Annotated in this window: 58 protein-coding genes and 1 other annotated feature (1 of these 59 cut by a window edge); of the genes, 9 read left to right on the top strand and 49 right to left on the bottom strand. The window is 42.5% G+C overall.

Annotated elements, in window-relative coordinates; all coding sequences use genetic code 11:
- Positions 1-11: 11 nt before the first annotated feature.
- Positions 12-962 carry an MBL fold metallo-hydrolase gene (locus GKC25_RS10360; RefSeq protein ID WP_034661196.1) on the bottom strand — a complete coding sequence of 317 codons (951 nt, stop codon included), beginning with the start codon at positions 960-962 and terminating at the stop codon, positions 12-14.
- Between the two features lie 169 nt (positions 963-1,131).
- Positions 1,132-1,343 (top strand) — a binding site (T-box leader).
- Between the two features lie 41 nt (positions 1,344-1,384).
- Between GKC25_RS10360 and proC the strand changes: the two genes are divergently transcribed.
- Positions 1,385-2,212 carry a pyrroline-5-carboxylate reductase gene (proC, locus tag GKC25_RS10365; protein ID WP_106037962.1) on the top strand — a complete coding sequence of 276 codons (828 nt, stop codon included), beginning with the start codon at positions 1,385-1,387 and terminating at the stop codon, positions 2,210-2,212.
- A 46-nt stretch (positions 2,213-2,258) separates the two neighbouring features.
- Here proC and GKC25_RS10370 read toward each other — a convergent pair whose 3' ends face one another.
- Together GKC25_RS10370 and GKC25_RS10375 are read right to left on the bottom strand one after the other, a co-directional pair.
- Positions 2,259-2,741, bottom strand: coding sequence for a DinB family protein (locus GKC25_RS10370; protein ID WP_034661198.1), 483 nt, complete (start codon positions 2,739-2,741; stop codon positions 2,259-2,261).
- A 128-nt stretch (positions 2,742-2,869) separates the two neighbouring features.
- Positions 2,870-4,483: a M20/M25/M40 family metallo-hydrolase gene (locus GKC25_RS10375; protein ID WP_187703956.1), complete on the bottom strand. Its 1,614-nt coding sequence runs from the start codon at positions 4,481-4,483 to the stop codon at positions 2,870-2,872.
- 140 nt (positions 4,484-4,623) lie between these two features.
- Between GKC25_RS10375 and namA the strand changes: the two genes are divergently transcribed.
- Both namA and GKC25_RS10385 read left to right on the top strand, forming a co-directional pair.
- Positions 4,624-5,640, top strand: coding sequence for an NADPH dehydrogenase NamA (gene namA, locus GKC25_RS10380; protein ID WP_095285364.1), 1,017 nt, complete (start codon positions 4,624-4,626; stop codon positions 5,638-5,640).
- Between the two features lie 120 nt (positions 5,641-5,760).
- On the top strand, positions 5,761-6,525 hold the full coding sequence (locus tag GKC25_RS10385) for an alpha/beta fold hydrolase (protein ID WP_034661201.1): 765 nt from the start codon (positions 5,761-5,763) through the stop codon (positions 6,523-6,525).
- Between the two features lie 47 nt (positions 6,526-6,572).
- Here the strand turns inward: GKC25_RS10385 and GKC25_RS10390 are convergent, their stop codons facing one another.
- Positions 6,573-7,880, bottom strand: coding sequence for an aminotransferase class I/II-fold pyridoxal phosphate-dependent enzyme (locus GKC25_RS10390; RefSeq protein WP_187703957.1), 1,308 nt, complete (start codon positions 7,878-7,880; stop codon positions 6,573-6,575).
- Positions 7,881-8,019: 139 nt separating this feature from the next.
- Positions 8,020-8,949: a ribonuclease Z gene (rnz, locus tag GKC25_RS10395; RefSeq protein WP_187703958.1), complete on the bottom strand. Its 930-nt coding sequence runs from the start codon at positions 8,947-8,949 to the stop codon at positions 8,020-8,022.
- Between the two features lie 221 nt (positions 8,950-9,170).
- Here rnz and zwf point away from each other — a divergent pair, with 221 nt between their 5' ends.
- The gene (gene zwf / locus GKC25_RS10400; RefSeq protein ID WP_106037965.1) at positions 9,171-10,646 is read left to right on the top strand and encodes a glucose-6-phosphate dehydrogenase; all 1,476 of its coding nucleotides are present in this window, start codon (positions 9,171-9,173) and stop codon (positions 10,644-10,646) included.
- 46 nt (positions 10,647-10,692) lie between these two features.
- Here zwf and GKC25_RS10405 read toward each other — a convergent pair whose 3' ends face one another.
- The 9 genes from GKC25_RS10405 to GKC25_RS10445 form a co-directional block, all read right to left on the bottom strand.
- Positions 10,693-11,415 carry a GntR family transcriptional regulator gene (locus tag GKC25_RS10405; RefSeq protein ID WP_034661205.1) on the bottom strand — a complete coding sequence of 241 codons (723 nt, stop codon included), beginning with the start codon at positions 11,413-11,415 and terminating at the stop codon, positions 10,693-10,695.
- A gap of 153 nt (positions 11,416-11,568) precedes the next feature.
- Positions 11,569-12,975 carry a glycoside hydrolase family 1 protein gene (locus GKC25_RS10410; RefSeq protein WP_034661206.1) on the bottom strand — a complete coding sequence of 469 codons (1,407 nt, stop codon included), beginning with the start codon at positions 12,973-12,975 and terminating at the stop codon, positions 11,569-11,571.
- Positions 12,959-14,305, bottom strand: a complete 1,347-nt coding sequence (gene celB / locus GKC25_RS10415) for a PTS cellobiose transporter subunit IIC (RefSeq protein ID WP_034661207.1) — start codon at positions 14,303-14,305, stop codon at positions 12,959-12,961. Before celB ends, GKC25_RS10410 begins: the two co-directional genes overlap by 17 nt.
- 25 nt (positions 14,306-14,330) lie before the next feature.
- The gene (locus GKC25_RS10420) at positions 14,331-14,663 is read right to left on the bottom strand and encodes a PTS lactose/cellobiose transporter subunit IIA (RefSeq protein ID WP_034661208.1); all 333 of its coding nucleotides are present in this window, start codon (positions 14,661-14,663) and stop codon (positions 14,331-14,333) included.
- Between the two features lie 3 nt (positions 14,664-14,666).
- Positions 14,667-14,978, bottom strand: coding sequence for a PTS sugar transporter subunit IIB (locus tag GKC25_RS10425; RefSeq protein WP_003215713.1), 312 nt, complete (start codon positions 14,976-14,978; stop codon positions 14,667-14,669).
- A gap of 143 nt (positions 14,979-15,121) precedes the next feature.
- Positions 15,122-15,907 (bottom strand): SDR family oxidoreductase, encoded by a 786-nt coding sequence (locus tag GKC25_RS10430; protein WP_034661209.1) that lies wholly within the window; start codon positions 15,905-15,907, stop codon positions 15,122-15,124.
- A gap of 12 nt (positions 15,908-15,919) precedes the next feature.
- A complete protein-coding gene (locus GKC25_RS10435; RefSeq protein ID WP_034661991.1) occupies positions 15,920-16,768 on the bottom strand; it encodes a GRP family sugar transporter in 849 nt (282 codons plus the stop codon).
- Between the two features lie 122 nt (positions 16,769-16,890).
- Positions 16,891-18,300 (bottom strand): NADP-dependent phosphogluconate dehydrogenase, encoded by a 1,410-nt coding sequence (gene gndA / locus GKC25_RS10440; RefSeq protein ID WP_187703959.1) that lies wholly within the window; start codon positions 18,298-18,300, stop codon positions 16,891-16,893.
- A gap of 98 nt (positions 18,301-18,398) precedes the next feature.
- On the bottom strand, positions 18,399-19,655 hold the full coding sequence (locus tag GKC25_RS10445) for a DNA polymerase IV (RefSeq protein ID WP_034661211.1): 1,257 nt from the start codon (positions 19,653-19,655) through the stop codon (positions 18,399-18,401).
- Positions 19,656-19,761: 106 nt separating this feature from the next.
- Here GKC25_RS10445 and GKC25_RS10450 point away from each other — a divergent pair, with 106 nt between their 5' ends.
- Positions 19,762-20,043 carry a hypothetical protein gene (locus tag GKC25_RS10450; RefSeq protein ID WP_034661212.1) on the top strand — a complete coding sequence of 94 codons (282 nt, stop codon included), beginning with the start codon at positions 19,762-19,764 and terminating at the stop codon, positions 20,041-20,043.
- Positions 20,044-20,070: 27 nt separating this feature from the next.
- Positions 20,071-20,889 (top strand): membrane protein insertase YidC, encoded by an 819-nt coding sequence (locus GKC25_RS10455; protein ID WP_095285371.1) that lies wholly within the window; start codon positions 20,071-20,073, stop codon positions 20,887-20,889.
- Between the two features lie 36 nt (positions 20,890-20,925).
- On the opposite strand, the gene GKC25_RS10460 is transcribed toward GKC25_RS10455, so the two are convergent.
- The 4 genes from GKC25_RS10460 to mce are packed head-to-tail and all read right to left on the bottom strand — an operon-like array spanning position 20,926 to position 24,421.
- The gene (locus tag GKC25_RS10460; RefSeq protein WP_034661215.1) at positions 20,926-21,390 is read right to left on the bottom strand and encodes a chemotaxis protein CheW; all 465 of its coding nucleotides are present in this window, start codon (positions 21,388-21,390) and stop codon (positions 20,926-20,928) included.
- Positions 21,391-21,404: 14 nt separating this feature from the next.
- Positions 21,405-22,526: a M20/M25/M40 family metallo-hydrolase gene (locus tag GKC25_RS10465; protein ID WP_034661216.1), complete on the bottom strand. Its 1,122-nt coding sequence runs from the start codon at positions 22,524-22,526 to the stop codon at positions 21,405-21,407.
- 16 nt (positions 22,527-22,542) lie between these two features.
- Positions 22,543-24,012 carry an acyl-CoA carboxylase subunit beta gene (locus GKC25_RS10470; RefSeq protein ID WP_034661217.1) on the bottom strand — a complete coding sequence of 490 codons (1,470 nt, stop codon included), beginning with the start codon at positions 24,010-24,012 and terminating at the stop codon, positions 22,543-22,545.
- Positions 23,999-24,421 carry a methylmalonyl-CoA epimerase gene (mce, locus tag GKC25_RS10475; RefSeq protein WP_034661218.1) on the bottom strand — a complete coding sequence of 141 codons (423 nt, stop codon included), beginning with the start codon at positions 24,419-24,421 and terminating at the stop codon, positions 23,999-24,001. The genes GKC25_RS10470 and mce overlap by 14 nt, the downstream gene beginning before the upstream one ends.
- A gap of 102 nt (positions 24,422-24,523) precedes the next feature.
- On the opposite strand from mce, the gene prli42 reads away from it, so the two are divergent.
- Positions 24,524-24,616: a stressosome-associated protein Prli42 gene (gene prli42 / locus GKC25_RS10480; RefSeq protein WP_149865350.1), complete on the top strand. Its 93-nt coding sequence runs from the start codon at positions 24,524-24,526 to the stop codon at positions 24,614-24,616.
- Positions 24,617-24,654: 38 nt separating this feature from the next.
- Here prli42 and GKC25_RS10485 read toward each other — a convergent pair whose 3' ends face one another.
- From GKC25_RS10485 to GKC25_RS10510, 6 genes are all read right to left on the bottom strand, one after another.
- A complete protein-coding gene (locus GKC25_RS10485) occupies positions 24,655-25,164 on the bottom strand; it encodes a L,D-transpeptidase (protein ID WP_034661220.1) in 510 nt (169 codons plus the stop codon).
- A 53-nt stretch (positions 25,165-25,217) separates the two neighbouring features.
- Positions 25,218-26,171 carry an aromatic acid exporter family protein gene (locus GKC25_RS10490; protein WP_034661221.1) on the bottom strand — a complete coding sequence of 318 codons (954 nt, stop codon included), beginning with the start codon at positions 26,169-26,171 and terminating at the stop codon, positions 25,218-25,220.
- 120 nt (positions 26,172-26,291) lie between these two features.
- On the bottom strand, positions 26,292-27,014 hold the full coding sequence (locus GKC25_RS10495) for an amino acid ABC transporter ATP-binding protein (protein ID WP_034661222.1): 723 nt from the start codon (positions 27,012-27,014) through the stop codon (positions 26,292-26,294).
- Positions 27,007-27,663, bottom strand: coding sequence for an amino acid ABC transporter permease (locus tag GKC25_RS10500; protein WP_003215691.1), 657 nt, complete (start codon positions 27,661-27,663; stop codon positions 27,007-27,009). The genes GKC25_RS10495 and GKC25_RS10500 overlap by 8 nt, the downstream gene beginning before the upstream one ends.
- Positions 27,664-27,789: 126 nt before the next feature.
- On the bottom strand, positions 27,790-28,554 hold the full coding sequence (locus GKC25_RS10505; RefSeq protein WP_034661223.1) for a transporter substrate-binding domain-containing protein: 765 nt from the start codon (positions 28,552-28,554) through the stop codon (positions 27,790-27,792).
- 195 nt (positions 28,555-28,749) lie between these two features.
- Positions 28,750-29,187 (bottom strand): BrxA/BrxB family bacilliredoxin, encoded by a 438-nt coding sequence (locus tag GKC25_RS10510; RefSeq protein WP_034661224.1) that lies wholly within the window; start codon positions 29,185-29,187, stop codon positions 28,750-28,752.
- 170 nt (positions 29,188-29,357) lie between these two features.
- Here GKC25_RS10510 and GKC25_RS10515 point away from each other — a divergent pair, with 170 nt between their 5' ends.
- Entirely contained in the window at positions 29,358-30,251 is an 894-nt protein-coding gene (locus GKC25_RS10515; protein ID WP_095285373.1) for a YegS/Rv2252/BmrU family lipid kinase, read from the top strand.
- 15 nt (positions 30,252-30,266) lie between these two features.
- Here the strand turns inward: GKC25_RS10515 and GKC25_RS10520 are convergent, their stop codons facing one another.
- The 9 genes from GKC25_RS10520 to GKC25_RS10560 all read right to left on the bottom strand — a co-directional run bounded on the left by GKC25_RS10520 (position 30,267) and on the right by GKC25_RS10560 (position 40,687).
- On the bottom strand, positions 30,267-30,560 hold the full coding sequence (locus GKC25_RS10520; protein ID WP_034661226.1) for a YesK family protein: 294 nt from the start codon (positions 30,558-30,560) through the stop codon (positions 30,267-30,269).
- 65 nt (positions 30,561-30,625) lie between these two features.
- Positions 30,626-31,882 carry a dihydrolipoamide acetyltransferase family protein gene (locus GKC25_RS10525; protein WP_106031018.1) on the bottom strand — a complete coding sequence of 419 codons (1,257 nt, stop codon included), beginning with the start codon at positions 31,880-31,882 and terminating at the stop codon, positions 30,626-30,628.
- 18 nt (positions 31,883-31,900) lie between these two features.
- Positions 31,901-32,884: an alpha-ketoacid dehydrogenase subunit beta gene (locus tag GKC25_RS10530; protein WP_034661229.1), complete on the bottom strand. Its 984-nt coding sequence runs from the start codon at positions 32,882-32,884 to the stop codon at positions 31,901-31,903.
- Between the two features lie 12 nt (positions 32,885-32,896).
- Positions 32,897-33,889, bottom strand: coding sequence for a thiamine pyrophosphate-dependent dehydrogenase E1 component subunit alpha (locus tag GKC25_RS10535; RefSeq protein ID WP_034661231.1), 993 nt, complete (start codon positions 33,887-33,889; stop codon positions 32,897-32,899).
- A 17-nt stretch (positions 33,890-33,906) separates the two neighbouring features.
- Positions 33,907-35,331, bottom strand: a complete 1,425-nt coding sequence (lpdA, locus tag GKC25_RS10540) for a dihydrolipoyl dehydrogenase (protein WP_309415608.1) — start codon at positions 35,329-35,331, stop codon at positions 33,907-33,909.
- On the bottom strand, positions 35,321-36,442 hold the full coding sequence (gene buk / locus GKC25_RS10545; protein WP_034661235.1) for a butyrate kinase: 1,122 nt from the start codon (positions 36,440-36,442) through the stop codon (positions 35,321-35,323). Before buk ends, lpdA begins: the two co-directional genes overlap by 11 nt.
- Positions 36,443-36,475: 33 nt before the next feature.
- Complete coding sequence (bcd, locus tag GKC25_RS10550; protein WP_309415609.1) at positions 36,476-37,570, bottom strand: branched-chain amino acid dehydrogenase; 1,095 nt, start codon at positions 37,568-37,570, stop codon at positions 36,476-36,478.
- 25 nt (positions 37,571-37,595) lie between these two features.
- On the bottom strand, positions 37,596-38,489 hold the full coding sequence (gene yqiS, locus GKC25_RS10555; protein ID WP_034661238.1) for a phosphate butyryltransferase: 894 nt from the start codon (positions 38,487-38,489) through the stop codon (positions 37,596-37,598).
- Positions 38,490-38,614: 125 nt separating this feature from the next.
- The gene (locus GKC25_RS10560) at positions 38,615-40,687 is read right to left on the bottom strand and encodes a sigma-54 interaction domain-containing protein (RefSeq protein ID WP_034661239.1); all 2,073 of its coding nucleotides are present in this window, start codon (positions 40,685-40,687) and stop codon (positions 38,615-38,617) included.
- A gap of 149 nt (positions 40,688-40,836) precedes the next feature.
- Here GKC25_RS10560 and GKC25_RS10565 point away from each other — a divergent pair, with 149 nt between their 5' ends.
- Positions 40,837-41,073 (top strand): DUF2627 domain-containing protein, encoded by a 237-nt coding sequence (locus GKC25_RS10565; protein WP_034661240.1) that lies wholly within the window; start codon positions 40,837-40,839, stop codon positions 41,071-41,073.
- Positions 41,074-41,107: 34 nt separating this feature from the next.
- On the opposite strand, the gene GKC25_RS10570 is transcribed toward GKC25_RS10565, so the two are convergent.
- The 16 genes from GKC25_RS10570 to accB all read right to left on the bottom strand — a co-directional run.
- The gene (locus GKC25_RS10570; protein WP_034661241.1) at positions 41,108-41,845 is read right to left on the bottom strand and encodes a glycerophosphodiester phosphodiesterase; all 738 of its coding nucleotides are present in this window, start codon (positions 41,843-41,845) and stop codon (positions 41,108-41,110) included.
- Between the two features lie 226 nt (positions 41,846-42,071).
- Positions 42,072-43,172, bottom strand: coding sequence for a Rap family tetratricopeptide repeat protein (locus GKC25_RS10575; RefSeq protein ID WP_066030680.1), 1,101 nt, complete (start codon positions 43,170-43,172; stop codon positions 42,072-42,074).
- A 444-nt stretch (positions 43,173-43,616) separates the two neighbouring features.
- On the bottom strand, positions 43,617-44,420 hold the full coding sequence (gene spo0A, locus GKC25_RS10580) for a sporulation transcription factor Spo0A (RefSeq protein ID WP_012010520.1): 804 nt from the start codon (positions 44,418-44,420) through the stop codon (positions 43,617-43,619).
- 285 nt (positions 44,421-44,705) lie between these two features.
- Positions 44,706-45,983 carry a SpoIVB peptidase gene (spoIVB, locus tag GKC25_RS10585; RefSeq protein WP_034661244.1) on the bottom strand — a complete coding sequence of 426 codons (1,278 nt, stop codon included), beginning with the start codon at positions 45,981-45,983 and terminating at the stop codon, positions 44,706-44,708.
- A 198-nt stretch (positions 45,984-46,181) separates the two neighbouring features.
- Positions 46,182-47,915 carry a DNA repair protein RecN gene (gene recN, locus GKC25_RS10590; RefSeq protein WP_106037972.1) on the bottom strand — a complete coding sequence of 578 codons (1,734 nt, stop codon included), beginning with the start codon at positions 47,913-47,915 and terminating at the stop codon, positions 46,182-46,184.
- Positions 47,916-47,948: 33 nt separating this feature from the next.
- Positions 47,949-48,398 (bottom strand): transcriptional regulator AhrC/ArgR, encoded by a 450-nt coding sequence (gene ahrC / locus GKC25_RS10595; protein ID WP_034661246.1) that lies wholly within the window; start codon positions 48,396-48,398, stop codon positions 47,949-47,951.
- Positions 48,399-48,560: 162 nt separating this feature from the next.
- Positions 48,561-49,415 carry a TlyA family RNA methyltransferase gene (locus GKC25_RS10600; RefSeq protein ID WP_034661248.1) on the bottom strand — a complete coding sequence of 285 codons (855 nt, stop codon included), beginning with the start codon at positions 49,413-49,415 and terminating at the stop codon, positions 48,561-48,563.
- Positions 49,412-51,313, bottom strand: coding sequence for a 1-deoxy-D-xylulose-5-phosphate synthase (gene dxs / locus GKC25_RS10605; protein ID WP_187703961.1), 1,902 nt, complete (start codon positions 51,311-51,313; stop codon positions 49,412-49,414). The genes GKC25_RS10600 and dxs overlap by 4 nt, the downstream gene beginning before the upstream one ends.
- Before the next feature lie 150 nt (positions 51,314-51,463).
- Positions 51,464-52,360: a polyprenyl synthetase family protein gene (locus GKC25_RS10610; RefSeq protein ID WP_376745177.1), complete on the bottom strand. Its 897-nt coding sequence runs from the start codon at positions 52,358-52,360 to the stop codon at positions 51,464-51,466.
- Complete coding sequence (locus GKC25_RS10615) at positions 52,344-52,604, bottom strand: exodeoxyribonuclease VII small subunit (protein WP_003215880.1); 261 nt, start codon at positions 52,602-52,604, stop codon at positions 52,344-52,346. The genes GKC25_RS10610 and GKC25_RS10615 overlap by 17 nt, the downstream gene beginning before the upstream one ends.
- Positions 52,601-53,947: an exodeoxyribonuclease VII large subunit gene (xseA, locus tag GKC25_RS10620; RefSeq protein WP_187703962.1), complete on the bottom strand. Its 1,347-nt coding sequence runs from the start codon at positions 53,945-53,947 to the stop codon at positions 52,601-52,603. The genes GKC25_RS10615 and xseA overlap by 4 nt, the downstream gene beginning before the upstream one ends.
- A gap of 70 nt (positions 53,948-54,017) precedes the next feature.
- Positions 54,018-54,869, bottom strand: a complete 852-nt coding sequence (folD, locus tag GKC25_RS10625; protein WP_034661254.1) for a bifunctional methylenetetrahydrofolate dehydrogenase/methenyltetrahydrofolate cyclohydrolase FolD — start codon at positions 54,867-54,869, stop codon at positions 54,018-54,020.
- Positions 54,870-54,880: 11 nt separating this feature from the next.
- Entirely contained in the window at positions 54,881-55,276 is a 396-nt protein-coding gene (nusB, locus tag GKC25_RS10630) for a transcription antitermination factor NusB (protein WP_034661255.1), read from the bottom strand.
- A 211-nt stretch (positions 55,277-55,487) separates the two neighbouring features.
- Positions 55,488-55,895 (bottom strand): Asp23/Gls24 family envelope stress response protein, encoded by a 408-nt coding sequence (locus GKC25_RS10635; RefSeq protein ID WP_034661256.1) that lies wholly within the window; start codon positions 55,893-55,895, stop codon positions 55,488-55,490.
- A 25-nt stretch (positions 55,896-55,920) separates the two neighbouring features.
- On the bottom strand, positions 55,921-57,270 hold the full coding sequence (accC, locus tag GKC25_RS10640; protein WP_034661258.1) for an acetyl-CoA carboxylase biotin carboxylase subunit: 1,350 nt from the start codon (positions 57,268-57,270) through the stop codon (positions 55,921-55,923).
- A gap of 11 nt (positions 57,271-57,281) precedes the next feature.
- A protein-coding gene (gene accB / locus GKC25_RS10645) for an acetyl-CoA carboxylase biotin carboxyl carrier protein (RefSeq protein ID WP_034661259.1) crosses the window boundary here: on the bottom strand, positions 57,282-57,671 show its 3' portion. 87 nt of this gene lie beyond the right edge of the window; 390 of the gene's 477 nt are visible here — the last part of the coding sequence; the start codon falls outside the window, past its right edge — the gene reads right to left on this strand; it ends in the stop codon at positions 57,282-57,284.

Below are 57,671 nucleotides of genomic sequence, written 5' to 3' on the forward strand. Positions count from 1 at the left end.
CGTTTCACTCCTTAGTTTGCCCTGTAATAGAGAATTCCGTCTTTTTGCACTTCTTCAATTTGCCCGGCTTCTAAGAGGACATCCAGCTGCCCAACTGTCTCCGACATCGTTAAAAATAAGGCCTCTTCATACAGCACTGGAAATAGCTTGCGGCAAAGATGAAAGGCAGTCATTTCTTTTCGTTTAAGCAGCTGATACATCGTATTTGCCCGTTTTTCTTGTTTCTTAAATCTTTCTTCGATCAATTCATGATGAGACGTGATGAGCTCACCGTGTCCTGGATAAATCGTCTTGATTGGCAGATGCAATAATCGATTGAGTGATGCTTTATATTGAAGCAGCGATTTTTGGCGTTCCTCCCCTTCAAACGGCGCTTCCATTAACGGGTTTGAGGAAATGGTCGTCAAAAGCAGGTCTCCACCAATGAAATGGCCCGTTGTTTCATCTAGAAAGGAAAGATGAGATTGTGCATGTCCCGGTGTTTCCATCACGAAGAAGTGTTCATGCCCTTTCAACCGATCGCCTTCTTTGATGACGTCATCTACATGTGCAGTACAGGAATATGTATAAGATTGCTTCACGATTCTTTCACACTCACCTTGACGAAGCGGCACACCTAACTGCTGAAAAAAGCGTTCCATAAAAGCAATTTGACGCTCTTTAAACACAGGGTCCTGGCTAATATACGGCTCATTTAACTCGTGTCCGATCACACGGACATGAGGTTTCATCAGATTTAAAAGACCGACATGATCTGCATGATGATGGGTCAACACCACTTGATCAATATCGTCTATCGATAAACGATGCTCTTGTAATTGCGCGACAAAGGCGTGCTCCGCCTCTTCTGTCATCGGCCCGCAGTCCACTAAGGTCACGGCTTCTCCTTTTAATATATATGCATGTACATCCCCAACAGCAAACGGTGTAGGGATGGATAATTGAATGATGTCTTCTTTCACTTTTATATGTCATCTCCTGCTTTTTGACTCATGGTTCATTGTAACTCTGTCTTCTTTATTCATTGTATCTTGCAAAAGGCAGACTGTCATGCGGTTTAGGCGGTCAATTTTTTTATCTGTCCCTATTGACACAAACTTGTCCACCGTTGCATAATGAACAACAAATATAAGATGCGCGATGACAAGGATTAGTAAGCAAAATAATGATGAAAGAGAGTGAGGTCCGCCGGCTGTAAGGCCTCACCGTCCTCTTATTTGCTGAACCTGCCCTTTGAGCTGTTAGGCAAACCTAAACGTTTCCCGCGTTAAGGGACTAGAGCTGAGTATGCATGTCTGCATGCTAATTGAGGGTGGTACCGCGAAAAACCTTTCGTCCTTTTCAGGCGAAAGGTTTTTTTATTTTCTACAAGGAGGAGCAGCTTATGAGTAAAATTGGATTTATTGGTGCAGGCTCGATGGCAGAGTCGATGATAAAAGGTTTATTAAAAAGCGGCATCATGTCAAATGAAGATATTATTGTCACAAACAAAACGAATGAAAAACGTCTAGAAGAATTAAAGGTGCGTTATGGGGTCAAAACGGATTTCTCTCGTTCTTTTATTTATGAAGAAGCGGATATTCTCGTATTTGCTTTAAAACCGAAAGATGCGGAAAGCGGGATATCTGATGTGCGGCCTCATTTACATGGGCAGCTGATCATTTCGATTTTAGCTGGCATCTCCATTGAAACGATTCAGCACTATGCCGGCGAGAAGACTGCGGTGGTTCGCGCGATGCCAAATACATCAGCGGCCATTCAGCAATCAGCAACAGGCATTGCCGTAAGTCAAGAAGTGACAGAGGATCAAAAGAATAAAGCAATCGAGCTGTTTGAAACGATCGGTCATGTGACGGTATTGGATGAATCACAGCTGAATGCTGTTACAGCTATTGCAGGAAGCGGCCCTGCCTTCATTTATCATTTGATTGAAGGAATGGAGCGAGGCGCCTCGGAACTTGGGATGGACCAAGCAACAGCGAAGTTACTCATTTGCCAGATGATTGCGGGCGCCGCCAACATGCTTCAAAGCAGCGGTAAAGAACCTGCTGAATTGCGCAAAGAAATCACAAGTGAAGGCGGAACGACAGAAGCCGGCCTGAACACACTTGCTGCCTATCAATTTGAAGAAGCCGTTGTCGATTGTGTCAAAACCGCAACAAAACGCGCAGCAGAATTAAACGAAATGTTTTCAGCAAGCACGTATAAATGATAGAGAAAAGCACCTGTTTTGATGACAGGTGCTTTTTTACATACTGCTAACGTTCACTCTTTGACATAATGGCTTTAATTTGATCCAGATGATGTTGTTCATGTAAAGCGATGGTTTCAGCTAATATCTGCACTGTCATCATCCCTTCTTCAGGATGCAGACCCGATTGCTCCCATGTATCCTTTTCTAATAGATGAAGTGTCTTGCTTCTTCTCTCTTTCAATCGTTTAATCAGTGCTTTGATCTCCTGCTCGTTATACCTTTCATAGCCTCTTTCCTTCACATATATTTCAGGATCATACGATTGAAAAGGCATCTGCTCATCTGATATCGCCTGCTCTATCCGCTCTGACCAGACTTCTTCTGTATCATACAAATGCCCTGCGATTTGCTTGATCGACCACTTGCCCTCTCCCAAAGATTGATCTAGCGTGTGCTCATCACATGTTTCCACTAGCTTTACTAGTTCACGAATACTTTCCTGAAGCGATGTAATGATGTCTGTTTTTGTTAATTTTCCAGTTTCCATTTCATCCTTACAATCTCCCTTCAAATAAATGTAAGTCTTATTCTTTATCATACTCTATCTAAGTCGATGGATCGTCTATTTAAAAATAAAAGCCCTATCATCACAATAGGGCTCTTCATCACATATACTTAATGTTTCTCTAATAAAGCATGAATCGCTGATTCTAGTAATTCTGGCAAAATGCCGAATGAGAACGGGATGTGCAGCCGCTCTGTCCATTTGTGCGGGTCCTTTCCTAATGGCCCCACGTTGATAACTGGAACGTAAAGTGCTCCCTTTTCTCCTTCCGGTAAAGAATAGCCTTTTTGATAAAGTGGCATATTGGTCGTGTAATGACCTACGTCCTGTTTTTCGAGCTGTAAGTAACTTAAATCAGACAATCCAGGGAAATATTTCACTTCTTCTATTTCAAGTCCATAACTCTTTTTTGCCTCTATTTGAATCCTCTTTAAAGTTGTTTGGATATGCGGATCTTCCGTTGAGGAAACCGCAGGATAAAATGGCGGACTATAAAATAGAACAATCAGCGGCCCTTCTTCCTTACAAAGCGTCGTCAGCTCAGAGACGATTTTGGTTGAAAAATCACGATCTCCAAGCTCACCTCGATTGGCGAAAGCATAGTTAACAATGCGTTCAACCTCCTGTTTACCTGAGCGTTCTGCAGCTTTTTGATACAGCTCATGATACGTGAGAACCGTAATCTTCGTATCAATCGGTGTAAAAGGTTTAAAGCGCTGAAACTCAGCTGTTTTCTGTTTGAGATTGGCCTCGATTTCGTCTGCTGCTTGTTTCGCAGTGTCATAGAGAAGCCCGTGCAGTTCTTCACTTGAACGATTCATCATCAGCACATTAAATAAAGAAACAGCTGTGTGAGGTGTTTGAACGGAATAGGCTTCTTTTAAGTCCTTTTGCATCAAGTTGGTTGGCGGCGGCGTGACTTCTCCGTCTACTTCCTCACAATAATCACTATTCAGCTCTAACAGCCGGTTTAATTCAGATACCATAAAATTCGCATTTAAGCCTGAGAATGGCTCTCCTACATGTGTTTCAATTCCTTTGCAGAAAAATCCGGCAAGCACCTTCCCTATACTGCCTGTATACATATAATGGTGTTCATCACCTGGATACTTTTCAAACATGGGCTCACTGTTTAAGCACGCGGTATAGTGAAGGTCATGCTTTTCCTTAAGCTCCTTTAGTTTCGGAACAGCTTCAAGCATTCCTTGAGAATTCACTTCTTCATCAGGGACTGTGACGAGCAGGACATTTCCATGAAAGGTTTCTGTCATCGCTCTTTCCAGCATAGAAAGCTGTACAGTAAGACCTGCTTTCATATCCATGGCACCTCTTCCAAACAACCAGTCACCTGAAGCTAGATCTTCTCTTGCTCTTTTTGGGAGAAGCGCACTTTTTTGAGAAAATGACGCCATTAACTCTTCTGGCTTGCATGCCATGTTTTGAAATTCACCGTAATCTTCTGTATCGACGACATCGAAATGACTAAGCAGTAACACGGTACGAGAAAGCGAACTGCGCTTTACAAGCGCCGTTAAATAATACCGGCCATCTTTCATCGGATGCAAAGCCAAATGATCAGGGTTCTGCTTGAAATAAGGCCGCTCCCTCAGCAAATAATATAAATATTCAGCTAACGCGACTTCTCCAGTTGTACCCGATATGCTTTCATACTGCATAAGAGCGGTGAGCAGTTCCTTTAGTTCACTCTCTGTTTGCCATTTCATCCCTTTTCCCCCTTTGTTGTCTCTATCTCTCCATTATACAAAAACGCGTATAAAAGCTATATTCTTTGAGCACCTTTTATGACGAAAGTTTGAATGGCTGTTATAATCGGCTATACAATTCCATGAGGAGGCGAAGGTATTTGGAAACAAAACTCTTTTCACCTTGGACATTAAAAGGTGTTACACTGAAAAACCGCATCGTGATGTCCCCGATGTGTATGTATTCATCCTATGACCATGATGGGAAATTACAGCCTTTCCACTTTACACATTATATTTCCCGTGCCCAAGGTCAGGCTGGCCTGATCATGGTGGAGGCAAGTGCTGTTTCTCCCGAGGGAAGAATTAGTGATCAAGACCTCGGTATTTGGAGTGATGAGCACATTGAAGGATTTGCTTCATTAAACGAACAAATCAAAGCATACGGAACCAAGACAGCTATCCAGCTGGCTCATGCAGGGCGTAAGGCTGAACTAGGTGGTGACATCCTGGCACCATCAAGCATTCCATTTGATGAACAGTCTAAAACCCCTGCCGAGATGTCTATCGATCAAATCAAAGATACCGTTCAGGCGTTTCAGGATGCAGCTGTCCGAGCAAAAAAGGCTGGCTTTGACATCATTGAAATTCATGGGGCGCATGGCTATTTGATCAATGAATTTCTTTCACCGCTGGCAAATCATCGAACAGATGACTATGGCGGTTCACCAGAGAACCGTTATCGTTTCTTAAGAGAAGTCATCGATGCAGTCAATGAAGTATGGGACGGACCATTATTTGTCCGTGTGTCTGCTTCTGATTACACGACAAAAGGACTTGATATTGCAGATTACATTGGCATTGCTACATGGCTGAAGGAACAAGGTGTCGACTTAATCGATGTCAGCTCAGGCGCTGTCGTACAGGCGAAAATCAACACATTCCCTGGCTACCAAGTGACCTTCGCAGAAAAAATAAAAGAAGGTGCCGGTATTCAAACAGGGGCAGTCGGTCTGATCACATCTGGTGTACAGGCAGAGGAAATTTTACGAAATCAGCGTGCAGACTTAATCTTTATAGGCAGAGAATTTTTACGGGATCCATACTTTCCAAAAACAGCTGCTCAAGAACTTCGTACATCTATCGAAGGCCCGCGTCAATATGACCGCGCTTGGTAAAAGCTCATAGAAAAAAAGGTGTCTATTTTTTGAAATAGGCATCTTTTTTGTTTTTAAGAGAAACATATCAGCCTTTTGTGCCGTCTTTTAGCTAAAGAACCACTTAGAGGAGATGGAAGAATGAACTCGGCAATGATTGAAAGAATGTATCATATAGATGGACATCATTTTTATACAAAACATCGTCAAGGCAAAAGGCAAGCCACCATTATCTTTGAAGCAGGCTACGGCATTTCGGGTGATACGTGGTCGAATATGGCCCGCGATATTGATCCTGAGCTTGGGGTTTTCTTATACGATCGATTAGGAAATGGAAAGAGCAGTGACAGCAGTGAAGGAAGAACATTGCATGATCTTGCAGATGATTTAGATGCGCTGCTAGAAGAAGCCAATATTCAGCCGCCCTTTATCATTGTGGCTCACTCATTTGGCTCTCTTGTCAGCCGGTTATGGGCAAGCCGCAGAGGAGATGACGTCATTGGCATGGTGATGTTAGACCCAGCAAGTGAGGAGCAAGAACAGGTCATCCTGCCGCTTTTATCAAAGGAAGAACGCACCTTATATATGGCGCAATTCAAAGGAGAATGTACGCATGAGGACTTTCAGCAAATGCTAAGTACAATGAAAGAGGAGCAAACCCATTATGGGATGATGCCGCTCCTTGTCATTTCATCAGGTAAGAGCCGATTGTTTCATCCAGCGCATGAAGCTTGGCTCAGACTTCATAAACGGATGCTGTCTTTGTCATCCCAAAGCGGATGGATTCAGGCGCAGAACAGCTCGCACTATATTCATCATGATGAACCGCATATTGTGCAGCTTGCGATCTATGATGTATGGTGCGCAGCCAAACAACCTGTTTCCTATTATCAAACAGCCAATTAAAAACAAAAACTCCTTGACTAGTTATCAGTCAAGGAGTTTTCTTTTCTTTATGCCGTTGGAGCAGACTGACTTTTTTTAGAAAGCAGCTTTTCAATGCTGACAAGCTGAACACATAATGTAAAGATGTCAATCGCTTGCTCTAGCTCTTCAAGTGTTGGGAACGTTGGCGCAATGCGAATGTTACGATCAAGCGGGTCTTTTCCATAAGGATATGTCGCGCCTGCACCTGTCATTGTAACACCTGCTTCTTTTGCCTTTTGCACAACAGCTTTTGCACAATGATCGAGCGTATTTAAACTAATGAAATATCCGCCATTTGGCTTGTGCCATTCAGCGATGTCTTTCCCGCCAAGTGTTTCATCAAGAATGGAAAGAACGAGGTCAAACTTTGGCTTAATGATCGCTGCATGTTTTTTCATATGTTCCTTCAAGCCTTCTGGATTCTTGAAGAAACGAAGATGTCTTAATTGATTGATTTTGTCTGGTCCGATCGTTTGAATTGATAATTGCTTTTGAGTGAAGCTCACATTGTCCGGGCTAGACGCCATCAGTGCAATACCTGAGCCTGGGAATGTAATTTTAGAAGTAGACGCAAACATAAACACACGATTTGGGTGCCCTGCTTCCTCTACTGCTTGAAAAATATCTTTTAACGTATCAGGCGTATCAGTTAGATGATGGACTGCGTATGCATCATCCCAAAAAATGCGGAAGTCGTCTGCTTTTGTTTTCATAGAAGCGAGGCGGTCAACAACCTCATCTGAATACGTAATGCCATCTGGGTTGCTATATTTTGGCACACACCAAATGCCTTTAATCGCTTCATCTTCTGCGACCAATTTTTCTACCTGATCCATATCAGGTCCATCAGCCTTCATATCGACTGTGATCATCTCTATGTTAAATAGCTCACAAATGGCAAAGTGACGGTCATATCCTGGGCTTGGTGCAAGGAATTTTACTTTTGGTAGCTTTCCCCAAGGTGTTTTGCTGTCATATACGCCGTGAGTCATGGCACGGGCAATGGTATCGTGCATCATATTAAGGCTGGAATTACCGCCGATGATGATTTGTTCTGGCTTCAGATTGAGTACATCTGCAAAAAATGTCTTCGTTTCAGGAAGCCCTGTCAAGCCGCCATAGTTTCGCACATCTGTGCCATCTTCAGCAGTCATCGCATCCTTTGATGTCACAACATCGAGCATGCCCATAGACAAATCGAGCTGTTTTGGTGAAGGTTTTCCTCTAGACATGTCTAAGTGTAAGTTTTTACTTTTATAAGTTTCGTACTCATTTTGTAGTGCTGCATATAGGTCATTTAATTCTGCTTCACTTAACGCTGTAAAACCGCTCATCTTTGATTGTGCCTCCCGTATTCTTCATAGTTTCATTCGTCATTTGTTTTTTCTTCACCATTTTACCACTACCTGAAAAAGAGAGTCATTATAAATATCAAAAAAATCACACAACTTTTTTTGACGATTCATCCAATTTTTACAGCGTGCGGTCAATGGAAAAAGAAAAGAAATCATGTGCAGCTTCTGTCAGCGGGAATATATCGCGGGCTTCTTTCAATAGTTGTTTCAGTGCCTCTTCTCCTTGGTAACGTGCACTAATATGGGTCAAAATTAATCTTTTTGCGCCTGCTTCCTGCGCCGTTTTCGCTGCTTGTTCTGTCGTGCTGTGATAATAATTGTAGGCTAGATCAGCATCTTCTTTACCGAATGTTGCTTCATGGACTAACACATCCGCATCTTTGGCAAGCCTTGTTATATTCTCGCATAAACGGGTATCTCCTGAAAATGCAACGATTCTCCCTTTTTTAGGGGGTTCCAAATAATCGGTTCCATCAATGATTCTTCCATCTTCGAGTGTCACGGTTTCCCCATTTTTTAACTTCTGATACAAAGGTCCAGGTTTTACACCGATTTCTTTTAGGTCTTCGGCTTTTAATGCACCTGGTACATCTTTTTCCACTACCCGATAGCCGTAAGCTGGAATACCGTGAGATACTCGTCTTGCTTCTACTTGAAAGGTATCATCTTCAAATATGATCCCTTCATCTATCTCTATGATATGCAGCGAATATGTCAAATGCGTTTGTGTAGCTGAAAGTGCTGCGTTCACAAACGCTTTGATGCCCTTAGGCCCATAGATTGTTAGTTCATCCTCTCCGCCTTGAAAGGATCTGCTGCCAAGCAGTCCTGGGAGACCGTATACATGATCACCATGCATATGAGTGATAAATATTTTCTCGATCTTTCTCGGTTTAATCGTTGTATGTAATATTTGATGCTGCGTCGCTTCTCCGCAATCAAAAAGCCACACTGCTTTTCTTTCTTCTAAAAGCTTTAGCGCAGTGCAAGTGACGTTTCTAGTTTTTGCAGGAATGCCTGCACCTGTTCCTAAAAAGAGCAGTTCCATTACTTTTCCTCCTAAAGCCGGTATACAATATCTTCATTCATATAGAATACATGAAGACAAGGTAAATGTGAATTCAGCGGAATTTTCGAAAAAAGTCAAACGAGAGCAGAAAAAGTCGAATCAAATGTTTGCTTTACGAACAATGAACCTTTAAAATAAAGAAAATGTACATACAATCTCGGTTTTTACAACAATGCTACGAATAAAGTGAGGTACTTTTCGTGAATACAGAAACTAACAATCCAAAAGCAGTCATTGTCATTTTTGGCGCAACAGGAGATCTTGCCAAACGCAAGCTCTACCCTTCTATACATAGACTTTTTCATAGCGGAAAGCTTGGTGATCAATTCGCCGTCGTCGGTGTTGGACGCCGTCCGTGGTCTCATGAGGATCTCAGAGCTGTGGTGAAAGAATCTGTTTCTTCTGATGATGCAGAAGCGAAAATAGAGGAATTCAGTTCGCATTTTTATTATCACGACTTTGACGTATCAAGCCCTGCTTCCTATCAATCGCTTAACACACTTTTAGCAGGCCTTGAAGATACGTACAGTATCCCAAATAACCGGATGTTCTATTTAGCGATGGCACCGGAATTCTTCGGAACGATTGCGAAGTTCCTAAAAAGTGAAGGCGTATCAAAAACAACCGGCTGGTCAAGACTTGTCATTGAAAAACCATTTGGCCATGACCTGCCAAGTGCCAAAACATTAAATGAAGAAATTCGAGATGCATTCTCTGAAGATCAAATTTATCGTATTGACCACTATCTCGGTAAACAAATGGTTCAAAACATTGAGGTCATCCGTTTTGCGAATGCCATCTTTGAACCCCTTTGGACAAACCGATATATCTCAAACATTCAAATTACATCTAGTGAATCATTAGGGGTTGAAGACCGGGCTCGCTATTACGAAAGTTCAGGTGCACTAAGAGATATGGTCCAAAACCATATGCTTCAAATGGTGGCACTTTTAGCAATGGAGCCGCCAATTAAGCTGAATACAGAGGAGATCCGCAGCGAAAAACGGAAAGCATTACGCGCTCTTCGTCCTTTCTCTAAAGATGAGGTCGATCAATTCTTTGTCCGCGGACAGTATGATGCTGGTACGGTTGATGGCCGCATGGTTCCTTCCTATCTTGAAGAGCAAAATGTAGACCCGAACTCAAACACAGAAACATTCGTTGCAGGGAAGCTGCTCATTGATAACTTTAGATGGGCCGGGGTGCCATTTTACATTCGTACAGGAAAACGATTAGAAAAGAAATCTACTCAAATCGTTGTTCAATTTAAAGACATTCCAATGAACCTGTACTATGGAAACGGAAATTCCATGCATCCAAACTTACTCGTCATTCACATTCAGCCAGATGAAGGCATTACCCTTCACCTGAACGCTCGCAAGCTTGATGGCGGTACGTATGCGAAACCGATTAAGCTCGACTACCAAACAAACTATAACGACATCATGAATACACCAGAAGCATATGAAAAGCTGATTCATGACTGCTTGCTAGGCGATGCAACGAACTTTGCTCACTGGGATGAAGTGGCGCTTTCTTGGAACTTTGTTGATCCGATTTCTGAAAAATGGGCAGAAAACAAAACATTAAAACCAAATTATCCTGCTGGTTCAATGGGACCAAAAGAAGCCGATCAGCTTCTAGAAAAAGACGGATATCATTGGTGGAATATATAAAATGAAATAAAAAAGAGCAGTCTCCCTCGGGGGTTCTGCTCTTTTTTTAACGTCCTGTTTTCGTAATTTCAACCGTTGAAAAGTCGAACTTATCATAGCGGTGATGACTAAAGGAGTACTCAAACGGCCGGCCTGTGTTTAAATAAGCAACCTGCTCGACTTCGAGCACAGGATCCGTTGGATCACAGCCTAAATATTGCTGGTCCAGCTCATCTGATTTAGCCGCTCTAATTTTCTTGTGCGCTCCTGCCACTTTTAAATGGAGTTCATTTGATATGTAGCCATAGATCGATCCCAATAAAACCTCTTCATCTATGCCCTTAATGACATTGACCGGCATAAACGTTTTTTCTAATACATATGGCTCCTCATCCACAAGGCGGAGCCGGATGATGTCATAAACGGGTGTGGTTAAGTCAATAGATAGGTGGGCTGCCACTTCTTCGCTTGGAAAATGGACATCAAAGCGAATGATTTGGCTCGTGACGTTTTTGTCCGCCATGACTTTCGTGAATCCTTTATTTTCATGACCAGATACATTGATAGCCCCTTGGTTTAGCGCTGCCTTCACAATAAATGTGCCGTGTCCTCTTTTTCTAAAGAGCAGACCTTCTGCTACGAGAAGATCGAGCGCACGCTTCATTGTCATTCGGCTGCATTGAAATTCAGCGGCAAGCGAGTTCTCATCTGGAATGGGTTGATCTTCTGGATAATATGCTGTTCCTATTCGTTTTCTGATTTCTTCTGAAATGAGTTCGTACTTTTTCATCTCACACCACCAACTGACTTGTTTTTTCATAGCTTCCTCTCATTCTACACTAAGCCTAGTGAGCTTAAAAGGTACCAGCCATTTTTGTTTCATCCACCTACCGTCACATAAGAAAAATACTTGCCCTTTTCAAGGAAAGAGCAAGTATCTTGATTAAAAACCGTTATTCTCTGATACCGATTGAAACCAGTATCCGCTTTTCTTGATGGTTCGTTTCCCGTCTTCTTGAAGATCAACTGAGACAAATCCATAACGATTTTTATAGGCATTCGACCATGACCAGTTATCCATAAACGTCCACAGATGATAGCCTTTTACATTACTTCCTTCTTGAATGGCTTGATGCACCCATTTGAGATGCTCAGAAATAAAGTCAATGCGGTAATCGTCATGAATCATTCCTTCTTCATCCTTAAACCGCTCTTCTCCTTCGACACCCATTCCATTTTCAGAAATAAAGCATTCAATATTATCATAGTCTGTTTGAACTTTTTTCAATATATCATAAATACCTTTTTCATAGATTTCCCAGCCTCGATACACATTCATTTTTCTTCCCGGCATTTCAAACGCATCAAAATAATGATTTGGCATAAATGGTGCTTTCGGATGCGGCATATGCTCTTTTGCTTTTACTCTTCTTGGCTGATAATAGTTGATCCCAAGGAGGTCGACGGTATTCTCTTGAATGAGCTCAAGGTCTCCTTCTTCAATACTTGGCATAAAGCCTTCTTTCTTTAAGACCTCTACTAGTTTTTCTGGGAATTGTCCCTTCACCGCAGGATCTAGGAAGGAACGGTTAAAGAAAGCATCAGCCATCTCTGCTGCTTCTACATCGCACGGATTCTGGCTTCTCGGATAAGATGGGGTTAGATTTAGGATGATGCCGATCTTCCCGCCTTGCTGCAGCTTTTTATAAGCCGCAATCGCCTTAGCATTTGATAAAAGTTCATGAAAACCGACCTGTACAGCCTTTTGGAAATCGACTTCGTTTGGATAATGAAAGCTATACATATACCCGCCCTCTACAGGAACTATCGGTTCATTATGGGTAAACCATTTTTTCACCCGGTCGCCAAATAATTGAAAGCACAATTCCGCATAGCTGACATAATCATCTACTACCTGTCTGTTCACCCATCCGCCTTTTTCCTGCAGCGCCATTGGCATATCGAAATGGTACAGGTTCACAAACGGCTCAATATCATGTGCAATCAGTTCATTGATCACATCATTGTAAAAAGATACTGCTTCTTCATTGACCACACCTTTCCCTTCAGGTAAAAGACGTGACCATGAAATGGACAGCCGAAATGAATTGTGCCCAATTTCTTTCATCAGACGGATATCCTCTTTATATTTTCGATAAAATTGGGATGTCACGTTTGGGCCTACACCATCAAAAAAACGAGTCGGCTCTTGTTCAAACCAATGATCCCAAATATTCGGTCCCTTACCATCTCCAGGGACACTGCCTTCTGTTTGCGTGGCAGAGGCAGAAGATCCCCACCAGAAACCTTCTGGAAATGTATATGATTGCTTGTTATTTTCCATCGACATGTATTGAGTCTCCTTCGCCTTTGATGTTTGTTGTCTTCGTTTTTTCCGTTGGGGTTATTTTTTCATTCTTCACATTCATACGGTCAATAAACTTCAGGAACGGGAACCAAATGACAAACACAATCATCAGATTAAACAGCTGAAGCAGACCGCCCGCTAGTGAATTTGTTGCCATTATTCCGCTAATAAAGATCGGCACCGTCCATGGAATATTCACGCCTGTCGGCGGCGGTACAATGCCTGTTGCCATCGCAAAATAAGAAATACATGTAATGACCATTGGCGCCAAAATCCATGGAATGAGAATAAGTGGATTCATGACAATCGGTAAACCGAAAATAATCGGTTCATTGACGTTAAATAATCCTGGTCCTAAGCCGAGCTTTGCTACTTGTTTTAATTGCTTACTTTTCAGGAAAATTAAAATCGTAAACACAACAGCCAGCGTCATACCGGTTCCGCCCATGCCAACCGTATAGATTTCGATAAACTGCTTGCTGATGATATTCGGAACCTCACCAGTTTTTGTGTAGCTCTCTAGATTTTGAATGGACAATGTATTCCAAATCGGGTCCATGACAGAGTTGATAATAATTTGGCCGTGGAGCCCAAAGAACCAAAGAATTTGTATAAAGAAAACAGCGATCAAGGTCGGTATGATACCGCTTCCAAGTCCAACAAGCGGCGCCTGAATGGCATGATAAATCAGGTCATGCATGTTTGTTTTGAAGCCTTGTGTAATGATGATATTGATCAGTAAAAAGGTTGTGAGTGTCAAAGTAGCCGGGATCAGTGCAGCAAAAGACTTTGAAACAGCTGGCGGAACCCCTTGCGGCATATTGATGACAAATTTCTTTTGGACAAAATAACGATAAATTTCAGCAGACAAAAAGCCTGTGATCATTCCTAGGAACATCCCCTTTGCTCCTAAACGATCGACTGGGATCACACCTGCAATAGATGCACCGCCTTCTTGTTCTAGTAAAAATGGCGTCAGAAGCAAGAAAGAAGCTAAAGCAATCACGCCGCCAAATACAGCTTCCACATCATAGCTTTTCGATAAATAGTAGCCAATCCCAAATACAACAAACACGCTCATAATGCTGATGGTCGCACTTGGCGCGATATTCAGTGCAGACTGGACTCCTTCCAGTGCGGTTTGACTCATGATTTTATCTAAAAATGGCAAATTCATTAGCACAACCATAATGGAACCAAAAATGGTGAGCGGGAACGCAAGCATAAAAGCATCCCGTAATACACCTAAATAGCGGTTGTTGTTCAATCTCCCAGCAATCGGAACCAAAATGGCACTTATTTTATCAAACATTGGTTTCCCCCCTTGTTTACACCCTTTATTGTTTAAGCGATTGGAAAATCGGCAGGAGCTCTCCCACAAGCTCCTTGATCGTAATGGTGGACATTAAGTGATCTTCGGCGTGCATGAGCAATAAGGAGAAAGGTGTTTTCTCCCCGCCTGCCTCTTGCTGCACGAGTTGAAAATGGATGCCATGTGCATGACGTAAATCTTCTTCTGCTTCTTTCATGAGACTAAATGCCTCACCTTCTTGACCTTCTCGAAATTGTTTAAGAGATTGAAGCAATTTGCTGCGTGCATTTCCACTGTGTAAGATCAATTGAAAACTGACTTGTTCCTCCGTGAGCCCTTCGAGTGTTTTCTTTTCCATTCTTTACGATTCCTCCATCAATGTAACGGCTTGTTCATACGCTTTTTGTCCATCGGCAAGCCCGTACGCCTGCATATCTATGACCTCTACTGCAATCCCGTATTTTGTTGCTTCTTTTTGAAGATCCCCTTTTAAAAAGCTCATTTGCGGTCCAATTAACACAACATCCGCATTCGCCATTTCTTTTCTCGCTTGATCTTGCCCAACTGCCCAAATTTCTGCCTCGTCCCCTATTGAGTCGGCATGAGCCTTCATCTTTGTAACTAGTAAACTCGTAGACATTCCTGAACTGCATGCTAATAAAATACGTTTCATTTCTCTCACCCCATCGTTGTAATAAAAGCGCTTCCATTTAATATTATATATTTTTATTTTTAAATGTCTAGACATTTCATTTTATTTGTCTGTATTTTATATAAAAAAAGAGCGTCATGTGTGTACGCTCTTTGACTTTCTCCCTATCCTTTTCCTGCCTGAAAGCCAGGATACTTTGTCATGCCGCCGTCCACATAGAGCGTCAAGCCTGTGACATAGCTTGCCTCTTTTGACGCCAGCCAGACAGCACATGCTGCCACTTCTTCCGGCTTTCCAATATAACCAATGGGGATCAATTCAATCACGCCTTTTTTCAATGCGGGATCATCGAATTTTTCCGCATTGATCGGGGTATCGATGGCGCCTGGTGCAATGCTGTTTACACGGATTTTTTTAGGGGCGTATTCTAGTGCCAGCGTTTCTGTCAGCAGCTTGGCGCCCCCTTTACTTGCTGCATAATGGACGAAATGAGGCCAAGGGATTTGCTGGTGAACCGACGACATATTGATGATCGATCCTTCTATCCCGTGATCTGTCATATACTTCAGTGCATCACGGCAGCCGAGAAACATACCTGTTAAATTGGTCGACATTACTTTGTTCCAATTATCCAGCGTCATTTCTGTGGAAGGCACTTCGTTTTCAATACCTGCGTTATTGATCATGACATCAAGGCTGCCGTACGTATGAATGGCTTTATCAATCATTGCCCGCATATCCTCTTCCTTTGATACATCTCCCTTGATTTTCACAGCCTGGCCGCCATTTTTTTGAATATCCGCAATGGTGTCATCCGGATTTTCTTGATCTGAGAAATAATTGATCACCACATTGGCTTTTTCTTGTCCAAACCGGCGCGCCATCGCTTGCCCTATTCCTGTGCCGGCTCCTGTAATCAGGACTGTTTTTCCTTCTAAATCTGGATACATTCGTTTACCCTCCTATTTTGTAAAGCCTAGCAGCACGCCGCCTGCAATGATCATCAAGCAGCCTGCAATGACAAAGCTTGTTCTGGATGCTTTCTCTTTTAATAAGTAAATGCCGCCTAATGTTGAGATGACAATCCCTGTCTGTGACATCGAAAAACTTACGGCTACGCCAATGAGCGGAATGGCCAAAAGAAGTCCGAGATTTCCTGTCGACCAAACCAAACCGGCAATGATATTTTTAAACGTATATTTACTAAACGGGTTCTGCTTTAGACTAATCGCCAAGGATGAAAGCAGCATACCGACCGATTGCGGAACGAGGGCAGACCACCCATCAATATGAAACCATCTTAAAATGACGACATATCCGACATAGCCAACCGTTGAGATGAGCAGAATAATGATCCCTTTTTTGAAATTGCCTCCACCGTTCCCGCCGCCATTCTTCTTTTGACCGAGCGATGTCATCACAACACCTGCAATAATCAGTAAAATGGCGCAAGAACCAATGAGTATGACCGTCATCGTTTGCCATTCTTTAAAAACCATGACACCAAATAAAGTAGTGCTCACAAGCTGCATGCCTGTTGACAAAGGAACCGCCTTCGAGACTCCGAGAAACGCAACACTTGAAAGCTGATTCATTTGTCCAATGCTCCAAAAGATGCCTGAAATCACAGAAACCGCAAAAATAAGCGGTGTCAGCTCTGGCATTTTGATGAAGAAGGCTGCAATTGAAAATAAAAATGCGCCAAGCGTAATGCCGAGCGTTTGCTGGTATGCATTCCCGCCAAGTTTGACACTGATCAGAACAATACTTCCCCAAAATATTGCTGGGAGAAGTGCATATAAGATGCCCACTTCTATCCCTACTTTCTTTTCTTTTTTACATAGCATCCCTCTTTTTCGCATTTTTAGCCGAAAAGATGCAAACACAAAAAAACCTTACCAATCCAATGGTAAGGTTTTTCTGACGTTCTATTTTATTTCATCCATTCCGTATGGAAGACGCCTTCTTTATCTGTGCGCTCATACGTATGTGCACCGAAATAGTCACGCTGCGCTTGAATTAAGTTCGCTGGCAGGACAGCTGTGCGATAGCTATCAAAGTAAGCAAGTGCACTTGAGAATGAAGGAACAGGAACTCCTTGCTCCACTGCAAGTGAAATGACTTTACGAAGTGATGATTGATAGCTTTGAGCAATATCCTTAAAGTAAGGATCAAGCAATAGGTTTTTCAGTTCAGGGTTACGGTCATATGCTTCTTTAATTTGTTGTAAGAAGGCTGCACGAATGATACATCCACCGCGGAAGATCATCGCAATTTCACCGTATTTTAAATCCCAGTTATATTCATCAGATGCTGCTTTCATTTGCGCAAAACCTTGAGCATACGAGCAGATTTTACTCATGAATAGGGCTTTTCTAACAGCTTCGATCAGCTCTTGTTTATTCTCTGCTGATTGCGCTGGCTTAGGACCTTCGATTAATTGGCTTGCTTCTACACGCTCACCTTTCATTGCTGAAATATAGCGCGCAAAAACAGACTCAGTAATGATTGGAAGCGGGACACCTAGATCAAGAGAACTTTGGCTCGTCCATTTTCCAGTTCCTTTTTGACCAGCTTTATCTAAGATGACATCCACAAGCGGCTGGTTTGTTTCTTCATCCACTTTTGTGAAAATATCCGCTGTAATTTCGATTAAATAGCTGTCAAGCTCGCCTTTATTCCACTCTGAGAATACTTCATGAAGCTCCTCTGCTGACAAGCCAGCCACATGCTTCAAGATAAAGTATGATTCAGAGATCAATTGCATGTCTCCGTACTCGATGCCGTTATGGACCATTTTGACATAATGTCCTGCTCCATCTGGGCCGATATACGTTGTACATGGCTCGCCATCTACTTTCGCAGAGATCGCTTCTAAAATTGGTTTCACTAGCTCATGCGCTTCTTTTTGACCGCCTGGCATGATAGATGGACCTTTTAGTGCACCTTCTTCACCGCCAGAAACACCTGTACCAATGAAGTGGATACCACTTTCCGCAAGCTCTTGATTACGTCTTTGCGTATCCTTGTAATATGTATTTCCACCATCAATTAAGATGTCACCTTTCTCTAGGTGAGGAAGTAATGATTGAATGGTTGCATCCGTTGCTGCACCAGCTTTTACCATTAAAAGAATTTTACGCGGTGTTTCAAGCGACTGAACAAATTCTTCAATGCTGTATGTGCCTACAACGTTTTTTCCTTTTGATTCTTCGAGAAACTCTTCTGTTTTGCTGCTAGATCTGTTATAAACGGACACGGAGAAACCGCGGCTTTCAATATTAAGGGCAAGGTTTTTCCCCATAACGGCTAGTCCAACCACACCGATTTGTTGTTTTGACATAATTCTGACGTCCCTTCTAACACACTATATTGATTACTGCTAAAATGATGTACCCTTTGAAATTACCACAACACCACCTCTTTTATCAAGTTTTCAGGCTAGTCATTTCCTTTTTCGTCCTGAAAAAAGTCTTTATTAAAACTTGTTCCGCTTGTTTTGCTCTCTTTTTCCTTGATGGTCATTCCTCTTTGAACGAGTGATTTGCCATATTTTTCTTTCAGCCCTTCTAAAACGGTTTGGAGAGGCTCTTCTTTTGCATCTTCTGTATAGGAAAATAAATCAAGCTGTTTAACAGCTGCTTTTCGTTCTACAAGGTCTGTCCCCGTCACACCTAAGAGCCTCACGGGCTGGTCATTCCAATGTTTAAGGAATAACTGCTTTGCTGCCTCAAATAAGTCTTCCTTTCGATCCGTTGGATTCGTGAGTGTGACACTTCGCGTGATATTTTTCCAGCTTGCGTACCGTATCATGATGAGAAGCCGATTTGCCATCACTTCTTTTCTCCTTAATCTTGCACTCACAGATTGTGACAGCTTATCAATTAACGTGACAAGTTCATCTGGATCGTCAGAATCATGAGGAAGGGTTGACGAATTACCGACAGATTTAAATTCGTATATCCTTTCTGGGTCCACGATACCGTCATGTTCACCATTCGCCTTTTGTTTTAATCTCGGTCCATTGATGCCCAGTAATTCCTTTAGCGTATACTCATTTGCTTTCGCTAAATCTTCAATGGTATGAATGCCAATCGTTTTCAATTTATCTGCCGTTTTCTGTCCAACTCCGTGCATGTCACCCGCTGGCAGCGGCCAGAGCATTTGGGGCACATCTCGTTTACGTAAAATGGTGATGCCCATTGGTTTTTTCCAATTAGACGCCATTTTCGCTAAAAATTTATTCGGTGCAATGCCAATACTTGAAGGAAGCATGAGCTCCTCTACAAGCCTCGTTTGAATATCATGAGCCGTTTTCACCGCGTGCTCGGCATAGGGCGTATGCGTTAAATCAATATAGCCCTCATCAATGGATACGGGTTCGACTAAATCGCTGTATTCTCTTAGTATCGTAAACATCTCTTGTGAGGAGCTGCGGTACCGGTCAAAGTTTGGTGTACGGACAATCAGCCCCGGACAAAGCCGCTTCGCTTCCCATAACGGCATCGGGGGCTTTACACCTAGTGCTCTTGCCTCGTAGCTGCACGTCACAACAATCCCTTTACGCTCTTTCGCATTTCCGCTAATGGCTAAAGGTTTCCCTCTCAAAGAAGGATCATACGCCATTTCGACAGATGCATAAAAACTATTCATATCAATATGAAAAATAATTCGACCCTTCCTTTGAGAATCACCCATTTGCCTGCCTCCTACATTTATTGACTCTTGTTACTTCATGTTTGTTCCAATAGACATTTCATATAGTGTATAGTACACTGTGAGTAATGAAATGGATGTGATAATCATGATTATTGATACATTCAATGAAGTCTTTTTCCTTGTTGAATTCTTTACGATTATTCTTCCAGCGCTGACGGCTATCGGCATTGCGTTTTTATTAAAAGACTGCCGTATGAACGAACACCTCGGTGGACATCGTTTGGAAGAGTTTGACGCATCTTTATTGAACCGAACAGACTTTCTGTTTATCATATATGATCGCATTACAACTTGGATTAGTAAAGTCATTCGAATGAAACGATCATCAAATGATGATGAAGACCATTCGCTTCCTCTCTCTAATTAATTTTTTAAAAAATGAGGAGGAAACGAATTGAAACGTTTATTGACGATTTGTACGACTTTATGTTTAATGATGATTGCCTCACCTGCTTTTGCAGCGAGTGGGCAAACGAATGCGAGCTCTGATGGGTTTTTCCATCACTATTTTGTCCAGCCTTTTTCGGAGCTGATCATTTGGCTTGCGAACTTCTTCCATGATGATTATGGTTTATCGATTATGTTCGTGACCTTGATAGTCCGCCTGCTGATTTTCCCTCTTTTTGCGAACCAATTTAAGAAACAAAGAGTCATGCAGGAGAAAATGGCACTGGTGAAGCCTCAAATTGACCAAATTCAAAGCAAATTGAAGAAAACGAAAGAACCTGAAAAACAAAAAGAACTACAAATGGAAATGATGAAAGTATACAAAGAGAACAATGTGAACCCGCTGGCAATGGGCTGTCTGCCTATGCTGATTCAAATTCCAATTGTTCTTGGCTTTTACTCAGCGATCCGCTCAACACCTGAGATCGCAACACATTCGTTCCTATGGTTTAACTTAGGACAAACCGATCTATTGGTCGCGATCTTTGCAGGCGCCATGTATTTCTTGCAATTTTATGTTACGCAAAGATTTGCGAAGCAATCAGGCACCCAGACAGAAGCTGCGCTGAAGCAAGCCAAAGTCATGGGCATGATTTTCCCAATCATGATGCTGTTTATTTCAATCAATGCACCCGCTGCCCTTCCTTTATACTGGATGACAAGCGGATTACTACTCACAATCCAAACAATTATTTTGAATGTCATGTACCAAAAATCAAAAACGAAAGCTGAGGCAAACAACCAAGCTAGCCCAGCTGCTGAATAAAAATAATCCCCTTATCATCAGATAGGGGGATTTTCTTTATGCCAACTCTTCTTTTAACCGCTCTGGCAGTTGATCGAGGTCATCAATTCTCCCAAGGAACTTATTAGGGTCCACTTGTAAAATCATCTTGTTCTCTCTCTCCACAACGCCGAAGAAATATTCGGAGGCTTTCGTGTTCATATGAAATGGCTTGATCTCGCTTAGCTCGATATCGATAATATCTTTTGCATCTGAGACAAGACAGCCAATCATTTGATCGTTTAATTCAAATAGCAACACCTTGGACTGTTCGTTCACATCAAGAGGCTTTCCGTGAAGCATCACGCCTGTGTCACTGACAGGGATGACTTCTCCTCTTAATGACATCAGTCCTTTAATTTCTTTTGGAAGGTTCGATACTTCTTGTAAATAAGGGACCTTCTCAATCGAACGAATATGCTCTACACTGATGCCAAAATCCTCTTGCCCCACTTGGAAAATAATGATCTTTTGCGTGCTCACAGAGTCTCCTGCCTTTACGATGGATTTGTCGTTTCTTCGATAATGGCGAGAACCATTTCAGCTGTTTTGACTAATTCTTCAATCGGCATTTTCTCATTTTTCGTATGAATATCTTCATATCCAACAGCTAGGTTGACAGTTGGGACGCCGTTTCCTGCAATGACGTTTGCATCACTGCCTCCGCCGCTCGTCTGTAGTTCTGATGGACGGCCAATTTTCGCAGCCGCTTTTTTCGCCACTTCTACGACTTGATCGCCGTGAGAGAATTTGAAGCCTGGATACATGATGTCAATTTGTACATCGGCACTTCCGCCCATTTCTTTAGCGGTTTTTTCAAAGGCTTCTTTCATCTTCGCTACTTGTGCTTCCATTTTTGCAGGTTCTAAAGAGCGTGCTTCAGCAAGGATATCGACTTGATCGCACACAATATTCGTTTGCGTTCCACCTTCAAAACGCCCGATATTCGCCGTTGTTTCTTCATCAATTCGGCCAAGCGGCATGCTGGCAATGGCTTTTGATGCAATGGTAATCGCAGACACGCCTTTTTCAGGTGCCACACCTGCGTGAGCTGTTTTTCCGTAAATGGTTGCGCGTACTTTCGCCTGTGTTGGCGCAGCTACGATAATTGTCCCGACCTTGCCATCTGAATCTAGGGCATAGCCGTATGCTGCTGTCATCAATTTTGGATCTAACGCTTTTGCTCCAACAAGTCCTGATTCCTCACCTGCTGTGATGACAAATTCAATCGTTCCATGCGGTAAATTCTTCTCTTTCAGCACGCGGATGGCTTCAAACATAGCCGCAAGCCCTGTTTTATCGTCAGCACCAAGAATGGTTGTTCCATCTGTCTTCACATAGCCGTCTTCAATGACTGGTTTTACGCCATTGCCGGGAACAACTGTGTCCATATGAGAAGTGAAATAGATAGTATCAGCCTCTTGATTGCCTTCCAGTGTACAGATGAGGTTGCCTGCACCGTGGCCAGTTTTCGCTTTTGAGTCGTCTTCCACCACTTTAAGACCAAGCTGCGAGAATTTTTCTTTTAAGACTTCCACAATTTTCTCTTCGTGTTTTGTTTCCGAATCGATCTGAACCAGTTCTAAAAATTCGTCTAGTAAACGTTTTTCATTGATCATGATGATGCTCCTCCTCTTATAGCGGCATGTTGCCATGCTTTTTTAACGGTCTATCTTCTTCCTTCCTGCGAAGCAAATCAAATGAGCGAATCAATCGCTCTCTCGTTTCAGCCGGCATGATAATATCGTCTATCAGCCCTGCCTGAGCCGCTTTTAATACACTTGGCTCCGTCTCAACCTCGCGCGAAGCAGGATGAACGATTTCGTCTGCGAACGTTTTCCCCATGACATCAATTTCTGCCGCTGGCCATGCATAAACAAAGTCAGCGCCTAAGCCCTTGCTATTCATCGCGACATATGCACCGCCAAACGCCTTTCTTAAAATCACCGTGATTTTTGGAACGGTCGCTTCAGCGTACGCATATAAAAGCTTTGCGCCGTGACGGATAATTCCCGCATGCTCGGCTTTCTCCCCTGGTAAAAAACCAGGGACGTCGACAAGCGTTAAGATCGGAATATGAAACGCATCGCAAAATCGAATAAACCTGGCCGCTTTATCGGCAGCGTCAAGGTCAAGGCTTCCTGCCAGCACCTTTGGCTGATTGGCAACTACACCAATTGGAGCCCCTTTTAATCTGGCAAACCCTGTGACGATATTTTTTGAGAAACAAGGCTGGGTCTCAAAGAATGAGCCTGGATCGATGATCGCTGTCACCACTTGTTTGACATCATAGGTGCGTGATGGATCCTTTGGCAAGATTTTGCCTGGATCAACGGCGTCATGCTTTTGCACTTCAGTGTGCATGTCAGGCTGTTTAGTCGTTGGTATGTACGTTAAAAGTGTTCGAACCGCCTTTAACACGTCCTGCTCATCTTTCCCAGTATAGTGCACATTCCCGCTTGTCTGATGCTGAACACTTGCACCGCCAAGACGGTCAGGACAGACCGTTTCTCCTGTTGCCTTTTCTATTACTTTCGGACCTGTTAAAAACATATGAGCTGTTTGTTCTGTCATGAAGACAAAATCAGTCAAAGCAGGAGAATAGACTGCACCTCCAGCACATGAGCCTAAAATAACGGATATTTGCGGGATTTGACCAGAGTACAGCACATTCCGTTTAAAAATCTGTCCGTATCCTTCTAATGATACCACACCCTCTTGAATTCTCGCACCACCTGAGTCTTTTAGACCGATGACCGGCATCTGATTTTTAGCAGCGAGATCCATTAGAGAAGCAATTTTTTTGGCATGTATTTCGCCTAAAGAGCCCCCATGCACTGTTGCATCTTGTGCATAAACACATACTGGCTTTCCATGAATAAGTCCCGTTCCAATGACGACGCCATCACCGACATGCTCTGACATGCGGCCTGTTGCAAACCTCTGAATTTCCATGAAACTGCCCACGTCAAGAAGTTCATGCAGCCGCTGGCGAACCGATAGCTTTCCTTTGTTTCTGTGTGCGGCTGCTCGTTTTTCACCGCCGCCCATTAACGCTTTTTCCCGCCATTTAGACAAGTCATTGAACGATTCATTCATTGCCATGTTTTTCTCCTTTCAAGGGCTCGCACAATTCGAATAACACACCAGATGTTTCTTTAGGTGAAATAAATGCAATCTGCTTGCCGCTTGCGCCCTTCTGTGCTGATTTTTGGAGAAGCTGCACGCCAAGGTGATCAAGATGGTTAAGATCTGCATGAATGTCACCTGACTTTAACGCAATATGATGGAGCCCCTCTCCTCTTTTTGTTAAAAAGGTATGTAGTTTACTGCTGTCTGACATTGGTTCAATTAATTCAATGTGCACATGATCAAGTGAAGCGAAGGACGCTTTAATCTCCTGCTCAGGAACCTCTTGTATGTCTGAAAAATGCCAGTTAAACAGCTGATGAAGGAGTTGAGATGTTTGTTTAATAGAAAAGACCGCAATGGCAATATGATCGATTTGATTCATCCGTTCACTTCCTTTGTTGATCACTTGTCGCATTTGAAAAAACCAGCTAGAATAAAGAAAGGTGCGTTCGTCGCAAAAAATCTTCGGTTATAGGGGTGCGATATGTCTCAGAAATTTATGAAATTCATGGTATTGCTCATGATTAGCCTGCTGTTAATTTCTTCACTTTTAGCAGGAGCAGCAACCTTTTTATAAGGTTTCAATAAAAGCAGACAAGCAGGTGATTCGTTCAATCAACGAATGGCCTGTTTGTCTTTGGCAAGCTTTTCAAATGAATCGCTTGATGTTGTAATCCATACTTTTGTTCCAATCGGAAGCTGGTCAAATAGAAGCTCTACATCTTGATTATGAAGTCTCACACAGCCTGCCGTGATAAATTTCCCAATCGATGTTTCGTCACTCGTCCCATGAATTCCGTACGTTCTGCCATCTGTTCCTCGTGCATCAAATCCAATCCACCTTCGGCCAAGAGGGTTATTCTTCGCACCGCCTTCAATATTCTTTTTTCTGTAATAGGGATCTTTCGCTTTGATCATAATGGTAAATTCCCCTTCTGGTGTTAAATCGGCTGTTTTCCCTGTAGAAGCAGGATATATTTTTTGGATTTGTCCTTGATCAATATAGGCAAGTTCATTTGTTTGTTTATTAATAATGACATACGGGTCTCCTGGAAGCGGGTTTTGTCCGAGCGGCCAGATAGGTGAAAGGGACATGGTCAATACGGTATAAAATAAAAGACGCATAGGCTCCTCCTTTTTTCATTAGATTGACCAATGAAGGAGGAACTCATGCGTCTCTATTCTTTCATCCCTTTAAAATAGCTTTTCAGTACTAAATATTGTTCCATTTCTCCGAGGAAATGAAAAAGTGCAGCTCTTGCCTCAAACTCTTCTCGTGTTTGCGGCAGCGGAAGCTTATCGAACTCTTCTTTCATATCAATGAGACGTCTTAAAAACTTATGCGCCGTGTTCCCTGGGTGAATATGTTCGCGTAAGTCTCTGACGTATTCGGCAATCATTTGCCCATGCTCTGTTGTAATGGAAATGGACGTGATTTTCGGAAGCACCCGCTCAATGATTTCGAATTGCTTTTGCCTCATATTAAAATAATGATAATACAGGTTTTCATGTCTTAGGACATGGTTTTCAACATCACGATATGCGAGAGCTTTCGCTTCTTTGATCAATTGATGTGTCTCTGGTATTTCTTTTCCTGTCCAGTCTTGTTTCCCTGTCATTAAGTATTGCTCGATTTCCTCAAAGATTTTTGCAAAGTTGGCTTCAATCTGTTCGCTGTAGCGTTTGAGCTTTTTATCGACACTTGGCATATACAAGTTCATGATAAGTGCTACGCCAACACCAATTGTTATCAGCAGTAGCTCATTCCAGATGAGGTGAAGGGTAATCCCGCCGGACATGTATAAATGGAGAATGATGACTGAACTTGTGACAATCCCTTCTTTAATGCGGAGCAAAACGGTTGTCGGAATAAAGACAAGCAGCATCAGACCAATCACAAAAGGATGATACCCAATCAGATCGAAAAATAGATAAGAAAATAAAATGGCAAGACTGCAAGCTGCAAAGCGGGCGCCTGATGCGAGGAGCGACCGTTTCTTCGTCACCTGAATACACAGGATCGTAATAATCCCGGCAGCGGAATAATTTTGAAGTCCGAGCAGTTGTGCAATATAAATGGCGATCGCTGTTCCTAGTGCTGTTTTCAGCGTTCGGTAGCCGATTTTAAACATGATGTGATTCACTCTTTTCTGTCTTGTTTCCATTCACTTTTGTGAAATGATGAACTTTTTTTACTTTCCCCATTATAATCAAAAAAAGAAGGAGATGTTAAGTCGCCTTCTCTTTTTTCTTTATAATATTTTTTGTAAGAAGTCTTGCGCACGCTGTGACGACGGCGATTCAAAGAATTGCACAGGGTTTGCATCCTCTACAATTTTCCCATCATCCATAAAGATCACGCGGTCAGCCACTTCTTTTGCAAAGCCCATTTCATGTGTGACGATCACAAGTGTCATTCCAGATTGAGCAAGCTCTTTCATGACCTCTAGGACTTCCTTGACCATTTCTGGATCTAGTGCAGAAGTTGGTTCGTCAAACAGCATGATGTCTGGAGTCATCGCAAGCGCACGTGCAATTGCCACACGCTGCTTTTGACCGCCTGACAAACGGTTCGGAAAATCATCTTTTTTCTCTAAAAGCCCTACCTTTTTCAGCAGATCTTCAGCTTGTTTGATGCTGTCTTCCTTCGATTGATTCTTCACATTCATTGGCGCATACGTGATATTTTCCAGCACGGTTTTATGCGGGAACAGGTGGAAATGCTGAAACACCATTCCGATGTTCTCACGCACTTTGAGTGCATTGGTTTTTGGGTTTGTGATTTCGGTATCCTGAATTGTAATGACACCAGAAGTCGGCTTTTCAAGCAAGTTGATGCAGCGAAGAAACGTCGATTTTCCTGAACCAGATGGTCCAATGACTGCCACAACTTCCCCTTCTTTAATGGTGGTGTCGATCCCTTTTAATACTTCATTTTTGCCAAAAGATTTTGTGAGTTTCTCTATGTTAATCATTTGATTTTAACTTCCTTTCCACCGATTTGCCGACAAAGGTGAGAACAAGCACGATGACATAATAGATGAGACCTGCAAAAATAAGCGGTTCAAGATAATTATACGTGACGGCACCTGCTTGGTAAGCTCGTCTCATGACATCTCCCAGTCCAATGACTGTCACAATAGCTGATTCTTTTGTCAGTGTAATCGTTTCGTTCACAAGTGCAGGTGAAATATTTTTAAATGCCTGCGGAAGCAATAAGTCCTTCATCATTTTAGCATAAGGGATGCCTAAAGCAACGGCTGCTTCTTTTTGACCTTTATCAATCGCATTAATACCAGCACGAATAATTTCAGATACGTATGCCGCAGAGTTTAGTGAAAATGCGGCTACAGCAGCCCAGTATTGATCGATTTGAAACCCGAGAAGCTGAGGCAGACCAAAATAAATAATGAGCAATTGAAGCACAAGCGGTGTGCCTCGGAAGATGGATGTATAAAAATCTGCAAGCCAAATGAGCGGCTTAAATACACTAATTTTGCAAAGCGTTAATAAAATCCCTAAGATAAATCCAAGAAAAAGTGATACCACAACAATAGAAAGTGTGACCTTAAGCCCTTCTAAAATAAAGGGCATCTGAGGTATTACATCTTTAAAATCTAACATGACAGTCTCCTTTTTTATGCCTTCATACGAAATCAAAAAATAAAACAGGAAAAAAGTTCAACATAAGTTGAACTTTTCAGCGCTTTCTACTGAATTTTCATGAATGACGCTGATCCTTTTCCTGACTTATTTTTCATCACCAAACCATTTTTTAATTAATTTATCAAGTTCGCCATTGTCTTGCATTTCTTTTAATGATTGATTAAATTTAGCTGTTAAGTCGCTATTTTTCTTGAATGCAATGGCTGAACCTTCGTTTGAACTATTCAATCCAAATGCTTGGAAGTCTTTTTCTTTTTTCAAATAACCAGCAGCTACTTTATCTTCAATAATGGCTGCATCAAAACGACCTGCTTTGATTTCTTGAATGATATCAGAGATTTTATTACGGTCTTCCACTTTTAAGTTATATTTCTTTTGCAAACCGTTTGCTTCATCCTGCTGGATTGAACCTAATTGAACGCCGACTGTTTTATCTTTTAAGTCTTTCTCTGTTTTCATTCCGCTAGATTTCTTTGAGACAACTAAGTTTTTAGCATTGTAATAAACATCAGAGAAATCTAATTGTTTTTTTCGTTTTTCTGTAGGGGTCATGCCTGCAAGGACGATATCAGCTTTATTTGTTTTAAGCGCTGATACAAGGCTTGCAAAATCCATATCTTGAATTTCTAGCTTGTAGCCGTTCTTTTTCGCTAGTGCTGTTGCAAGATCGACATCAAAACCGACAATTTCATCTCCGTCTTTTGATTCAAATGGCGGATAATCTGCTGATGTCGCCATAACGAGTGTTTTGTCATCTCCTGATGCGTTTGAATTATTAGAAGAAGTTCCGCAAGCTGCGAGTGCAGCTGCAAGACCAGCTGTCATAAGTAATAATAACCACTTTTTCATAAGATAATGCCTCCCAGTATTTAAAATCATGTATTGTTTTGAATATTTATTCACTATAATGTATTTTAAACACTTTCTTTTTAAGATGCAATAGTATTTTGCTAAAATTATTTTGATTCAATGGTCTTATAAAACAAAAAGCAGACCGATCTAAAGACCGGACTGCTTTTTATTTCATCATTCAAACGTCACACATTAAATTTCTTCGCAATGCTCATCGAATGCAGCTTGAAGCTTTGACACGACTTCCATTGGCTCGTGTCCTTCAATTTCATGACGTTCGACCATTTTAATGATCTTTCCATCTTTTAATAATGCAAAGGATGGTGAAGATGGCGGGAAGCCTTCAAAGTATTCACGGGCTCTTGCTGTTGCCTCTTTGTCTTGTCCAGCAAACACTGTCAGCAATTGATCTGGACGCTTATCGTAATGAACAGAATAGCCTGCAGCTGGTCTTGCAATACCGCCAGCACATCCGCATACTGAATTCACCATCACAAGTGCTGTGCCTTTTTTAGACAGTGCTTCATCTACCTCTTCAGATGATGTAAGCTCAGTATAGCCTGCCTGTTTGATCTCTTCTCTCGCTTGTTTCACAATATCATTCATAAATAAATTAAAATCAATATTCATTGTCCGTCCACTCCTTTAGCATGCCAAAACCATTTTAACAACATCATATCAAGGAAAACGCCTGCGGGCAAATGTGTTGTCTTTTCATTCCCCACTTTTTCTGAACATCGTTTATACGCCGCAAAATTGGGGAAAAGTGATGATAAAGAGATGAAAGGGAGAACTGCGTGATGGCACAATTCAAAAAAGCGATGCTCATTTATAATGGAAATGCTGGACAAAAAAACATGGAAAAAATTCTCGGTCAAACAGTACCTCTTCTTTCTCTACATATTGATGAACTCATTCTTAAACCAACAAAACAGCCAAATGATGCTTATCAATTCTGTCGTGCAATTGATGAGACGATAGAATTGCTTATCATATTAGGCGGAGATGGAACCGTGCATGAATGCATGAATGGCATCGGCGGTTTAGAAAAAAGGCCGGCTGTAGCGATATTACCAGGCGGGACATGCAATGACTTTTCTCGAACGCTTGGTATTCCGCAACAAATGCAAAAAGCCGCTCAAATAATTGTAGACGGCATAGAAAAGAAGGTCGACTTAATCAAAGCAGGAGATCGATACTTGTTAAACTTTTGGGGCATCGGGCTGATTGCAGACACATCCAACAATATTAATGACAAGGAAAAAGCTGTACTCGGCAAAATCAGCTACTTCACAAGTGCCCTGCGCACCTTGCAGCAAACAGATCCTTTTCACGTACGAATTGAAACAGAGGAGGAAAGCTGGGAAGAAGAAGCCGTCATCGTTCTTGTCATGAATGGACATTTCATCGGGACAAATAAAATTGATTTGCCCAATGCAGCAATTGATGATGGGAAAGCAGAAATCTTCATTTGCAGAAATACGAGCTTCTCTGCTCTAAAAGAAATCTTTTCTATGAACCGGGAAGAACTGGAGGATTTCACCGGCGATCTCTCCCTCATTCAAGCGTCCAGTATTCGGATCCACACAAAAGAGGAAATGGATGCCGATACGGATGGCGAAGTGTACATGACAGCCCCTGCTTCTTTAGAAGTGTTAAAACAGCATTTGACCTTTATTGTTCCAGCAGAATAAAGAAAACGCCCGAAATCATTCTTTTTCGGGCGTTTTTTTGATATAGCGTCTGTATAAATATTCAAGTGCATAGCCAAGCAGCGTCCCGGCAAGAAGAGAAATTCCTAAGAGACTATTTGCTGCTCCTTTAAATCCACCGACAATCAGCAAGCAATACACAATTTGAATCATTGAAACGATTGATATGATGAGTAGTAATCTTTCAGGGTGATTGCGTGATTTAGAAATATATCGAAGAAAAGCGAACGCAATTGCTGTGATAAACATGAGTCCAACCGTTAAAAACGCAAAAAAGTCTAATCCAGACATATCACCGCTCCTTTCTCATTATGTAGAAATCCCCCTCTCCATACCGGGAGGGGGACATTCTTGTTTTAGTAAACAGATGTCTGCTCGTCAATGCCTTCAAGGATTTGTTTTATTCGTTGAAGGAATCTGCCGCATACAAGACCATCAAGTACTCTGTGATCTAATGAAAGACAAAGGTTGACCATGTCTCTTGCTGCAATCATGCCATTTACAATCATTGGACGCTTCACGATCGATTCTACTTGTAAAATCGCCGCTTGCGGGTAATTAATGATTCCCATGGATTGTATAGAACCAAATGATCCCGTGTTGTTTACAGTAAAGGTGCCGCCTTCCATGTCACTTTGCTTCAGCGTTCCTTGTCTCACCTTGGAAGCAAGCTCATGAATTTCTTTGGCGATGCCCTTAATCGTTTTTTCATCCGCATCCTTAATGACTGGAACAAAAAGAGCGTCATCAGTCGCAACAGCAATCGAGACATTGATTGCTTTCTTTTGCACAATTTTATCTCCAGCCCACATGCTGTTCATTTCTGGGAATTCCTTTAAGCCCTGAGCCACTGCTTTGACAAAGAACGCAAAGAACGTCAAATTAAAGCCTTCTTTTGCTTTAAATTGGTCCTTGAGCTGATTTCTTCTTGTCACAAGGTTTGTCACATCGACTTCCATCATCGTCCATGCGTGCGGAATTTCATGTTTGCTTCTCAGCATATTTGCCGCAATCGCCTGCCTAATTGGCGTGACTGGCAGTTCAACATCACCAGGCATTGTAGAGACGGAAGGCGCCGCTTTTGGTTTTGATGGCTGCGCAGGCTCCGGCTTTGCCGCCTGTTCATTAACAGGTGCTGCCTTCTCTTGTACGCCGCCGTTTTCAATGAGCTGAAGTAAATCTTTTCTTGTGATTCGTCCGCCTGCTCCGGTTCCTTGAACAGCCGCTAAATCAATGCTGTGCTCATCTGCTAAACGAAGGACTGCTGGAGAGTAGCGTTTCTTTTGACTTTGATTCTCTTTTGTTTGATCTGCTTCAGGTGCTTCACTTTGCTCAGGTGCCGCTTCTTCTTTCGCACTCTGCTGCGAGCTGCCCTCTACTTCAATTTCACAGAACACTTCTCCTACTTGCAGCGTATCGCCTTCTTCAGCTGATAGCTTTGTAATCGTTCCTGTAAAAGATGACGGGACTTCTGCGTTCACTTTATCCGTCATGACTTCCGCAATCGGATCGTATTTATTCACATGATCGCCAGGTGAAACGAGCCATTTGCTAATGGTTCCTTCTGTTACACTTTCACCTAGCTGAGGCATTTTCATTTGTTCAATTGCCACTTGAAACCCTCCTCTTTCTTAAAACGCCGCTAGCTCTCTCATTTCAGCTTCTACCTTATCTGGATTGACCATGAAGAATTTTTCCATTGGCGGCGCATAAGGCATTGCCGGGATTTCTGGTCCGGCTAGACGTTTGATTGGTGCGTCTAAATCAAATAAGCAATGCTCTGATATGATCGCCGCTACCTCACTCATGATGCTGCCCTCTTTTGTATCTTCCGTTAGAAGAAGCACTTTGCCTGTTTTTGATGCCGCTTCAATAATGGCTTCCTGATCGAGCGGGTACACTGTTCTCAAATCGAGAATATGCGCAGAAATGCCGTCTTTCGCAAGGCGGTCTGCTGCTTGCAGCGCAAAATGGACACAGAGGCCATATGTAATGACCGTGATATCATCGCCTTCACGTTTCACATCTGCTTTTCCAATAGGGAGTGTGTAATCCTCTTCAGGTACTTCTCCTTTGATGAGACGGTAGGCACGTTTGTGTTCAAAGAACAATACAGGATCTGGATCACGCACCGCAGCCTTTAAAAGACCTTTTACATCATAAGGTGTAGAAGGCATGACAATCTTCAAACCAGGCTGATTGGCAAAAATCGCTTCAACCGATTGTGAATGATAAAGCGCCCCGTGTACACCGCCCCCGTAAGGTGCGCGGATGACCATTGGACAGCTCCAATCGTTATTTGAGCGGTATCTGATTTTCGCAGCCTCTGAAATGATTTGGTTGATTGCAGGCATAATGAAATCCGCAAATTGCATCTCCGCAATTGGGCGCATTCCATACATCGCTGCCCCAATACCTACACCAGCAATGGCTGATTCTGCAAGAGGTGTATCCATGACGCGCGCCTCTCCGAATTGCTCATAAAGACCCGCTGTCGCTTTAAATACGCCGCCCTTTTTCCCGACATCCTCTCCGAGCACAAACACTTTTGGATCTCGTTCCATTTCTTCTTTCATCGCCAGTGTAATGGCGTCTATATATGACATAACAGGCATTTTTCTTCCCCCTTACTCCGCATACACGTAACGAAGTGCGCTTTCTGCATCAGCATAAGCAGCGTTTTCCGCTTCATCAGTCGCTTCGTTTACGATTTGCATGATTTCTTTTGTCATCTCTTCTTTCATTTCAGAAGTCATGACGTTTCCTTCGATTAAATACGTTTCATATTGGATGAGCGGATCTTTCTTTCTCGCTTCGAGCACTTCTTCTTTTTCTCGATAGCTTGAATCATCATCATCACTTGAATGCGCAGTTAAACGGTAAGAGATCGTTTCAATCAACGTTGGCCCTTCGCCTCTTGCCGCACGGTCTCTCGCTTCTTTGACAGCGGCATATACTTCAAGCGGATCATTGCCATCAACGGTTACACCAGGCATTCCGTACCCAATTGCACGATCTGAAATGCGTTCACATGCCACTTGTTTGTCATACGGCACGGAAATCGCGTACTTATTGTTTTCACACATGAAAATAACAGGCAGCTTATGCACAGCAGCGAAGTTAGCGCCTTCGTGGAAATCACCTTGGTTTGAAGAGCCCTCACCGAACGTGACAAAGCTGACAAAGTTTTTCTGCTCCAGACGTCCAGCAAGTGCAATCCCCACTGCATGAGGAACCTGCGTTGTGACAGGTGAAGATCCCGTCACAATTCGATTTGATTTTTGTCCAAAATGACCTGGCATCTGTCTTCCGCCCGAGTTTGGATCGTCTTGTTTTGCGAAACCAGACATCATTAAATCTTTGGCTGTCATCCCAAATGCGAGGACAACCCCCATATCACGGTAGTAAGGTAAGACGTAATCCTCTTCTCTATTGAGAGCAAAAGCAGCACCGACTTGCTGCGCTTCCTGCCCTTGACAAGAAATCACGAATGGAATTTTACCAGAACGGTTTAAAAGCCACATCCGTTCATCAATTTTCCTTGCTAGAAGCATTGTTCTATATATATCAATTGCTTGTTCATCTGATAATCCTAATTCATGATGACGCATGTTACTCATCTTATTTCCCTCCTTGATTAAAAATGGATCGCCTTCCCGTCAACAGCAAGAGCTGCCTCACCAATCGCCTCTGATAAGGTTGGATGCGGGTGGATCGTTTGCCCCACTTCCCACGGCGTTGCATCAAGTACTTTGGCTAATCCAGCTTCAGATATCATATCTGTGACATGAGGACCAATCATATGAATCCCTAAAATATCATCTGTCTTTTGATCGGCAATGATTTTGACGAACCCATCAGATTCCCCGTACACAAGCGCTTTACCGATCGCCATAAATGGAAATTTCCCCATTTTCACTTCGAAGCCTTGCTCTTTTGCCGCCTGTTCAGTGAGTCCAACACTAGCGGTTTCTGGGTGAGAGTAGACACATTTAGATACGAGCGTTTCATCGAGCGGCTTTGGATCTTTCCCAGCCATATGTTCCACAGCAATCATGCCTTCGTGTGAAGCCACATGTGCCAGCTGAAGCCCGCCAATGACATCTCCTATTGCGTAAATATGCGATTCTTTCGTTTGATAATGTTCATTCACGACAATGCCTTGTTTTTCTGTTTGAATGTCCGTGTTTTCAAGACCAATGCCTTCAATATTTGGTACTCTGCCGACTGAAAGAAGAAGTTTTTCCGCTTCAAACGTCTGAATGTCTCCATCCTTATCTGCTTGAATCGTCACGAGATTCTCCTGCTTTTTGACGGTATCTGGCAGTACTTTCGCATTTTTCACAAAGGTGATGCCTTTTTTAGATAAAAGCTTTTCCATTTCTTTAGAAATGTCATGATCCTCTGTTGGCAATATGCGATCTGCAAATTCAATCACAGTCACCTTCACACCAAAATCATTGAGCATTGAAGCCCACTCAATTCCGATCACCCCGCCGCCGACAATGAGCATTGACTGTGGAAGCTCTGGCAGTTCAAGTGCATCATCTGATGAAAGAATGTGCGTCCCATCTGCTTCAAGCCCAGGCAGCACCCGAGGTCTTGAACCTGTCGCAATAATGACCTGCTTTGGAATGAGCATTTCATTTTCATCTCCATTTGCCATTTCTACGGAGATGGTTCCTGGCATTGGCGAAAAGATAGATGGACCAAGGATACGGCCGATCCCTTCATAGACATCAATTTTTCCTTGTTTCATTAAGTGTTTGACGCCGCCTGCTAGTTTCTCTACAATCTCTGTTTTTCTTTTCTGCACATTGGCAAATTGCAAGGCAATGCCGTTTGCCTCAACGCCAAAATCAGCAGCACGTTTGACGGTTTGATAGACTTCTGCACTTCTAAGCAGCGCTTTAGACGGAATGCATCCTTTATGCAGACATGTTCCGCCAAGCTTTTCTTTTTCTACAACTGCTGTTTTCAATCCAAGCTGTGAGGCACGGATGGCCGCTACATAGCCGCCTGTGCCTCCACCAAGAATGACGAGGTCATATTCAGTTGCCATGACTTGTCACTCCTTTCTTCATTCGTTGATCATTTGGGTATTCTTTCGGTGATTCTTCTTCTTTTAAAATACGAAGTGCACCTTCTGCTAATGATTGCAGTTCATTTTCGCCTGGATACACGACAACATCTGAAATCCAGTCAATGTATCCTCTAATACTTGATGTAATTTGTTTGCTGTACGCAAGTCCGCCTGTTAACACAATGACGTCAACTGCTCCTTTTAAGACAGCACTAGCCGCACCGATTTCCTTGGCAATTTGATAGCACATCGCTTCATAAATCAGCGCCGCCCGTTCATCGCCTGCTTCGATCATGCGCTCCACTTTCACAGCATCTGTCGTGCCAAGGTAGCCCGCAAGTCCGCCTTCACCAATAATGCGTTTCAGCATTTCCTCTTGGCTGTACTCACCAGAAAAGCAAAGATTGACGAGGTCACCTGTTGGCAGGGTCCCCGCTCGCTCCGGGCTGAAAGGTCCTTCGCCATGCAGTCCGTTATTGACATCAATGACTTTTCCTTTTTCATGTACACCAATGGTGACGCCGCCGCCCATATGCGTAATAATCATGTTCAAATCTTCGTAGCGCTTCCCAAAGGAAGCAGCTGTTTTTCTTGCGACTGCTTTTTGATTTAATGCATGGAAGATGCTTTTTCTTTCAATCGTTGGCAGCCCTGAAATACGAGCAATTGGTTTTAGCTCATCCACCACAACTGGATCGACAATAAAAGCTGGGATGTTCAGGCCAAGTGCAATTTCTCGTGCAATGATACCGCCAAGATTTGATGCATGCTGGCCGGCATATCCTTCTTTGAGGTCTTGGGCCATTTGCTCATTGACTTCATATGTGCCTCCTTCGATAGGCCGGAGAAGGCCGCCGCGTGCGCACACTGCATCAAACTTTGAGATGTTCATCCCTTGTTCATGCAGCGTTTTCAGGATTGTTTCTTTACGAAATGAAAATTGATCAATGATATGTGGGAATTGCTTTAATTCCTCATCTGTATGTCTGAGTGTCGTTTCAAAAATAGATCGTTCATTGTGAAACACACCGATTTTTGTTGAAGTAGAGCCAGGATTGATTGTGAGAATACGCCATTCTTTTGTCAGCAAAAACAAAACCTCCGTTTCAACTCATTCTTCAAATTAGCGACGACTTAAAATATGTTGACCATTTTGCAGGAATTGGCTTCTTGATTTGCGCATTCTTTCAATTCGCTCCTCTGCCAATCGGTCTGCCGCTTTATAAGTTGGAATGGCATCACGGTTTGAAACTTCAATGACACTTTCAATATTTTGGTAAATACCTTCCACTTTTTTCATCGCACGATCTGCATTATAGCCATAAAGCTCATCAGCAACGTTAATCACGCCGCCTGCATTGATCACATAATCAGGTGCATAGACAATGCCCATTTCATGGATAAGATCGCCGTGATGCGTTTCTCTCAGCTGGTTATTGGCTGCACCTGCGATGACCTTTGCTTTCAACTTAGGAATCGTTACATCGTTAATCGTTGCACCAAGTGCACATGGTGCATAAATATCACATGCTTGATCATAAATATCGTCAGGGTCTACTGCTTTTGCACCAAAGTCTTCTACAGCTCGTTTTATAGAGTCTTTGTTGATATCTGTGACAATCAGCTGTGCGCCTTCTTCGTGCAGGTGTTTACACAGATTGTAGGCCACATTCCCAACACCTTGGACAGCAATTGTTTTTCCTTCTAATGAATCGGTCCCAAATGCAGCTTTGGCAGCAGCTTTCATCCCTTTATATACACCGTAAGCCGTAACAGGAGACGGATTTCCGGAAGAACCAAATGCAGGAGAAATACCTGTCACAAAGTCTGTTTCTTCATGAATAAGATCCATGTCTTCTACCGTTGTACCGACATCCTCCGCTGTGATATAGCGGCCATTCAATCCTTGAATGTAGCGTCCAAACGCACGGAACATTTCTTCATTTTTATCTTTTCTCGGGTCACCGATGATGACTGTTTTCCCGCCGCCAAGATTCAGGCCTGCTGCTGCGTTTTTATAAGTCATCCCTCTTGCTAGACGTAACGCATCTTCGATCGCTGCTTCTTCGTTTTCATACGTCCACATTCTCGTCCCGCCTAGTGCTGGCCCAAGTGTTGTATCATGAATAGCAATAATGGCTTTTAAGCCAGACTGTTCATCCTGACAAAATACAAGCTGCTCATAATCGTATCGTTCCATATATTTAAAAAGTTCCATTGTTTATTCCTCCTATGACTTCCGCTTAATTTGATGTACAGATGGCAAGTGCAATTGAATAAAGCTTACTTTCGGCTGTATCCGACCGGCTTGTTAAGGCAATCGGCGCCTTCGCTCCTGCCACCACAGCTCCCACCTTTGCATGTGCAAAATAGATGAGAGATTTATAAAGAATGTTCCCTGCTTCAATCGTTGGCACAAGCAAAATATCTGCATGACCGGCGACATCACTTGTAATATTTTTATGAGAAGCTGCCGTTTGAGAAATGGCATTGTCTAAAGCAAGAGGCCCGTCAATGAGGCAGCCAGAAATTTGACCTCGCCTATTCATTTGTGCCAGACTTGCCGCTGTCAAAGTTGAATCCATTGCCGGGTTCACGACCTCTACCGCAGATAACACTGCCACCTTTGGCATGTCGTTTCCGACAGCTTGTGCTACTTGAACAGCATTGATCGTGATCTCTTTGAGCATATTTAAATCGGGCGCGATGTTCATCGCAGAATCCGTGACATAAATAAAACGATCAAAGCCCGGCACTTCGAATGCCGCGACATGTGATAGGACACTCGCTGTCCGCAGCCCGTACTCTTTATTCAGTACCGCTTTTAAAAGAACGGCTGTCGGGACATGCCCCTTCATCAATATATCTGCATGCTTCTCACTCACTGCCTGCACGGCAATTTTGGCTGATTCTTCAGGAGAATCCGAATGAATAATATCTATCCAGTCCTCATTGATCTCATGCTGTTTCACCAGCTCCTTCAGGTTGCGTTTGTTCCCAACCAGCAGGAAGCGAGCGACCTTTCGTTCAATTGCCATCTTGATGGCATGAAGCACTTCTTCGTCTTCTGCATGAGCCACAGCAGCAGTTTTATTTTGCAGCTGGGCGGCTTTCATAATCAGATCGTCAAGCTTCATATATGTCCACCTTTCCTTATGCTCGGTTCATGGTTTTCATATGCAAGTTCTGTGCCAGCTTGAAATGCAGCGACATAAGACATTTCGCATGAAATACATGCAATTTTTTGCAGGTAACATGCATTTTATTGCATGCTATCTTTTGCAAGTTGATATTTATCCATTTTATAGTAAAGGTTTCGAATGCTAATCCCTAACGTTTTCGCTGTTTTCGTGCGGTTGAATTGATGCTTTTCAAGGGTTTGTTTAATCAGCTGCGCTTCAAATGCCTCAACAGCATCCGAAAGTGTCTCTCCCTCAAATTGACTGACAGCCAGTTCCTGCTGCTCTTTTTCTTCCTGCTCTTCTGACTCCATGAAGGAAATATGATCTTCATCGATCCATTCTTCTTGCGGGTTCAAAAAGATCATGGCTCGTCCAAGGACATTTTCCAGTTCTCTTACGTTTCCAGGCCAGCTGTAGGATCGAAGTCTATCGAGCGCCCCTTCCGTTAAGCCGCTCACATTTCGTCCATAGTCTAAATTGATCTTCTGGATGAGACGTTTGCTTAAGGAGTCAATATCTTCAAGGCGCTGCCTTAGCGGCGGAATAGAGATCGGATATCTGTTCATGCGATAATATAAGTCCTCTCTGAATTTTCCTTCCGCCATCGCTTTTTCAATATTGACATTTGTTGCGGTGATCACACGTACATCAACAGGGATGGCTTTAGTTCCGCCTACTCTGACAATTTCTTTCTCCTGCATGACGCGTAATAATTTCGCTTGTGTACTTGGCGTCATTTCACCAATTTCATCCAAAAAAATACTGCCGTGATTTGCCTCTTCAAACAGCCCTTTTTTACCGCCGCGCCTTGCACCAGAAAACGCTCCTTCCTCGTAGCCAAAAAGCTCTGACTCTAAAAGGGTTTCCGATAAGGCCGCACAGTTGACTCTTACAAAGCGATTATATTTCCGGTCACTTTCATTGTGTATAGCGTGCGCGAACAGCTCTTTCCCAGTACCTGATTCTCCCCTGAGTAAAATGGTGGCTGGTGTTTTTGCCCCTAGCTTTGCCTGCTCAAGTGCCACAAGCATTTGCTCACTTTCTCCAATAATGTCTTCAAAAGTGTACTTTGCTTCAAGTGTACGGATGAGCTGTCTTGCTTTATTCAATTCATTGGTGAGTGATTGAATTTCTGATACGTCATGAATGACGCCGACACTGCCTTTTAGAATGCCATCAACGATCACTGGCGCTACGTTGACGATCACATCCTTCTTATTTGGTCCGACTTTCATTCTAACGCCTCGAACCGGCCTTCTCGTTTCAAGCACCTTCAAATGCATGCTTTCGCCTTCAGAAATATCCGCACCTGCTGGTTTGCCCACAACTTCTTTGTCTGTTAACCCCGTCATTTTCGTGTAAGCTCGGTTGATTAAAATTCCTTTCCCCTGCTCATCTACGACGGATATCGCTTCATCCGATGATTGAATAATGGCCTCAAGCATTGTCCGCACTTCTTTGAGGTTTGTGACTTCCTCCGCAAGCTCCACCGCATCTGTAATATCTTTGAAGATCGATAAAGCGCCCAGCATTCTTCCTGCGTCATCAATAATTGGCAAACGCGTTGTGACAATTTGTATTTGCTGATTCAGAAATTGTTTTTGATTAAATTCAGGCTCCCTCGATCTTAAAATATCGGGAAGCTTTGTGTTTGGAATGACTTCACGTATGTGACGGCCAATCGCATCTTTTTGCGAACATCCAACCATTTTGGCAGCCGACCGATTAAATAGGACGACTTCTTCATCCATATTAATAAAAATCATGCCATCGTTCGTTGCATTAAAAATGCGGTCATGTTTATAGGTTTGTTCCTTTAATATTTGAATGAGCTGATGCTTTTCTGACATTAATTCTGATATGACGTATGCCATCGAACTCGGAACAATGACAGCATGCTCTCGTTTTTCTTTCATCAGTTCTTTAAGCACAGCTGAACTGCCCGTTGTTTCAATGATGATATCAATGTCATCTTTTATGTATTCTTTCCAATCCGTTGTCGTATCGATTCCATTCTTTTTCGCTTCTACCATCCCCGGTGCCCCAAGATCAAGGTCGGCGATCGCAACGATTTGAATCATATTTGTTTTCAGCAATGTTTCAAGCAATATTGATCCACCGTGTCCTGCACCGACAATCAAGACTCTCTGCATCCCGTTACCCCTTTATATGAAAAAATTTGCACACCATATTTTTCCGTTGCAAAAAATTGCACAACTCTTATATTACCACGTTTTCCTTTCTTGACAAAATATTTTTTGAATTAGACAATGGAAGTAAATGACGTTTAAGGGGACATTTGATGGGGAGAATACTTGCATTAGTGATTATTTTAATACCTGGCGCGCTTGCTGCACTTGGGATTAAGCTGCTGCGTGACACGGTTTTCGGCATCATCATTGCACCATTTCCATTTTTATGGCTGCAAGGAATTGCAGGGTTATTATTTTTAGGAGGAGGTCTTTATGTAGTCGCTGGCTTTATTTTATATAGAGACCGCAAACGCAATAAAGTGACCACCCGCTTTAAGCAGAGATAGACATGAAAAAAGACCCGCTTCTGATAGCAGGTCTTTATTTCATTTCTTCTCTTATTTTGACGGCTCTGTCAGGAAAATCAGTGAAAATTCCATCGACACCTAAGGAAAACATGCTTTTCATCTGCTTTTCACTGTTTACCGTAAACGGCCTGATCACTTGCTGAGCGGCACGGAGAGCCGACACGACTTCTTTTGTCACCCCTGCTCCCTTTATATTCGGATGATAACCTCTTGCAGGCACTGTTTTTAAGTACATCTCCGGCTGATGAATCACATCCATTGTGAGAACAGCAAGCTCAACATGCGGCATCAGCTTGTGAAAAAGAGCTAAACTCCCATGATGAAACGATGAGACAAGTACACGATCTTCTATTTGAAAGTGTTCAATTTGCTCCTTTACTTTCTCTTCAATACCAGGATATCGATAAATGGAATTTTTCAGTTCAATATTGATGATGAGTGATGATTGCTGCGTCACTAGCTCCAATACTTCGTCTAAAAGAGGAATGGATACAGCACCGGTTTCTTCATAGAAAGAATGACTCGCATCTCCTGCTTTTAACTCTTCATATGTATGGTCTTTCACTAATCCCTTCATATTCGTTGTTCTGTTCAGCTTCTCATCGTGAATGACAGCAAGCTTGCCATCTTTCGTCAGCTGAACATCGAGCTCAATTCCGTCAGCTCCAGAATGGAGTGCTTGCTCAAAGGCTATCATGGTATTTTCAGGGTAGATTCCTTTAAAACCTCGGTGTGCAAAAATTTTCGTCATAGGTCACCTCTAAGTATGATGCTTCCTTTCATTATGACGTGTCTCTTTTCATTTTTCCAGTTTGAGCACATAAAAAAACCTCTTCTGATTAGTACGAAGAGGCTCACAGATAAATTCGATCACGTAATCGCTCTGATGGCTTGCTCTGTCGTCTCTGCGTCAAGAGCAAAAAGGGAAGAAACAACTGCGACTGCTGTAACGACGGTTACACCTAACAACAACTTTTTCATAAGATAACCTCCACTTTCTTTTGAAGTATTTGTGCATCGAATTTCTTTTCAAGAAAACGAATGGCGTTTTGATAGTCATTTCGTTCCTTGAAGTATTTCGATATTTGTTCAGACAAATCCTCAAGCTCCACATATAATCTATTTTTTTCTATGTAGTCTAATTTTTCAGAGAATACGTCTGCTGCTCCACTATTTTCGCACATCAAATCCAAAATTTCAAATTTTACTATATATTCATTATTTTGGATATCACAGCTATACTGAATACCCTCTTTAATATATTCCTTCGCCTCTTGATCTCCTAGATGAACCAAGGCATTTGCCAGAACATATAAAGATTGGATGTAATAATGGCTATTGTCACGGTGAATTTGAATGCCCATCCCTTTTTTGGCATATTGTGCGCTTTTTTCATAATCAGGCTTCGCATAATAAAGAACGGCTAAATTGTGATAGCATTTCCCAATCAGCACTTCATTGTTAATGCGTTTACTTTTCTCAAGTGCTTCTTGGTATTTTTCTTCTGCCTCTTCAAATTGAAACAAATCAATACAATTACTTGCATGTAAAATCAAACTGTCAATCGCCTGCGCTGTATACTCTTCATGCGCTTTGAACGTATCGATGGCTTTTTTGATATGATTAATGGATATGAAATTTTGTTTCAGTTCGTAATAGATTGAAGCAACCTTATGGTGAAAAGTTCCTACTTCCAGGTCTTCATTCACACGTTTTAGGCGCTGTTCTGCAATTTTATAAAAACTGATGGCTTCATCATACTTTTTCACATATGCAGCATATTGGCCTTTGTAAAAGTAAAAATAAAAATTAATAATGTCATCTGCTTTCTCATCGAGCGTTCCGACACTCTTCATAATGTGATTGGCTTTTTCAATATTTCCAAGTAACATTTCATGTCTGCCATTAACAAGCTGATAATAAAGGAGAACTTCACGGTCTTCATCTGTATTTTTTAGCAAATTCTGAATTTTCTCTTTATAGACAGCAGATTTTTCTAGGTCATTCTGAGAAATGACCCTCGTCCACTTGCTAATTTCGTTCGCTACCTCAGCAGAGTGGATTTTCAGCTTTCCCATAACCTCACCCTCTTCTTCTCATTATTATAGCATAGTAAAAGAATGTGAAAATTATTAAATTCGACAATGGGAATATTCAGTTCAAATGGCACAATCTCTAAGAAGCCAGTGACTTTAAAACGCCAACCAATCAGGTCAATAGAAATAGAACTTTCGATCCCATTTGCTTTATTTACCAAATCCATCAGACCTTTTCCTCTCATCCTTTTCCTTACGAATGAGCTTTTTCTTCTTCTATTTGAAGACCAAACAATTGATTGGCGTAGCTGATTATCACTAATTTATGTCATCCCCATTTCTTTCATGCTTTATTTTTCATTTTATTCCGAAAATAAAGCAAGCCGAGTTTGTCCAAATGATTGTATCAATACGACCAATTTTTGACAATGTTTTTTCAAAATAAAAAAACGCCTCTTTGAAGAAACGTTTTTTTATGAAAATGAACTAGCTAGCTCTATGCTCTAAGCGCAGACGATCAGCTACCATCGCGATAAATTCAGAATTGGTTGGTTTCGCTTTAGACATGCTGACTGTATAACCAAAGAGTGAAGAAATGGAATCGATGTTTCCTCTGCTCCAAGCAACTTCAATCGCATGGCGAATCGCTCGTTCTACCCTGCTGGCAGTCGTGTTAAATTTCTTCGCGATGTCTGGGTACAACACTTTTGTGATGCTTCCGAGAAGCTCAATGTCATTGTACACCATCGAAATCGCTTCTCTTAAGTATAAATATCCTTTAATATGAGCGGGTACGCCAATCTCATGAATAATCGTCGTAATGCTCGCATCTAAGTTTTTACGTTTCGGTTCAGGTTTGTTCCGAAGGACACTGTTTTGGATAGATGAAGATCGATGGGTGACTTGTGTGCCGTTTCCACTGACTTGACGAATATGACCGACTAGGTTTTCCATATCAAATGGCTTTAAGATGAAATAGGATGCGCCCAAATCAACTGCTTTTTTCGTGACATCTTCTTGACCGAACGCCGTTAGCATAATCACACTTGGCTGTTTGGTCATGTCATTGTTTTCACGGAGGCGCTCCAGTACAGCAAGACCGTCTAAATGAGGCATGATAATATCTAAGAGGAGAACGTCGGGCTCTTTATCTTTAAATAATGTCAGACATTCCTGGCCATTATACGCCACGCCAAGTACTTCCATATCTTCCTGTCCCTCAATATACTCTGTCAAAAGGCCAACAAGCTCTCGATTGTCATCAGCTACACACACTTTAATTTTCTCCACGTTCTTTCCTCCCCAATGTCGATTCCTTTAGTCTTTTGCATTTCTCTTCTGAGTGTTCAATTCGACAAAACCATGCTATCCCCTTTAAAAAACTTTAATTTTCCGAATAATAGAGCATTATCTAGCTTTTTCTACGTTTTTCTTAACGAATCGACGATTATTGCAATTTGACAACATGCTATTTTCCATTTTGTCGAAAAATCTCTTTTTCCTTATTTTATAACATGATGGCAGAGAAAGAAAGGGGAGAAAAAAACTGCCGGGAGATTCGCGGCAGTTTGATGATCAGCTTGCTTTTTTGTTTTTTTGATAAAGATCGATTCCTGCTTCTGACAGCATCCATTCAATGTGTACGCCGTACCCGCTTGTCGGATCATTGACAAATACGTGTGTGACCGCTCCAATGACCTTTCCGTTTTGGATGATGGGGCTTCCGCTCATGCCTTGGACGATACCGCCCGTTTTACTTAAAAGACGTTCATCTGTTATCTTCAATACCATCCCTTTTGTTGCCGGGAATTTCTGCGGTGTCGTGCTGACGATTTTAATATCAAACTTCTCCACTTTATCATGATCCACAACGGTTAAAATTTCTGCTGGACCTTCTTTTACTTCATTTGATAAAGCGACTGGAAGCGGTTTGTCTGATACATGATTTTCAAGCTTTTCGGTTAACGTACCAAAGATACCAAATGGGCTGTTGCGGGAGATATCCCCTATCGTTTTTCGTTCGGAAGAGAATCTCGCCAATTTTTCTCCAGGATTGCCTCCTGTGCCTTTTTCAATTGATGTCACGGTTGATCTGACAATTTCACCATTGTTGACAACGATTGGTTTTTTTGTATCCATGTCAGAAATCACATGCCCAAGGGCACCATATTTTTTAGAAGATGGTTCAAAGAAGGTCATCGTGCCGATTCCTGCTGCGGAATCTCGAATGTAAAGACCAATTCGATAGGTGCCTTCACTTGCATCTTTTGCGGGTGTTAATGTTGTTTGAAAGGTTTTATGGTCTCTTTTTATGAGTAAACGAAGCGTTTCACCTGTTTTTCCTGCTTTCTGGATAAATGGGGTGAGGTCATTCATTTTCTCCATCTTTTGACCATTGATTTCAATGATCATATCCCCTGATTGAATGCCTGCGGCTTCGCCTGGTGATTTTTTGCCGTCTGCTGTTGTGATTTGATGAAAACCTACAACGAGAACTCCTACTGAGTGGAGCTTGACGCCAATGGATTGTCCTCCAGGAACGACTTTTAATTCAGGGAGAACGTCGACTTTTGTTTTCTTAATAGGAAATCCTTTAAAATCATAAACAATTTCGGCTTTTCCCGCCTTTTGTCCTGTCACTTCAAGCTGATTCTTTTTCTCTGAAAGACTAAAGGCTTGTGAAGAAGCATTGGCTGACGCTTCTATTGATGTGTCAATTGAGTGCTTCTGTTTTTCAAATACAGCAACATTTGTTGGAATGCTGATGTATTCCTTCACTATGCTCATAAACCCTGTACTTATTAAAGAAACAAGGAGAATCACACCAATGGCTTTTCTCATCTTTTCGGGCATTCATTTTTCACTCTCCTCGCTCCTTACCCACACCAGAACACTCATGTTTTGGCTACATCTTTACTTTTGCCTTCTTCGCTAGGATTTATAACCGGCACCTATAGAAAATGATTGGATAAATTGATAAAAGAAAAAGACGATTTCGCGGGTATATACAGCGATTTTGACACAATATAAAAAAGGCAGCTGGTTTTTCAGCTACCCTGTTGTTTTGACATCATTTGCTTGATGCAGCAATTCTTTTGCGTGCTGTTTTGTCAGCTCAGTGACTTCCACACCCGCAATCATCCTGCCAATTTCACTCACTTTTTCTTCATGACTTAATGGTTTGACGCTCGTCAGTGTTCTGCCAGCTTTAGAGCGTTTAGAAATGAAGAGATGCGTGTCAGCCATTGCTGCTACTTGCGGGAGATGCGTAATGCAGAGCACTTGTGAGCCAGCTGCCACTTTGTAAATTTTTTCGGCAATCGCCTGTGCCACTCTGCCGCTTACGCCCGTATCCACCTCATCGAAAATAATGGACGTGACTTCTTGTTTGGCTGAGAAAATACTTTTCACGGCGAGCATGACACGTGAAATTTCTCCACCCGAGGCTACTTTTGATAAAGATTTCATCGGTTCGCCTGTATTTGTAGAAATAACAAATTGTGCTTGGTCGATTCCGTTTTTTCCGAGCTGGACGGGCTTTCCATCTAGCAGCGGATAGTCCGTACTGCCAAAAGGCGCATACCGAATGGAAAAAGCTGTGTCAAACGATGACTTCTCCATATACAAATCCTTTAGTTCCGTTTGAATTTGCTTCGCTAGCTTTGTGGCCCATTTTTTACGAAGCTCCGAAACGTTGAGAGCTTCCAGCAGGGCATCACGGCTCATTGCATCCAGTTTGTTTTTAAGCGTCTGCAGGTGGCTGTCTCGATTTTGAATTTGATCTATTTCTTCTTCTATCTTCGCCGCATACTCCAAAATTTCCTCAACCGTTGTCCCATATTTTCGTTTTAACTGCTTCATTTCATTCAGCCTAGATTCAATAAAATCAAGACGTGCTGGGTCGAACTCTAATTGATCCAACATGCTTCGCATTTGGAACGTCGAATCCTCTAATAAGTAATAGGAGTTCGACACTTGTTCGGATAGCTTTTTCAGATCGTCGTTGATCTCAGAAACCTGCTCGAGCTCGCTTGATGACATGCCAACCCAATCAAGTCCTCCCTGCTCATTGCGCAAGGCATTATATGCGTTTTGGAGTGAGGAAAAGATTTTTTCGTAGTTGCTGATCTGATGGCGCTCTTCTTGAAGCTTCTCATCTTCTCCCGGCTCTAATTGTGCCGCTTCAATCTCCTCTAGCTGAAATTGCAGTAAATCTAACCGGTGCACCATCTCTTGCTCATTCTCAGAGAGCTGTTTTAGCTTTTGGGCTGTCTTTGTATATTGCTCATATGCTTCTTGATATTGTGACAAAGCAGGTGCAATTTCTTCTGCTCCAAATTGATCGAGCAAATGCAGATGATTTTCATCCTCCATCAATAACTGGTTATCGTGCTGCCCATGTATATCGAGCAAAAGGCGTCCTACTTCGCGTAAAAGTGAGATCGTGACAAGTTTGCCATTGATGCGGCAGATGCTTTTTCCGTTATTGTTAATATCACGGCGAAGAATCATCATTTCATCCGATGCGTCAATTCCCTGCTCTTCGCACAAAGCAAATACAGGGTGATCGGCTGGCACTAGAAAAAGCCCCTCCAGCTCTGCCTTTTTTTCACCATAACGAACAAATTCAGACGACCCTCTCCCTCCTACAAGAAGTGAGACTGCGTCAATCATGATGGATTTTCCAGCACCTGTTTCCCCTGTTAGGACTGTGAGTCCTTTTTCAAACGAAACCGTTAACTCTTCAATGATTGCAAAGTTTTTAATGGTTAGTTCTGCTAACACTCATTTGACACCTCTTTTTGTAAACCTGATTCTTTATAGAAGCTCTAAAATTTTGCTCGAAACTGTCTCCGTATCATCTGGTGTGCGGCAAATGATCAAAATGGTATCATCTCCGCAAATGGTTCCCATGATTTCTTCCCAATCTAAATTATCCATTAAAGCCCCAATGGCCTGAGCATTACCGGGCATGGTTTTGAGGACGATTAAATGACTGGCAGCATCCATTTTGATAAATGCATCCATTAAGGATCGCTTCAGTTTAGACAACGGGTTAAACCGCTGATCCGCAGGAAGACTGTATTTATATGTTCCATTGTTCGTCGGCACTTTCACTAAATGCAATTCTTTAATATCTCTTGAAACGGTCGCTTGTGTGATGTTATATCCATCGGCTTTTAAAATATCGACTAGTTCATCCTGTGTTTCAATCTCTTGGCCCGCAATGATTTCTCTAATCTTAATATGCCTTTGACCTTTATTCATGTTTGACCCCCCTAGGCGTTTGATCTCAGTTTGTCTTTACGTTCTATGTTATATGAACCACAGTTCAAAAAACAAGCATTACGTGAGAAACGGTCAATTCTCGTCTTTTGACCATGTAAAAAGGAATAATAGCGAGCTATTATTCCTTTTGTTTCGATGATCTCATGTGTCAGCCGGCTCAGGGCTGTTTTTCTTTTCTTTCAATACCGAATGGGCTTCCTTGACGACCTTTTCAAGCTCTGAAGCCGGAAGTGCCGCATTCTCTTCTTGATCGGGATGAAGCACTAAATGAAGAAGGAACTCAATATTCCCGTCTCCACCAGTAATAGGCGAAAATGATACATCCTTTACATCATAGCCTTCTTTTGCAGCAAATTGATTCATCTCTTCGAGTACACCAAGGTGGACAGACGGATCTCGCACAATTCCTTTTTTCCCAACAAGCTCTCTGCCTGCTTCAAATTGAGGCTTGACGAGTGCAATACAGTCTCCGCCCGGGACAAGAATGTGCTTTAAAGCCGGCAGGATGAGTTTAAGTGAAATAAAAGAGACATCAATTGATGCTACTTCTGGCAACCCTTCAGTAAAATCTGCTGGGACGGAGTGACGGAAATTGGTGCGCTCCATGACGATTACCCTGTCATCCTGCCTTAATTTCCACGCAAGCTGATTGTAGCCAACATCAACAGCATATGATTTGACCGCTCCATTTTGAAGAGCACAATCTGTAAATCCGCCTGTTGATGAACCAATATCAATTAGCAATTTCCCTTCAACGGTTAAGTCGAATTCTTTTAGTGCTTTTTCGAGCTTTAACCCGCCACGGCTCACATATTTCAGAGGGTTCCCCTTCACAGTGAGCGGAGTATCACGAGCGATTTTCTCACCTGGTTTATCCAAACGGTTTTCATTTGAGTAAACGATTCCTGCCATGATGGCACGCTTTGCTTTCTCTCTCGTTTCCATTAGTCCTTGTTCGACTAATAAAACGTCAAGTCGTTCTTTCTTTGATGTCATGATCCAATTCCTTTTCTTGGTGCTGCGGGAAGCAGGTCACGTAAAGTGTCAGCAACCTGTGCCTTCGTCAGACCAATTTCTTCAAGCAGGGCATCAACACTTCCATGCTCAATAAATTCATCTGGAATGCCCATACGTTCTACTTTGATATGTGAAGCTTTCTTATCGTGTATATATTCTAAGACGCTGCTGCCAAATCCGCCTTGGAGCACTGCTTCTTCAATCGTTAAAATCGGAATGCCTTCAGAAAGGATGTCATTTAACATCGCTTCATCAAGGGGCTTAATAAACCGAGCGTTGACGACACGAATCGATTTCCCTTCTTTTTGAAGTTCTTCTGCTGCTTGGAGCGCCATTTTAATCGTCGTACCAAATGTTAAAATCACGGCATCCTTCCCTGGACGAAGAACCTCCCAGGACCCAATCGGAATGGTTTTCAGCTGTTCATCCATTTTGACACCCAGCCCATTACCGCGCGGGAAGCGCATAGCAATAGGACCGTCATCGTACTGAATGGCTGTATTGACCATGTGCTGTCCTTCATTTTCATCTTTTGGCATCATAAGTACCATATTCGGCATATGACGCATAAAGGAAATATCAAACACACCTTGATGGGTTTCTCCATCTGCACCGACAAGTCCCGCACGATCAATGCCAATAAATACGTTGAGGTTCTGACGGCAAATATCGTGCAGCACTTGGTCATAGGCTCTTTGCAGGAACGTTGAATAAATCGCTAAAAATGGCTTCATGTCCTGCGTCGCAAGCCCAGCTGCCATTGTGGCTGCATGCTGCTCGGCAATTCCTACATCAAACATCCGCTCTGGAAATTCCTTCGCAAAGCCTTCAAGCTTTGAACCAACAGGCATCGCAGGCGTGATCGCAACAATCCGCTCATCTTCCCGTGCCAGCTTTCTGACCGTTTCACTGACGAGACCACTCCAAGACGGAGCTGCTGCTGCCGGTTTTACAAAATCACCGGTATCGATTTTGTATGGACCCGTACCGTGCCAAGTCCCGATTTTATCGGATTCTGCCGGCTGGTAGCCTTTTCCTTTTTTCGTGATGACATGCAGAAGAACTGGACCTTTTGTTTTCTTTGCATATTCAAGATTTTCAAAAAGATCTTCATACGAATGTCCATCGACAGGACCTAAGTAAGTAAATCCCATTTCCTCAAAAAACATGCCAGATACAAGTAAATATTTGAGGCTGTCTTTGATCCGCTCTGCTGTAGCAGCAAGCTTTCCGCCTACGGCTGGAATGCGCTTGAATAAATATTCGAGTTCGTCCTTTACCCATTGGTATTTGCCAGCTGTGCGCAATCTGCCAAGCATTGTGTGAATCGCACCGACGTTTGGTGCGATACTCATTTCATTGTCGTTTAGGATCACTATCATATCTTTCTTTTCATCACCGATATGATTCAAGGCTTCCAGCGCCATACCTCCGGTTAGTGCGCCGTCTCCGATAATAGGCAGAATATATTCATCTGTCCCTTTGATATCCCGCGCTGCCGCCATACCCATCGCGCCAGATAACGAGGTGGAACTGTGACCTGTCTCCCAAACATCATGCTCGCTTTCATTTCGTTTAGGAAAACCGCAAAGCCCTTTATATTGACGAAGTGTATCAAACTCCGCCCCTCTTCCCGTTAACAGCTTATGAACGTAAGACTGATGTCCAACATCCCAGAGAAATTTGTCTTTTGGGCTGTCAAATACTTTATGAAGCGCAACAGTCAGTTCAACGACTCCCAGGTTCGGACCGATATGCCCGCCAGAGTTAGCTAAGGACTCAATTAAAAACATGCGAATGTCAGCACTAAGCTCCTCTAATTCTGCATTTGACATTCCTTTTAGAAACGTTGGATTTTTTATTGATAAAAGATCCAATTAGGATCAACTCGCTTTCAACAAAATTTCTATATACATATATAATGCCTTATTCCTTTGAAAACCAATGCGGAATAAGAGTTGTCTCATCATGATAAACTGTTTACAGTTTACCACAATTGCTCGAGGACCCTCAAATCTAGGCTGTTTTTAATGATCTCTTGAGGCAATCAGATCACATAAATCATGCAGCAATTGCTGCTCTAATTGAAGATTTGAGACAATTTCTTTTGCACGTGTGATGTGCTCATGCAGTTTTTCTTTTGCTCCTGAAAGCGTTAATAAAGAAGGATATGTCGACTTTTCATTTGCTGTATCAGAGCCGACCCGTTTTCCGATTTTCTCTTCGCTTCCTTCGAGATCTAAAATGTCATCACGGATTTGAAACGCAATGCCAATATGATAGCTGAATTCCCTTAGCTTTTCGATATCGTCATCTGATGCTCCTGCCAGCATTGCACCTGCTGCGACGCTGAACGTAAGAAGCTTTCCTGTTTTACGGGCGTGAATGGATTCGAGTTCAGCAAGCGATACTTGTTTTTGCTCTGCTTCCATGTCGTCAAATTGACCGCCAACCATTCCTAGTGCACCTGCTGACTTTACAAGCTCATCCACAATTCTGAGCTTTTTGTCAGCTGAGACGCTGCTAGACAGCTGTGATGTAATCAGGCGGAAGCTTTCTGTTAAAAGGGCATCACCTGCGAGAACCGCTGTTGCTTCTCCGTACACTTTATGATTTGTCGGTATTCCTCTGCGAAGGTCATCGTCGTCCATGCAAGGAAGGTCGTCATGTATCAATGAATACGTATGAATCATCTCAACTGCACAGCCGACAGGTATACCGTCTTCTTCGTTTTTACCGTAGGCATGTAATAGAGCAAGAACGAGAACAGGTCGAAGCCTTTTCCCGCCCGCTTTAAGAGAATAGAGCATAGAAGATTTCAGGTCTTCTGGAATCGTCAATTCCTGAACATATGTAAATAAATAATCTTCAATGACCTGTTTTCGTGTTGTTAAAAATTCATTTAAATTACTTGTCACCAGCATCTGCCTCCTTCACTGAGAAGGGAGCCAGCTCACCGTCCTCTTTTAAAATGAAATCCATTTGCTTTTCAACATGCTGTAATTTTTCATGACAAAGCTTCGAAAGGGTCATGCCTTCTTGGAAATAATGAATGGCCTGTTCAAGTGGTACATCTCCTTCTTCGAGCTTTCCCACAATCTCCTCAAGACCTTTCATCGCCTCTTCAAATGTCATTTGTTCTTCTTTTTGTTTATTGGATTCTGTCATGATGATTGCCCCTCCTTCTCAATAACCTCACAAATCAGACGTCCATCCTTCATCGTGATGGTCAGCTGATCTTTCGTCTCTACTTGGTTCACACTTTTTATCAGTTCATCTTCTTTATAGGCTAAACTGTAGCCTCTTTCCATCACTTGAAGTGGATTTAATGCATTTAGTTTACCAAGAACCGATTGGAACTGCGAATGAATTGTTTTCATTTGCACATTCATGCTGCGGATGAGCTGTTCTGTTTCATTGGCGTGGCGTTTTTTCGCCTGAAGCAGCTGCTCTTTAGGATGAAGCGGCTTCAGCCTGTAAGTCTGGCGGTCTAGTTGACTGCGCTTTTGCTCAATTTGTCTCGTCAGCTGTTTTTGAAAACGGTCAAATACCAAATCGAATTGCTGCTCTTTTTGCTCCTGTAATCGTTTTGGAAAACGGAAGGCATAAGAGGATTGCAGCGCCACAAGACGGTCCTTCGCTTGTGAGGTTCGATTCTTTACGGCTCTTGTTAGCCGTATATCGATTGATTTGATTCGTTCAATTAAATCGGTCGTGCTTGGAACAGCTAACTCGGCTGCTCCTGTTGGTGTGGGTGCTCTCATGTCTGCAGTGAAATCACTGATCGTAAAGTCTGTTTCGTGCCCAACTGCAGATATGATTGGAATGTCTGATGCGAAGATAGCCCTTGCGACAGCTTCTTCATTAAAGGCCCAAAGTTCTTCAATCGAACCGCCTCCTCTTCCGACAATCAAGACATCACAGAGCTGTTTTTCATTTGCTTCCTGGATCCGTTCTACGATTGAACGGGTCGCATGTTCACCTTGAACGAGCGCCGGAAGCACAATGATTTTCGCCTGTTGATAGCGCCGATTGATGGTCGTAATGACATCTCGAACAGCTGCTCCTGTTGGAGACGTAATCACACCAACAACTTCTGGATATTCAGGAATTGTTTTTTTATAGCGCGCATCAAATAAGCCTTCACTTGCCAGCTTTTTCTTCAGCTCTTCATAAGCAAGATGAAGAGCACCAACACCATCAGGCTGCATTTCTTTTGCATATAATTGATAATTTCCGCTTGGTTCATATACTTGAATCCCGCCTCGTACAAACACCTTCATTCCGCTCTTAGGTGAAAAAGGCAGCTTAGACGCAGAGCGCTGGAACATGACAGCTTGCATGCGTGCGTTTTCGTCTTTTAAGGTGAAGTACACATGTCCTCTTGAATGAATCTTTACATTGGATAGCTCACCTTTGATCCAAATATCTTCTAAATGCGGATCAACATCAAATTTTCTTTTTATGTATTTTGTAAGGGCTGTGACCGTCACAAAGGCTTTTTCACTCATGACGTATTCCTCCTCTTCAAAAACGCACATTCATCCACCAGCAGCATGCAGGTGGATGAATGGATAAAGCTTATGCTAATGTACGTTTTGCTGATTTAACCGTATTATGTGCAAGCATCGTAATCGTCATTGGACCGACTCCGCCAGGGACTGGTGTGATATAAGAAGCTTTTTCTTTTGCCTCTTCAAAATCAACATCTCCAACAAGCTTCCCAGAATCCAAACGATTGACTCCTACATCGATAACAATAGCGCCTTCTTTAATTTGGTCAGCTTTAATAAAGTTTGCTCGACCGACGGCAACAACTAAAATGTCCGCTTTTAACGTATGTTCTGAAATATTCGCTGTTCTTGAATGGCAGTAAGTAACCGTTGCGTTTTCGTTTAACAGCAATTGCCCTACTGGTTTGCCGACAATATTGCTGCGTCCGACAACAACGACTTCTTTTCCAGAAAGATTAACACCCGTTTTGTTTAGTAATTCAACAATACCTGCTGGTGTACATGGAAGGAATGTGTCCTCCCCAAGGAGCATTTTCCCGATATTCAATGGATGGAAACCATCAACATCTTTTTCAGGTGAAATACGTTCAATAACGGCTTTTTCAGAAATATGTTTTGGCAGTGGAAGCTGAACAAGAATCCCGTGGAATTGGTCGTTTGCATTGTACTGATCAATCAGCTGAAGCAATTCTTCTTCTGTTAAAGAAGCTTCTAAATGATCAAGCTGGAAATGCATCCCCATTGCTTCTGCTGCTTTCTTCTTCCCGCGTACGTAAGAAAGTGAAGCCGGATCATCACCGATTAGAATAACGGCAAGACCAGGTGTGACACCTTTTTGTTTTAGCTCTTCTACTTCTTTTGCTAATTGCTCACGCTTTTCTTTTGCTGTTTCTTTCCCATCGATGATTGTTGCTGTCATGTCGAATCCTCCTATTGCTGCTTTAGGTCGTTTTTAATGTTTGAAAGTACACCATTTACAAATTTCGGTGCTTTATCATCACCGAATAATTTGGCCAGTTCAATCGCTTCATTCATCGAAACACTAAGCGGGATATCTTCTTGATACACCATCTCGTACACAGACAGCCTTAAAATGGCTCTGTCTACGTTTGCAATACGATCGAGTTTCCAATTCACTAGATGCTGTGAAATCATGTCATCGAGCTTGTCCTTTTGTTCAAGCACACCGAAAACCAGTTCCTCGAAAAAAGGATCTGATTCTTGTTCATCCAGCGCATGTGTAATGGCCTCTTTCGGATCAATATTGCTCACATCAATTTGAAATAATGTTTGTAGCGCCTTTTCTCTTGCAGTTCTTCTTTTCATTATTTACTCCTTTAACCACTTTATCCGCTTGTCGTTAAGCCATACAGAGATCATAACATATTTTGCCCGTGGTCGCACCAAGATCCATGCGAGCTGTGACGAAAAACGAATCAATCAACGCGTGAGATCATTATTATTCGGAAATGACCCAAAAATGGGCTTTAAAAAACCAAAGAGGCAATGCCTCCTTGGTTTCACTTGAACTCTTTTTTTACATTTCTTGATCTACTTCAGCCTCAGATGCTTTAGTATCAAATTGAATACCAACGACATGAATATTGATTTCATTAATCGTCAAGGCAGTCATGTTCAAAAGAGTTTGACGGATATTTTCTTGGACAGCAGTGGATACCTTTGGAATGGATAGGCCAAATTGAACCACACAGTATACATCGATTGTGATGCCTTCATCAGAGACATCTACTTTCACACCTTTACGGTGATTTTTCTTACCAAAGCGTTCTGCTACATCAGCAGCGAAATTGCCGCGCATTTCGGCAATGCCTTCGACTTCTGAAGCGGCGATCCCAGCAATGACCTCAATCACTTCTGGTGCAATTTGCACTTTTCCCAATTGATCTTCATCAAGGTTCATTTCAAGCAAATTGTTTTCTGACACGATCATTCACCTCCGAAAGCTATGATTATTTCATGATTTGGTATGTTTCTAAAAACTTCGTATTAAAATTACCGCTCACAAATGTTTCATGCTCAAGCAATCTTAGATGGAATGGGATCGTTGTGTAGACTCCTTCAATGACGAATTCTTGAAGCGCGCGTTTCATTCTCGCAATCGCTTCTTCTCTCGTCTTACCATATGTGATCACCTTTGCAATCATACTATCGTAATATGGCGGAATCACATAGCCCGGATAAGCGGCAGAATCAACACGTACTCCTAGACCGCCTGGCGGAAGATACATTTTAATTTCACCAGCTGATGGCATGAAGTTTTTCTCTGGGTTCTCTGCATTAATACGGCATTCGATCGCCCATCCTGCATATACGACATCCTCTTGTGTAAGAGAAAGTTTTTCACCTGATGCAACTTTAATTTGTTCTTTGATCAGGTCAACACCTGTGACCATTTCTGTTACAGGATGCTCTACTTGAATACGGGTATTCATTTCCATGAAGTAGAATTTCTCTTCATTATAATCATAAATGAATTCGACCGTTCCAGCACCAGTGTATTCAACAGCTTCTGCTGCTTTTACGGCTGCTTCACCCATTTGCTCACGGATGTCTGCATTCAGCGCTGGTGATGGCGTTTCTTCAAGAAGCTTTTGCATTCTTCTTTGGATCGAGCAATCACGCTCTCCTAAGTGAATGGTATGGCCATGCTGATCTGCAAGCACCTGGATTTCCACGTGTCTAAAGTCTTCAATGAACTTCTCTAAATAGACGCCAGGGTTACCAAAGTTTTGCGCTGCTTCCTGCTGCGTGATGGTGACACCATTAATGAGCTCTTCTTCGGTACGAGCCACACGGATTCCTTTACCGCCTCCGCCTGCGGTTGCTTTAATAATGACAGGATACCCAATACTTGCTGCTGTTGAAACAGCATCATCAAGATCTTTTACAATTCCTTGAGAACCAGGAACAATCGGAACCCCGGCATCTTTCATTGTTTCCCTTGCGACATCTTTCGTTCCCATTTTGGAAATCGCTGACGCAGTTGGCCCAACAAAGATGACATTGCATTCCTCGCAAAGCTCTGCAAAGTCTGCATTTTCAGCAAGGAAGCCGTATCCTGGATGGATGGCATCTGTCCCTGTTAATTTTGCTACACTGACAATATTCGTGACATTTAAATAACTATCTTTTGAAGCAGTCGGTCCGATGCAATATGCTTCATCAGCCATTTGAACATGAAGCGCATCGCGATCCGCTTCAGAAAATACCGCAACTGTTTCAATTCCAAGCTCTTTACAAGCGCGGATAATTCTAACTGCGATTTCTCCTCTGTTTGCAATTAATAGCTTTTTAATCATGATCGTACTCCTTACTCTGCTTTCACTAGAAAGAGGGGTTGTCCGAATTCTACAAGCTGACCGTTCTCAGCTAATACTTCGACGATTTCACCTTTTACTTCTGCTTCGATTTCATTAAACAGTTTCATCGCTTCTACGATGCACACAACTGTGTTTTCCTTCACCTTAGAACCTGTTGTCACGTATGGACCTGCTTCTGGTGAAGATGAAGCATAAAATGTGCCAACCATTGGGGATGTGATTTTATGCAGATTTTCAGACGCAGCTGCCTCTTGTGCAGGGGCTTCGGTCTGAGCTGGAGCTTGTGCTTTAGGAGCTTGTTGAGCTGGAGCTGCTTGGACAGGAGCCACTGGTGCCGCAACTTGCTGAACGACTTCTTTATTTTTCTTCAGTTTGATTTT

Origin of the sequence: Bacillus pumilus (assembly GCF_038738535.1) — a bacterium.
Taxonomy (GTDB): domain Bacteria; phylum Bacillota; class Bacilli; order Bacillales; family Bacillaceae; genus Bacillus.

Coding starts and splice junctions, on each gene's coding strand:
- mce (WP_034661218.1), bottom strand. CDS start 24,421: ATGAATCAAATCGATCATATTGCCATTGCGGTCTTTTCTATTAAACAA.
- GKC25_RS10430 (WP_034661209.1), bottom strand. CDS start 15,907: ATGTATCCAGATTTAGAAGGAAAAACAGTCCTGATTACAGGAGCCGGC.
- GKC25_RS10505 (WP_034661223.1), bottom strand. CDS start 28,554: ATGAAAAAGTGGTTATTATTACTTATGACAGCTGGTCTTGCAGCTGCA.
- GKC25_RS10610 (WP_376745177.1), bottom strand. CDS start 52,360: ATGCTGGTGACAAGTAATTTAAATGAATTTTTAACAACACGAAAACAG.
- prli42 (WP_149865350.1), top strand. CDS start 24,524: ATGTCTCAGAAATTTATGAAATTCATGGTATTGCTCATGATTAGCCTG.
- GKC25_RS10520 (WP_034661226.1), bottom strand. CDS start 30,560: ATGTCTGGATTAGACTTTTTTGCGTTTTTAACGGTTGGACTCATGTTT.
- accC (WP_034661258.1), bottom strand. CDS start 57,270: ATGATTAAAAAGCTATTAATTGCAAACAGAGGAGAAATCGCAGTTAGA.
- GKC25_RS10465 (WP_034661216.1), bottom strand. CDS start 22,526: ATGATCAATGAAAAACGTTTACTAGACGAATTTTTAGAACTGGTTCAG.
- GKC25_RS10405 (WP_034661205.1), bottom strand. CDS start 11,415: ATGAAAAAGTACGAACTCATTTCAGAAGAAATCAGAAAACGAATAGGA.
- GKC25_RS10485 (WP_034661220.1), bottom strand. CDS start 25,164: ATGCGTCTTTTATTTTATACCGTATTGACCATGTCCCTTTCACCTATC.
- GKC25_RS10600 (WP_034661248.1), bottom strand. CDS start 49,415: ATGACATCAAAGAAAGAACGACTTGACGTTTTATTAGTCGAACAAGGA.
- lpdA (WP_309415608.1), bottom strand. CDS start 35,331: ATGGCAACTGAATATGACCTCGTCATTCTTGGTGGAGGCACAGGCGGC.
- GKC25_RS10410 (WP_034661206.1), bottom strand. CDS start 12,975: ATGTCGATGGAAAATAACAAGCAATCATATACATTTCCAGAAGGTTTC.
- GKC25_RS10420 (WP_034661208.1), bottom strand. CDS start 14,663: ATGGAAAAGAAAACACTCGAAGGGCTCACGGAGGAACAAGTCAGTTTT.
- GKC25_RS10615 (WP_003215880.1), bottom strand. CDS start 52,604: ATGACAGAATCCAATAAACAAAAAGAAGAACAAATGACATTTGAAGAG.
- GKC25_RS10500 (WP_003215691.1), bottom strand. CDS start 27,663: ATGTTAGATTTTAAAGATGTAATACCTCAGATGCCCTTTATTTTAGAA.
- GKC25_RS10385 (WP_034661201.1), top strand. CDS start 5,761: ATGAACTCGGCAATGATTGAAAGAATGTATCATATAGATGGACATCAT.
- proC (WP_106037962.1), top strand. CDS start 1,385: ATGAGTAAAATTGGATTTATTGGTGCAGGCTCGATGGCAGAGTCGATG.
- GKC25_RS10390 (WP_187703957.1), bottom strand. CDS start 7,880: ATGAGCGGTTTTACAGCGTTAAGTGAAGCAGAATTAAATGACCTATAT.
- GKC25_RS10530 (WP_034661229.1), bottom strand. CDS start 32,884: ATGCCTGTTATGTCATATATAGACGCCATTACACTGGCGATGAAAGAA.
- yqiS (WP_034661238.1), bottom strand. CDS start 38,489: ATGAAGCTTGACGATCTGATTATGAAAGCCGCCCAGCTGCAAAATAAA.
- GKC25_RS10495 (WP_034661222.1), bottom strand. CDS start 27,014: ATGATTAACATAGAGAAACTCACAAAATCTTTTGGCAAAAATGAAGTA.
- nusB (WP_034661255.1), bottom strand. CDS start 55,276: ATGAAAAGAAGAACTGCAAGAGAAAAGGCGCTACAAACATTATTTCAA.
- GKC25_RS10535 (WP_034661231.1), bottom strand. CDS start 33,889: ATGAGTAACATGCGTCATCATGAATTAGGATTATCAGATGAACAAGCA.
- GKC25_RS10560 (WP_034661239.1), bottom strand. CDS start 40,687: ATGCAGAGAGTCTTGATTGTCGGTGCAGGACACGGTGGATCAATATTG.
- GKC25_RS10445 (WP_034661211.1), bottom strand. CDS start 19,655: ATGGGTGATTCTCAAAGGAAGGGTCGAATTATTTTTCATATTGATATG.
- rnz (WP_187703958.1), bottom strand. CDS start 8,949: ATGGAACTGCTCTTTTTAGGAACAGGTGCAGGCATTCCTGCAAAAACT.
- bcd (WP_309415609.1), bottom strand. CDS start 37,570: ATGGAACTTTTTAAATATATGGAACGATACGATTATGAGCAGCTTGTA.
- spoIVB (WP_034661244.1), bottom strand. CDS start 45,983: ATGCCCGAAAAGATGAGAAAAGCCATTGGTGTGATTCTCCTTGTTTCT.
- GKC25_RS10425 (WP_003215713.1), bottom strand. CDS start 14,978: ATGAAACGTATTTTATTAGCATGCAGTTCAGGAATGTCTACGAGTTTA.
- GKC25_RS10490 (WP_034661221.1), bottom strand. CDS start 26,171: ATGTTTAAAATCGGCTACCGAACGCTGAAAACAGCACTAGGAACAGCG.
- GKC25_RS10375 (WP_187703956.1), bottom strand. CDS start 4,483: ATGAAATGGCAAACAGAGAGTGAACTAAAGGAACTGCTCACCGCTCTT.
- ahrC (WP_034661246.1), bottom strand. CDS start 48,398: ATGAATAAAGGTCAAAGGCATATTAAGATTAGAGAAATCATTGCGGGC.
- GKC25_RS10515 (WP_095285373.1), top strand. CDS start 29,358: ATGGCACAATTCAAAAAAGCGATGCTCATTTATAATGGAAATGCTGGA.
- GKC25_RS10370 (WP_034661198.1), bottom strand. CDS start 2,741: ATGGAAACTGGAAAATTAACAAAAACAGACATCATTACATCGCTTCAG.
- GKC25_RS10510 (WP_034661224.1), bottom strand. CDS start 29,187: ATGAATATTGATTTTAATTTATTTATGAATGATATTGTGAAACAAGCG.
- GKC25_RS10575 (WP_066030680.1), bottom strand. CDS start 43,172: ATGGGAAAGCTGAAAATCCACTCTGCTGAGGTAGCGAACGAAATTAGC.
- celB (WP_034661207.1), bottom strand. CDS start 14,305: ATGTTTGATAAAATAAGTGCCATTTTGGTTCCGATTGCTGGGAGATTG.
- folD (WP_034661254.1), bottom strand. CDS start 54,869: ATGACAGCAACAATCATCGATGGGAAAGAAACAGCAAAAGAAAAGCGT.
- GKC25_RS10570 (WP_034661241.1), bottom strand. CDS start 41,845: ATGACGAAAATTTTTGCACACCGAGGTTTTAAAGGAATCTACCCTGAA.
- GKC25_RS10450 (WP_034661212.1), top strand. CDS start 19,762: ATGATTATTGATACATTCAATGAAGTCTTTTTCCTTGTTGAATTCTTT.
- GKC25_RS10470 (WP_034661217.1), bottom strand. CDS start 24,012: ATGGCAATGAATGAATCGTTCAATGACTTGTCTAAATGGCGGGAAAAA.
- GKC25_RS10565 (WP_034661240.1), top strand. CDS start 40,837: ATGGGGAGAATACTTGCATTAGTGATTATTTTAATACCTGGCGCGCTT.
- gndA (WP_187703959.1), bottom strand. CDS start 18,300: ATGTCAAAACAACAAATCGGTGTGGTTGGACTAGCCGTTATGGGGAAA.
- xseA (WP_187703962.1), bottom strand. CDS start 53,947: ATGAGTGAAAAAGCCTTTGTGACGGTCACAGCCCTTACAAAATACATA.